This window comes from Ursidibacter sp. B-7004-1 (genome assembly GCF_053654055.1).
The window spans coordinates 1-57,671 of sequence record NZ_JBSIUP010000011.1 but is presented as its reverse complement, the minus strand read 5'-3'; the positions used below and the strand labels follow the sequence as shown (position 1 = coordinate 57,671).

The window sequence follows — 57,671 nt, the reverse complement described above, 5'->3', positions numbered from 1 at the left end:
GCGGTATTTGCCCGTTTTGTCAAAATACACAGGATTGACCGCAAACATTGCTGCTGGTGAAATAAACGCCCAGTTGATGTCATCGCGTCCTTTAAGTTCAGCTAGTAGCTCACGAGCCGCATTCGCCCCTGGGTAAACATCGGCAGGAAAATCAGGCGTATCCACCAGTTGTAGATTAGGTGCGACATACAAGCTACCTGCCCCACCGACAATCAGAGCATAAGGCACATTGGCGGTTTTGATGGCAGTTAAGATAGACGCATAACTTTGTTTAAAATCAGCGACATAGTTTGGGTTTGTCCAACCTGCATTATAAGCAGACACCACCGCATCAACGCCGACTAATTGTTTGGCAAAATCGGCATCATTTACATCAAAAGCCACCGCTTGTACGTTGTCGTGCTTGATGACTTTATCAATGTTACGAGCAAAAGCGATGACGCTATGCCCACGTTCTTCCAACTCTGCAACAACGGCATTGCCTACTAAGCCTGTTGCACCGATAACTGCGATTTTTTTCATTTGAGTTTCCTTCTATTAAGTTAAAAATTAAAACATACTGCGACCGCTAACGGTTTTTTCTGGCACAGCTTGGATAACGTCCCAATGCTCTACGATTTTGCCGTTTTCATCAAAGCGAAAAATATCCACCACCGCTTCACCCTTGTCGTTGTTGTCAAGCTGACTGTGAACGTGCAATGCCACTAAATCACCATCTGCCAATACACGCTTAATGGTGGCTTTTGACGTTGGGTGCTGTTTTAAAAACGGAGCAAACGCATCAATAAAGGATTGTCCACCATCTGCAACGGTTGGATTGTGTTGCAAATATTCTTTACCAATGTATTTATCCACTGCTTCTTGTAATTTATGCTGGTTAAATGCCATTTCATAAAAGGCGAGTGCATTGGCTTTGTTTCTTTCGGTTTTACTTTGAGCGATCGATTGGGTGCTATGGGTATAAGACTTGGTAGTTTGTGGTTGTGTGGCGTGCGTGGTGCAAGCAGATACAGCAACCGCCACCACAACTAAGGCGATAAATTTCTTCATTACATACTCTCTTTTTAAATTAAAATCACCACAAGCCAATTTTGCATTTTGACATAACTGACTTGATGACGGCAGACATTATAAATATTAAAATTACTTTTAGTAAGTACTTACATTTTTGTAAGTATAAAAATATTTTTTAACACATTGAAATTTAATCATTTTATTTTTCTAACGCCATAACGCTTTCTAAGGTCTTACCAAATTCGGTGAGCTTTACGAGTAGCGTATCAGTTTGAGTCTTGCCAAATTGATTGATCACTTGCTGTTCCAATCTATCCAATTTGGCGATGAGTGGCAGGGCAAAGTCTTTGCCTTGTTCAGTCAAAATCAACATTTTTTCTCGTTTATCGCCACCAGACGGCAGGTAATTAATGACGTTATCCTGATACAGTTTTAGACAGCTGGCAGATACGGTCTGTTTGGGTAATGCCCATAGGGTGCAGATTTGCTTTTGGGTGCATTGCTCTAATCGCACCAACGAATGCAACACTGCAAGCGTACTGTAATTGATGTTTTGTGCCTTTGCCCACGCGTCGTATAGATTAAAAATATGGCTTGCAGTCTGTCCGATATGGTCAATCTGGTGCATTGGATTAGGCATTAGTAACTCCTGTTTTGATGAATTTTAGGCGAGCATGGTCATAAATCCAGTTAAAAATCAAAGCATAAAATGTAATTGCCACCGTCAAGCCCACATCAGCAACAAAGGCTTGCCACAGACTTAATGTCAAAAAATAAGCAATCATAGGCACGGTAAAAATTAACAGCCCAAGCTCAAAACTCACTGTATGAAAAATGCGTAACCCAAACCCCCTTGTTTGGCGTGGGGCAGTAAAAATCTTGTCAAAAACAACATTAAAGATAAAATTCCACGACATCGCCATAAACGCTATTATGACACTAACGCCAAGAGCAGACTGAGTATTGGCAGTTGAAAACAGCATAACCAAACAGGTGGAGACTATAATCGCCCCCACTTCAAAAATAATGGAATGAAAAATGCGTTCTTTAACGCTCATTGCAGAAGTGGTCATTTTTTGTACCAAAAAAGTCTATGATGGGACTATTATAGTCTTTTTATGGACTATTCACAAGGTGCGATAAAACATCGCTTAACTTTAAAATGAAATGGTGCTGTTTTTTATGAATTTTAATCACATCAAGCCAATCTGTATGTTTGATGACTTTACATCACTGACTTGATGAATGCTATTCTAAATGTTAAGATTACTTTTTGTAAGTACTTGTATTTTTGTAAGTTTGAAAATATTTTTTAACAGGTTGATTTGATAATGAAAAATCATTTAAAAGAGTTTGAACGTGGCAACGTACTGGCAAGCCAATGCCCATCTCGTGCAATTTTGCAACATATTACAAGTAAATGGGGCGTGCTGATTTTGGTGATTTTACGTCAAGGTACGAAACGTTTTAGTGAATTACGCAAAGAAATTGACGGAATGAGCGAGCGTATGCTGTCGCAAACCTTGCAATATTTAGAACAAGATAAGATGATCTTACGCCGAGATTTTCAAACTGTACCACCCCACGTAGAATATTCACTCACGCCTTTTGGTAAAACGGCTTCTGATAAATTGTATGAATTAGTTTATTGGCTAGAAACGACTTTGCCAGAGATTGAGAAGGAGAAGAAAAAATGAAGTAGTAACTAATCGGTTGTTACAAAGACTAAATGAACGCACATATTAAAAACACAATGTCTGTCGTGTCTAATTTCAGTTTCTTTTTTTCATAGACCAAGTGTAAAATGGATTAAAAATACTGTTCTAAACCTTGTCAATGCAATTACGCAAAGCCTTTAAGTTAGTCACCCACGCAAAGCGTGGGTGCTGGTAGGAATCCCCGTCCTTTAGGGGGGGGATGTCAATATCATATACTCAATTATAACCAGAATAAGTATCCATAGGTTGCAATAACAAAGATACAGATTAAATTGAGCCAGAAACCTGCTTTAACCATTTCACTTTGTCTTACTTCTCCTGTACCAAATACAATGGCATTTGGTGGTGTCGCCACTGGAAGCATAAAGGCACAAGATGCACCTAAACCGATAATTAAAGCTAATCCAACTGGTGGCATATTTAATGCTTGAGCAATAGAAATAAAGATTGGCACAAGTAATGCTGCACTTGCTGTATTTGAAGTAAATTCAGTTAAGAAAATAATAAATGCGGCAACAATTAAACCAATTAAGTAGAAATGTCCACCTTCAATCATAAAGACAATACCATCTGCCATTACTTTACTTGCACCCGTTTTGCCTAACACTGCACTTAATGTTAAACCACCACCGAAAAGCATTAACACGCCCCACTCCGTATTTTCTTGGATTTGATCCCAATTTACAACACGAGTAACACAGAGTAATACAGCCGCAAATAATGCAACGATACTATCAAAGCTACCGATACTTTTGACACCTAAAATACTTGAGATAAGCGGATTTAACTTACTACTAAACACCCAACAAAGAGCAATCGAAATAAAGATAACAAGCGTAATAATACGGCTACGATTTAATTCGATTTTTTCAAAATTAAACTCAAATTTCTGGCTTAAATTCGGTTTAAATACGACATATAAAATTCCTAACATCAACGGCATCAGGATAATCATAATCGGTAAGCCATAGCCTAACCAGTCCGCAAAAGTTAAGTTTAAGTTTGACGCTACAATCGCATTGGGTGGGCTACCTACTAATGTTCCCATTCCACCAATACTTGCACTATATGCAATCCCTAATAACACGAACACATAGGTATTATGATGTGCATTTTTATCTAATTTGCTTAATACGCCCATTGCAAGTGGTAGCATCATTGCTGCTGTTGCGGTATTGCTAATCCACATTGAAAGTAATGCCGTAGCTGCAAAGAGATAAATAACCGCTAATGAAAGTTTACCTCTTGCCATTGCCATAATTTTATTTGCAATCATTCGATCTAATTGCTGAATATGCAATGCTGTTGCTAAAGCAAAGCCGCCAAAGAATAAGAAAATAGTTGGATCTGCAAAAGTCGCTAATGCTTCTTTAGAACTTACCAATCCCAATCCAATGGACAGAATAGGCACAAGCAAGGCTGTGATAGTAACGTGCAATGCTTCAGTAAGCCATAACACAGCAACAAAAGCTAATAGAGCTAAGCCTTTATTTGCCATTGGTTCGAAAGGTAAAAATGCTAATAACGAGAAAAATAAGATAATATCAATGATCAGAATGGCCCCATTTCTGAAGGTTTTTGTATCATTGAGAACTTGGTTTGAAGACATAAATCACCCACAACATCAGAATAAACATTTTGGCAATATAGCAAAACTTGCAAAGATTGACACAAGCAAATGATAAAACTGTGAATAAGCTCACAAATTTTTAACAAATAAGCGGTAAGATTTTTTGTATTTTTTGCAAAATATCCCTTAAATCTTACTGCTTGTAACTAAAATTGCTCCTAAATAAACAGGCTATTCAGGTAAAAATCCACCACTTTGGTGAGCCCATAATTTCGCATAAACACCATTAAGTTTCAGTAACTCTTCGTGGGTACCTTGCTCAACAATTTCCCCTTTATCCAATACAATGAGCCTATCCATTGCCATAATAGTTGATAGACGGTGAGCAATGGCAACGACGGTTTTTCCTTCCATTAGTTCGGTTAGATTTTCTTGAATCGCCACTTCCACTTCAGAATCTAACGCACTGGTTGCTTCATCAAGTAATAAAATCGGGGCATCTTTTAGCATTACTCGTGCAATCGCAATACGCTGACGCTGTCCGCCCGATAATTTCACACCACGTTCACCAACGTGAGCATCATAGCCGGTTCTTCCTTTTGCATCGGAGAGATGCGGAATAAAATCTGTTGCCGATGCACGAGCAACGGCATCAATCATCTCTTCTTCAGTTGCGGTTGGGCGACCATAAAGTAAATTTTCTCGAATAGATCGGTGTAAAAGTGAGGTATCTTGGGTAACTAACCCAATTTGCGAACGCAAGCTCTCTTGTGTAACGTGTCGAACATTTTGACCATCAATTTCAATTGAGCCATTTTGTACGTCATAAAAACGTAATAACAAATTCGTTAAGGTTGATTTACCTGCTCCACTTCGCCCGACTAGACCAACTTTTTCGCCCGCTTTAATATGTAAATCAAAACCTTTGAGTAATGGTTTAGTTTCACTATATGCAAAATCAACCTGTTTAAAGTGAATATCGCCATTCTCTACTTTTAATGGTTTTGCGTCTTTATCATCTACAATAGAATGTGGCTTTGATAGGGTTTCCATTCCATCTTGTACTGTGCCTAAGCTTTCAAATAAGCGAGCAAATTCCCACATAATCCATTGTGATAAGCCCTTAATGCGTAACGCCAAAGCAGTAGAAGTTGCGATTGCCCCTGCTGTCACTTCACCTAACGTCCAAAGCCATAGCCCAATACCTGCGGTGATCGTAATTAATGCGATACCATTAAAATAGGTCAATGTTTCAATCGTGGTCACTAAACGCATCTGTTTATGTACTGTTACCATAAACTCTTCCATTGACTCTTTGGCATAATGAGATTCTCGATTACCGTGAGAAAACAGCTTCACTGTCGCAATGTTAGAATAAGCGTCGGTAATTCGCCCTGTCATTAAACTGCGAGCATCGGATTGCTCCTGAGCTGCCTGAGCAAGTTTTGGAACATACAACCAAATAATCGTGGCTAAACTGACTACCCAAATAATAAAAGGCACAAACAGCCAGCCATCAAGCTGAAGCAAAATCACACCGGTTGTCGTCAAATACACAATCACATAGACCAGCATATCCGCACACGTCATCAACACATCACGCACCGCTAACGCCGTTTGCATCACCTTAGCAGATACACGCCCAGCAAACTCGTCCTGATAAAAGCTCATACTTTGTCCAAGCATCAAGCGGTGAAAATTCCAACGCAACTGCATCGGAAAAACCCCTTGTAACGACTGAAAGCGAACAGCACAACCCAAATAAACAAACACTACACTCATCAATGCTACAATCAGCATTAATATCAGGGAGGTGCCTTTTTCTTGCCACAACTGTTGAGCGGAATAAGTGTTTACCCAGTCCACCAACTCGCCCATATACTGAAACAAAATCCCCTCAATAATGCCTATAAATGCAACAAAAATGATTAACGCTACAAAATAGCTTCTCATTCCCTTGGTACTTTCAAAAATAAAAGGAATAACCTTTGCTCGAGGCGTATTCGGCATATCTTCTGGATAAGGATTAATGCGATTTTCAAACCACGTGAATAATTTATTTAACATTGTTTTTCCTTAAAAATAAAAAGTAAGCGGTCAGTTTTGAAGAATAATTTGCCAAAAACTCCCCAAAACCGACCGCTTTCAAAAATGAAATGATTATGGATTTAGTAATTTCTCATCTAATGCTAAATCTTCATTACGGTTAATACCAATAGGTTGTTTTAACACATTGTGTGCAATCTCGTGTGCTTCTGCAAGTGAATGCTCTTTATAAGAACCACATTGAAATTCATTTAGTTCAGGAATTTTTGATTCATCGGGTACTTTGTTTAGGGCATCGTGCATTGCATTTGTCCACGCTTGAGCCACTTCTTCAGCACTTGGCTCACCAATGAGCGACATATAAAACCCAGTTCGACAACCCATCGGTGAAATATCAATAATTTCAACACGATCACTATTAAGATGATCTCGCATAAAACCTGCGAATAAATGCTCCATCGTATGAATACCACGCACAGGTAAAATATCAATGTTTGGGCGAACAAAACGTAAATCGAAAACCGTAATGGTATCCCCTTTCGGCGTTGTCATTGTTTTAGCAACACGCACTGCTGGGGCATTCATTCGAGTGTGATCAACTTTAAAACTATCTAATAATGGCATTTTTTACTCCTAATTTAATCCTAGTTATTATTCTGCAACGCCTTGATCCCAACCTAACGCATCTTCTGGCGTTTTGCGTTGGAGTCGGAAACGGCGATTCGCTTCGGCTTGTGGTTGTACAACTTTACCTGACGGTGTTGAAAAAGCGATACCGCCATTCAGTAATTGCGACATCGTGCCTGAGTTTATACTTGCTCCACTTAAACTAATATCCATTGTGTAACCTGATGCAGTCCAAAACTGAGAGTTTTTACGCACTAAATGGCTATATTGGGAACTAATTTGCAAATGAATAAGTACCCTATCGCCTAATTCACTTAAACTCAAGCGTTTTACAATACCAACTTGCATTCCACGATATAGTACTGGTGCATCGGGCGTAATCCCATTTGCATCAGTGGTTTCAACAATAATTGGAAAACCGTTACTATATTGTGTTGCTAAGGTGTCTGTCTCTGATAAGGTAAACTCTGTCTTTTTCGTCCCCGTTCCAACTTCAACGGCAATATAATTTTGTAACGCAGCGTCTAAATTTTTAAAGCCTGTTGTACTAATTTCTGGGGAAACAGCTTTAAATTGACTACCTACTTTAGCTACCGTATTAAAATATTGCCCATCAATGAAAGCGGTAACTTTGACTTGTTTTTTTGCATTTTCTAGTTTGAGTGTTTCTACTCTACCGATAGTTAATCCCATATATTTTATTGGCATTCCTTCACTCAATTTAGAAGCATCTTTAGCTATCAAAGTAACATAGGTATTGCCTGAACGGGCTTTATCAAAGCTCGCATACAATATACGGTTATTTTTAGCACCGTTATTATCAAAACTAATCGCCCCTTTTAGCGTGCGAAGTAGCGGATCGGCTTGTAGGCTTAAACCATTTGTGGATAAATCCACTTTAACCGCTGGTTCAATCCAGAAACGGCTATGCTCGCTAATTAAATGGCGATATTTAGGTTCTATAAAAAGATCAACATCAAAACGGCTCTTTTGTGGACGAATGGCTAACACTTCTCCAATCGGGAATTTACGATAAAGAATCACAGAGCCTTTATCAATCCCCGATAATTCCATTGCACTCAAGCTCAGTGTTACGTTCTTCTCGCTGCTAATTAAACCGCTCTCGGCACTTTCAAGATCTTTGTATAAAGGATATTGAGCTTGGATCTTACCGCTTGGTTTACCGTCTAATAAACGAATACCGCCTTGTAGCCAAGAAGTTGGCGAGCCTGCGTGAATACGCATTCCATCTAATCCAATAGAGACATCTAAGTTAGAAATCGCCACAAATTTACTTTGTTGCCCAATTAAATGGCGATATTCAGGGAAAATAATCGCAGTAAAGGTTACATTTTCAATGGTTACATCACGTTTTAATAATTCACCAATTTGAACATCGTGATAATAAATCCCTTGCCCTTGATCGACACCATAAGATTGCGGAGCGGTGAGTGTAAAGGTAGTCGTATCGGCACGATTTAATAGAAAATCATCATTACGTTGTACGACAAACTGTTTGCTAGGTTCGCCATCGCCAGCGATTAACTCAAAATAATTGCCACGAAAAACTTCTCCTAGCCTAGTCAATTGCTCTTTATTCAATGAGAATTTAGGCTGTTTCAAAACGATAACTGAATTGGCTCGTAATAGCTCCTGATAATTGGGGTCAATCAACAATTTCCCTTTAATCTCTTCGTTGCCTTTTAGCCTATCAAATGGAGAATCTAATTGAGATAAGATACCAATCTGAATACCTTGGTAAAATAACCCCGTTTCATTCGCTTGAACAGTTGTCATCTCAGGTAAAGTAACATCGACTTCAATACCACGTTTAGCTGCTTTTAAATCACTATATAGCGTATATTCTTGACCTTGATTTGCTTGCTCAGAGTGTTCAGGTGAATCAAAGGCAACTGCACCTTGCACCACCGACAACAAGCTATCCATTTGAATAGATAGACCCGTTGCCATATTAAGATCGGCCTTTATACCGCTAATATTCCAAAAATGGCTATCCTGTTTAACTAAATTGGCATATTTTTTATCAATAATAAGCTCTATCTCAACTTTCTTCTGATCTTTGGTAAATCGGTAATCCGCCACAGTTCCAACAGGTACTTTACGAAAGTAAACACTTGCCCCAACAGCAATAGAGCCTAGATCATCTGCGAGCAACCTCACCATTAAATCGCCTTCATTTAACGGAACTAGTGGCGGTTCATTTTCAGCAATAAATTCATCTTCACTACTCCCTTCACCAGGAAGTAGAGTTATGTAGTTACCTGAAACTAACGTATCTAGCCCAGAAATCCCCGCTAAAGATGCCGTTGGTCTGACAAGCCAGAATTTAGTTTCGGAACGTAACACAGATTTTGCTTCAGGGTTAATTTCTGCGGTAACTTCAACTTCTTTGAGTCCATCGGTAAAACTAACCTTCTTCACTAAACCAATCTGTAAACCTTGATAACGAATAGCCGTTTTACCAGCGGTAATTCCTGCTCCATCGTGGAAACGAATGGTAATATCTTCGCCACGTTCTTTTAAAATTTGGAAAAAAAGTAGCGAGCCAATAATAAAAGCAACCAAAGGCAAGAGCCAAAATGGTGAGATTTTGCGTGGCTGACGAACTTTAGCAGGAACAGCTTCTGTAATATTGTTAGACATAAATTCTACGTTATTCAAATGTGCGTAAGCGGTGGGATTTTGCAAAAATTTTACAAAATCTCACCGCTTGGTGTTTAATTAGCAAAAAGAAAAGAGGTTAGCTTAGCTTTTATCTTTTTCATCACATTTTTGGATATTGCTACATTTGCCATAAAGGTAAAGACTATGATTTGTAAGCTCCATACCGTGTTGTTGGCTAATTTCACGCTGACGGCGTTCCATATCAGGATCTTTAAACTCAAACACTTTGCCACAGTCCATACAGATAATATGATCGTGTTCGTGGTTAAAATTAAGCTCATATACTGCTTTATTTGCATCAAAATTATGACGAGTTAGAATCCCAACTTCTTCAAATTGATTTAACACTCGGTAAACGGTTGCTAAACCAATCTCTGATTGCTTTTCTAACAACAATTTATAAATATCTTCCGCAGAGAAATGTTGCATTTGCTCACGCGTATTTTGCATCAGTTCAAGAATAGTTAAGCGTGGTTCAGTTACTTTTAGCCCAACTTTCTTGAGTAATTGTACATTTTCTTCAGACATTTTATGCTCCGTTTACGAGAATTAAGCTAATTCTGCTAAATACATTTCATCAAAAATTTGTTTACACCAACGATTAACACGATCTTCGGTTAATTCAGGTTGGCGATCTTCATCAATACACAAGCCAACGAATGTATTTTCATCAACTAAGGCTTGTGATGCTTCAAAACTATATCCTTCTGTTGGCCAATGTCCAACAATCACACCACCATTTGGTTCAATAACATCACGCACAGTTCCCATTGCATCACAGAAATATTCTGCATAATCTTCTTGGTCACCACAGCCGAAAATACCGACAACTTTACCCGTAAAATCAATTTCTTTTAAGGTTGGCATAAAATCGTCCCAATCTGCTTGAGATTCACCATAATACCAAGTTGGAATACCAATCAATAAGAAGTCATAGGCTTCTATATCTTCTTTCGTGCTTTTTGCAATATCACGAATATCAATCAGTTCTGCTCCAATTTGTTTTTGGATCATTTTTGAAATATTTTCTGTGTTTCCGGTATCTGAACCGTAAAATAAACCAACAACTGCCATTTAATTTACCTATATTTAATGAATGGATTACCCATTGATATGTTCACTTAAAATCTGTTCAATTAACTGCCCACGAGAAATGCCCCTTAGTAGAGCTTGTTCTTCTAAAGATTGAATTAAGTCAGAATGAAGTTTCAACTCAATTCGCCTTAACCCTGAAGAGCGATCTCGTTTTAATTGATTGCGTTTGTTAATGCGTAACTGCTGCTCTCGACTTAATGGATTTGAGCGTGGTCGCCCAACTTTTGGCAGTGAATCGAACAGATCAAGCGTAATATAATCTGAATCTTGCTTTGCCATCTTACACTTCTGGGCGGTTTATTCTCATTTGTAGATGAGAATGATACGCTAATTACTAAAATGGCAAATATACCACAATCTCAAAAAGTTTGGAATGTTAGGCTGAAATTTGGTTACGAAAATTTATATAATTAGATACATTACAATCTTGACTGAAATCAGGCATTATTTTCAATTAGCTGCTAAACAACAACCCATCATCACTTAATTGTTCGTGGCGGCTTTGCTCAAATAAGCGAAGTAAATCAGGTACGTCCATCTGTTTACGATTTTCACCAGAAACATCAAAAGCCACCTGTCCTTGATGTAGCATCACTGTTCGGTCGCCATAATCTAGGGCTTGTCGCATTGAGTGAGTGACCATTAAGGTGGTAAGTTTCTGCTCTCTAACAATTTTATTTGTTAGCTCTAGTACAAAAGCGGTGGTTTTAGGATCAAGAGCTGCGGTATGTTCATCAAGTAATAAAATACTAGAAGGCTGTAAAGATGCCATCAATAAGCTTACTGCTTGACGTTGTCCACCTGATAAACGCCCCATTTGGTCGGTTAAACGGTTTTCTAGCCCTAATTCTAATAACGATAGCTTTTCTCTAAAATGTTCACGAAGTTGGCGATTTAGAGCAAACCCAAACCCTCGTTTTTTCCCACGTTGATACGCCAGAGCCATATTTTCTTCAATGGTGAGCGACTCGCAAGTACCAGCCATTGGATCTTGAAATACTCGAGCAACTAAATTCGCTCTCTGCCAACTTGTTGTTTGACTAACGTCTTTACCTTGAATAAGAATATTGCCAGAATCAACACGACATTCGCCACTAATTGCATTTAGCAGTGTCGATTTACCCGCTCCATTACTGCCGATAACACAGACAAATTCACCTTCGGCAACGTCAAGTGATAATCCTCGTAAAACAGGGTTTTCAATAGCGGTTCCTTTATTAAAGGTAATAAACAGGTTGCGTAGTTCAATCATTTATTGCCCCTTCTTCATTGAAAGCTTTTGTTTAAATTTAGGAATCACTAATACAGCTACAACTAATAATGCGGTGATTAAATTGAGATCTTGTGGACCTAAACCAATACCATTCAGTGTTTCATTATTGAGAGCAAGTGCAATAAAGAAACGGTATAAAATAGAGCCAACAATAACCGCAAAGGTCAGCCAAATAATACGTTTAGCAGAGAAAATCGCCTCACCAATAATCACAGCGGCAAGTCCAATAACAATTGTCCCTACCCCAATAGAAATATCAAAACCACCATTACTTTGCACATATAGGCTACCTGCAAGTGCAATAAGCCCATTTGAAATCGCCATTCCTAATAAGGTCATTTTATTGATCGCAATCCCTTGTGCTTTTGCCATTCGAGCATTTGTTCCCGTTGCTCGTACAGCTAAACCGACTTGAGTAGCAAAAAAGAGATCAAATAATAATTTGGCAATAATCACCACAAAGATTGCAATCAGTAGGCGAACGATCGCTAGTTGTAAGTCATCACTAGCAAAAATACTATCGTAAACCGTTGGATCGCCTAACAGTGAAACATTTGGTTTCCCCATTATGCGTAGATTGATTGAATAGAGAGCGATCATCATTAAGATGCTGGCTAATAATTTTTCAATTTTAAAGCCAATATGCAAACTTGCTGTGATTACCCCTGCAATAGCCCCTGCAAACATACCCAATAATGTTGCGACCCAAGGATCGATGTTATTAAGAATACATAATACGCAAACACCACCACCAAGAGGGAAGCTACCATCTGCGGTTAAATCTGGGAAATCTAAGATTTTGTAAGAGATCAGCACACCTAATGCAACTAAAGCATAAATAAGCCCTAATTCTAATGCACCTATCCACGTAATATTAGTTAAAAATAAACTCAGAAATTGTAATAAGGAATCCATTAAATACTACTTTACTAGTACAAAAATATGGCTAATTTTACGCTATTTTGCGTAAAAAAGCAGTTTTTTTGTAAATTTTTTTGACGCAAACCTTTGCGTTAAAAACAGCTACCGACAAAAAGAGAAATTATGATTAGAATAAATCAACTCATTGTTAAATAAGGAAAGTAAAATGAACTATATTGAAATTTTAGGCTATGTTGCAATGTTACTTGTTGCTGGCTCATTCTTATTAAAAGATGTAATTAAGCTACGTTTAGTCAATGCTATTGGTGGTGTTTGCTTTGTTATTTATGGGTTGTTAATTGGCTCATTACCTGTTGTGGGGCTAAATATTTTTGTGGTATGCGTAAATGCTTACTACATTTTAAAAAGTAAAAACAGCTAAAGAAAGCGGTAAGATTTGCAAAATTTTTTACATATCTTACCGATAAAATGCCCATAAATTAAATTACTTCAAAATGGCTTTCCGTTAATAGCATTTTATTTTCAATAACTGCGAAGATATTATCAACATTGTTATAACGATAGCTTAATTCGCCTGTGGTTTGAGAATACTGAATAGCATCATTGCCTAATACATTGCCTGTATTTAGATCTTTAAAGATAGTTGAGGCGAGTTCAATCTTATCCATCGTTGGATCAAAATCCTTAATAATATCTTTAGAGCTATCTATTGCAGTATTAAATACGAAAGTATCTTTTCCGTTACCCCCAATTAAAATATCATCACCTAAACCTCCGATTAAGCGATCATCACCTTCTCCGCCATCAATTTGATCATTTCCAGCTAAGCCCCAAATGACATTATTTGCTTTGTTACCTGTTAATTTATCATTATGGTTAGAACCAATTAATTTCTCAATTTGGGTTCCATATCCAATAAAACTCTGTCCATTAGTATAATTATGCTGAGTATTTGGATATATATTACCATTTGCCTCAAAGGCTTTATCTAAGTTAGGAAATAAGTAATGAGCGGTTAGTTCTGTAGTATCTTTTACTACAAATGTATCGCTTGCTTTTTCTCCTACGAAGTTCCACGAACCAGGAGTAAGATTGACTGTTACCCCTTGTTGCTGGTCTGAAGCATCAAAAGTATCAACACCATTACCGTCCCAAATATAAATATCGCCATCCGATGTTGCAACATTAAAAGGTTTAAATTTATAAATATTATCTTCTTTACGAGCCTCTGGATTTACTCCAAAACGAAAATGTAAAAAAGCCAAATCAAATAACCCTAATCCTCGACGCTGGTAGCTATGCTCTTTATAGGACATTACCGTTAAATAACTATAATCTTCTTTAGCATCAAGTCGATGAGCAAAATCAAAAGGATGTTTTGCTCCAAAAGAGTGCATTGTTTCGTGTAATATTACTCTGATATAGTAATCACTATTGAACCCCATTTCTCCTCGATTAGCATTTTGGTTTAAATTAACCGAGTTTCCACCATAATGAGCAAAGCCTTCACTACTGCCACCCGAATACAATTGGTAGGTGATTGTGGGTGATTGACTGATTGCAACTTCTTGAAAATCGATATTGACACTTTCTTTGAAAATATTGAGTGCATTACGGATACTATCCTCAGCTTGAGTATGGCTATTCTTAAACTGCTCTGTAAGAGCGTATTTAAACACCGCTTTTTTCGTTGGGTCAAACGGTGCTGCCACTGTGTGCATTGGACTATCTTGATAACCATTTTTTGTATATATCAACGAATTTAAGAAATAAGGTCTATGTTCTTTAGCTTGCCAAGTATGAGCTGATACAAAAGCCCCCGTTATTTCAGGGTATGTTGCAATATCTATACTCGCAGTCGCTGTTTGTTGCGTTTCTGTACTTGTTAAAGTCACTTCGATTTTAGTGGCATTACTTATCAAATTCTTATCTATATTTAGACTAAAAGAGTTATCGCCATTTACCGTTGTGCTTTCTTTATGAGTGCCAACAAGAAGATCAACGGTATCTCCTGCTTTAGCAATACCGCTTACCTTACCATTTAAATTCACTTTAGTGTCAATACGGACAGGTTCAAAGACAACCTCTTCTTTACCATTTACTTTAGATACATTATTGCTAAATTCAACGGAATCAGCAGTTAATTTCACTGCTTTTTCAGTACTAACACGATAAATTTTATTGCCTGATGAATACTTTTCTCTTTCTGCAACAAAAATTAAAGATGGTGTTTGAAAAGAATACGCCATAGATTTACCAATCAATTCTTTGTATTCTGCATATGGAATTTCCATTACAAAACTTTGGTCATTTCGGTTAATTGGCGAGCTATATTTTTTTCCATTCCCATCTAAGGTAATGCTGTATATAAATTCAGAACCCCTACCATCAAATCGTTCAGTACCATAATCCATTTTATGGTTTCTATAAGGATAAGGAAGATTTTTTAATCTCCCTGAGATTTTGACAAACTCATTGAAATAATTATTTTGTTCAATAGGAGATAAAGTAATACTCAAATCTGCTGGTGCCACACTATCTTTTTCAGCATCAGCGATTTCAGTACTAACAGTGTCAGTATTAGCAATATCTGTATTAAAAGCCTGTTCTTCCTTTTGAGCTTCTTTTCCTTGAGTGCTAGTGCTTTTTACTGGATTATAATCATAATTTAACGAGCTATTTCCCCACGCTATATTATCTGCTTTATCTTTTACACTAATACGAGCAGTAAAGGTATTAATTCCCTCTTTTATCCCTGCTGTATCACTAGGTAATAAAATACTCCATTGATTATTTTCAACATTAGCCTGATATGATTGAGGTTCATTATTAACCAATACGATAACATTTATATGTTCAGCAGAAATATCATTATCAAAAGTAATATTGCCTTTTAATTGAATACTATTATCAGTTTGAGGTACAGCATTTATCGTTATTTGTGGAGTATTTAATGTTACATCATAGACATAAGATTTAGATGCTTGAGAATGACGAACATTACCAGCGATATCACGAACAGTTAAATCTGCCGTAATTTTATCTCCATCAGCAAAACTTTCCCGATCTAATTCTAATTCAAATACACCATCAGGTTTTATATTTATTGAACGGAATAATTTATTGCCAACTTGTAATGATAAAAGTGGCATATCTCCTTGCTCAAGCCCTACCACAGCACCACGAATAAGAATTTTATTACTAGAGCTTTGATTAATTATGTTATTTAAAGTAATTTCATCTAGTTTGATATTAGTATTTGGAGATGACAAATCTGCTTTTACCGTACGTTCTGCAGAAATAGTATCATCACCTTCCTTTATAATAGCTCTAATGGTATAACGCATATTATCTTGAAATTTAACATTGTCGAAATTTGCAACATAACGTCCATCTTCACCAATTTGAGTACTTGTGGTTAATTCTCGAATTGCGGAGCAGTTTGCACAATGACAAACCAATGTGATGATACTTCTTGGTAGTGCATTTTCGACAATACCTGTCACTGATAGAGTATTTGATTGTGCCTCCTCAATGTTGATAGTGTTATCTTGAGCAATATCATCAATAGTAATGTGTGTCTGCAACACTTCCACATTATAATGATGTTTTTTTCTTTCACTAATTTCTGCACCATTTCTGATAACAGCCGCCTCAATTTCACGATGTTCGAGAGCAGTTACTGTATCTATGGAAACTTCAAAATAACCATCTGTTACAGCAATGATTTTTTCTATATCCCCTATTTTAATTTTTATCTTATCTCCATCACTAAAATCAATAATATTCCCTTTAATGATTATATTATGTTCTTGGGATTCTGAGTGAGTAAGAATGTTATCATCAGTAACATGGATATTCTGAATTTTCGGTTCTTTTAATGATAATTTTGGTTCTTCCAGCGGTAAATCACTAGATTTATTACCTTTTCCACTCTTCCCTGCCCCCACACCAATAACTGCACCAACCAAAGCAATACCGCCTAGACTTAACAAAACAGTATTAGAATTTACTAATGAGTTTTCTACAATCTCTTCTGCAACTACCGTTTTAGCTTCTAAAGTTGAAAAATTATTTAAAGAAGAAACCGCTTGATAGTTGTTAATTTTAACTAAAGGAAGTTCTGTATTAGTAGCCGATGATAATGTTAATTCGCCATCCACTAGCGTTTGTTGTAAAGGTACAACTTGTCCATCTTGAGTTATTACTTGATATTGTGTATTAGGAGTTGCCTCTAAATAAACAATTTGCTCCAAAGAAATTGTTTCTTTTAACATTCCATTTTGGGTAATTTGTAGTAATAATTTAGACATAATATTTCTCAAAAAGAAGTATGGAAATTTAATAGGATTAGTTCGAGGAATTTAGGTAGGAATTATATCAGTATTATGCATTTAATTGTACAAAGTTTACATAATACTGATATTAATATTTAATTTTTTATCAATAATCAATCAGTGATTTTTGATCAGCACCCTCTTTTTCTACAACAGGTTGAATCATATGTTCACGTTTCAAGCCAAGCTGTAAAGCAACACCAATTGCAATATAGATTGATGAGTAAGTACCAAAACCGATACCAATCAGTAATGCTAGTGAGAAACTATGTAATGTAGGTCCACCTAGCCAGTAGAGAGCAAGAACGACAAATAATGTTGTTACCGATGTCATCAACGTACGAGAAAGCGTTTGGCTTAATGAAATATCAACCACTTCGATTGAACTTGCTCGGCGAATTTTAGGAAAATTCTCACGTACACGGTCAAAAACCACGATACTATCATTCAACGAGTATCCTACTACTGATAAGATTGCCGCCACAAAGGTTAAATCAATCTCAATTTGTAGAAATGAAAATACCCCGATAGTAACCATTACATCGTGGAAGAGAGCAATAATCCCCCCCACAGCTAAACGCCATTCAAAACGAACGCCAACATAAAGTAATAACATTGCAAGAGTTGCTAAAGTCGCATAAATCGCCCCTTGCGTTAGCTCTTCACCTACATTCGGGCCAACAAACTCAATACTTTGGATTTTTGCTCCAGCATCGAGTTCGTGATGGATTAAATCCATTACTTTGTTGCCTAATGTCATATCACCAGCAGACGCAGGAAGACGGATCATTACATCTTTTTGCCCACCAAATGTTTGCACCAATGCACTTGGATAACCATTTTTATCCAACACATCACGCACTTTAGCTAAGTCCGCAGGTTGAGAGAAATTGGTTTCAATAACAGTTCCGCCAGTGAAATCCAATCCCCAGTTAAAACCTTTTGTTACTACCGTAAAAATACATAGCCCTGTTACTATGATAGAGAACAGGAATGCAATCATTCGGTATCTCATAAAAGGAACCAATCGATATGGTAGCTTAATTTCTACCTCTTTTTCTGTTTGTGCAGTCATTTGATTCCCCTAAATCCAAAGTTTTTTCACACGTTTACCACCGTACACCCAGTTTACGAGCATACGAGTTCCTGTAATTGCAGTGAACATCGAGATCATTACCCCTAAGGCTAGGGTGACAGCAAAGCCCTTAACTGGACCTGTCCCCACTGCATAAAGGATCAACGATGTTAATACGGTAGTTAAGTTAGAGTCGAAGATACTGGTGAATGCGCCATTATAACCTTCGTGAATCGCTTGTTGAATGGAACGCCCATTACGAATTTCTTCTTTAATCCGCTCATAAATCAATACGTTAGCATCTACTGACATACCAACAGCTAACACAATCCCTGCAATACCTGGCATTGTGAGCGTTGCACCAATTAGCGACATTAAACCAATAGTTAGCACAAGGTTCGCTAATAATGCACCTGTTGCAAATAAACCAAATACTTTATAGTAAACCACACAGAATAAGATGGTTAAGCCTAAGCCTAATAAACCTGCTTCCATACCTTGAGCCACATTATCAGCCCCTAAAGATGCACCGATAGTACGTTCTTCAACAATGACGATCGGAGCAATTAACGCACCAGAACGAAGAAGTACTGCTAAGTTTTGTGCTTCAGCAGGGCTATCAATCCCAGTAATTTGGAACTGGCTACCTAAACGCGAGTTGATGGTCGCAATATTGATGACTTCTTCGTGTTTTTCTAAAATCACTTTTCCTTTGTCATCTTTACGACCAGAATCTTTAAACTCACTATAAAGGGTTGCCATTGGCTTACCTACCGCTGTTTTAGTCGCGGCAGACATCAATTCACCACCTTCACTGTCGAGGTTTATGCTTACTTGAGGTAAACCTTTATCATCTACGCCTGAATTTGCATTGATGATATGTTCCCCACCTAACACAGCCTTACGGAAAAGAATTGTCGGCACACCATCTTTAGTGTGCTTGATCTCAGAATCTGCTGGAATAATACCACGAGCAGCAGATTCAGGATTGGCTGTACTATTTACTAAACGAAATTCAAGAGTTGCTGTTGCACCTAAAATTTCTTTTGCTCGAGCCGTATCTTGTACCCCTGGTAATTCAACTACAATACGATCTGCCCCTTGACGCTGAATAGTCGGCTCAGAAACCCCTAACTCTTCAACACGTTTACGCAAAATAGAAAGATTTTGCTCAATCGCAGTATCACGAGCCGTTGCTAAACCTTGAGCTGATGGGCTAACAGTAATCTCAGTCGGAGAAAGGCGAGTTGCCTCTAAATTGGTGTGCGTTCTACGAAGATAACGAACCGCTTTATCGGCTGTTCCGCTATCTACAAATTCAACTTCATTAACAAAGTTATCCGCTTTTTTCACCGCTTTATATTGCAATTTCTCCTTACGAAATTCTGTACGTAACGTTTCTTGCAACTGATCTTGCTGTTTCGTCAAAGCAGTTTTCATATCCACTTCCATTAGGAAGCGAACTCCACCACGCAAATCCAAACCACGTTTCATTGGCTCACCACCGATAGATGTCAGCCATTCAGGTGTTGCAGGAGCAAGATTTAATGCCACAGAATAGTTATTGCCAAGTGCTTCAGAAATTTTTTCTTTAGCAGGAAGTTGCTCTTCATCTTTATTTAAACGCACCAAAATTGAGCCATTTTCTAAGCTCATCGCTTTTGGTGTGATATTCATTGATTGAAGAACAGATTGAACTTTGGTGAGAGTTTCACCAGTAGCTTGCTGACCCCTTGTACCTGAAACTTGTACAGAAGGATCTTCGCCATATAAATTTGGAAGGGCGTATAAAGCACCAATGGCGACCACAAAGATCACCATTAGATTCTTCCAAAGAGGGAAACGGTTTAACACAATACATCCCCGTATTTAAAAGAAATAATTAAAGAGATTTCAATGAACCTTTTGGTAACACTGCAACCACGAATGCACGCTGGATAGTCACTTCGGTCGTATCATTTAATGCAATCACGATATTTTCATCTTCTGCCGATACTTTGGTAATTTTACCTACTAAACCACCGCTTGTTAGCACCTCATTACCCTTTGCTAAGCTAGCGAGAAGTTCACGTTGTTGTTTTTGGCGTTTTGCTTGTGGACGGTAAATCATAAAATAGAAGATTAAACCGAAGATCACTAAAATAAAGATCATTTCTAATCCGCCGCCTTGCTGCATATTAAGCTCCTTAAAATAAAATTCAAAAAACAATAAATTCTTTTCTACCAAGAGAAAACACTGCGTAAAATAGCATAAAATTGCTTATTAAACGAGAAGAAAATCGATCAATAGGCTGATCCGTTCTCTTTATTTCTCTTTTTCAGTGTAGAATAGTCATATTGTTCCTATTACTGGGTAATTCAATAGAGAAAGGAAAAAAGATGAAAAAATTTGTATCACTAGCGGTCATTTCAGGATTATTTTTTGCAAATAGTGCTATGGCACATAACATACAGTTAAATGCAAGTTTACCTTCTGTTACGGTGGCAGAAGATGGGGAATTAGTAGCACAAGGCAAAAAGATCAACTATAAAGCGTGGTCTTCAGAGAGCTTATCTGGAAAAGTGAGAGTTGTTCATCACTTAGCTGGTAGAAGTAGTGTAAAAGAAAAAAATCAAGGCTTGATGACTGCTATCAAAAATGCTGGATTTGATCGTGCTAAATATCAAACCACCACAATTATCAATGCTGATGATGCCATAGTGGCTACAGGGGCTTTTGTAAAAAGCAGTGCAGAAGATGGGAAATTAGAAAATCCACATAGCCAAGTTATCTTAGACCAAAACAGTACTGTTAAAAAAGCATGGCAACTCAAAGAAAAAGAGAGTTTTATCGCAGTTTTAGATAAGTCTGGTAAAGTTCAGTTTGTATCAGAGGGCAAATTATCCCCAGCTCAAATTCAACAAGTGATTGATTTGACGAAACAATTAGTGTTGCAGTAGAGCATTTAAATAATACTATATAATAGGATCTTTAATGGAAAAATTAGAAAAGTTTGAAATATATATTGATTTTGCAACTATACCAACATTAAATTATTTTTATCATTTTATAGATAACTTGAATGATAAAGATACTACTCGTTGGTTTGCGTTATCTAGATTTGAAATTCCAGAAAATATAATAAATACCTTTCCCAAAGGGAAATTAGTAACATATAAAGTTATAGAGCATAATATTGAAAAACTAGTTGAAGACTTTAAACATACTGTTTACAACAGCCAATCTAAATTGGATATAAGATTGCACATAAACCTATTTCATTCTCTAGAAATATTAAAAAACATTATTTTTATATATGCTAATAATAAAGATAAATTTGAAAATTTCAGTTTTTGTTTTTATGACGATGGTGCTGAAGGTGCTGTAACACTCCATGAACTCTCAAAATTAGATGAAGTCAATTTAGCTAATACAATCAAAGAACATAATGAAATCTTAAATAACCTTGTTAAAGGTCAAAATGTTAGGGTTTATAATCAATTATTGTTTAGGTATTTGTGGAATAATGTTATTAAGACATCTTATTGCTTATGTAATACATCTTTATTAGATAAAGGTTTCTTGCCAATACTAAAAAAACAAATGGGAAATATTGAATTAATGAATTTTAATAAGTTCCATAACTTTAGTGATTATCAAAAAGATATGATGGCAAGTCTATTAAATATAAAAACAAATGATATTCATAATATAATTAATCTTTCAAAAATGTATAAATCTACTGTTTTACTAGGAACAACTGTATTTAATATTTCTGAAGATTCTATACCTGTTTTAGAAAGTATTCACTTCAATGCGATTAAAGAAATGACATTACCTAAAGGTCGATTTTTTAATAATAAAAATGACCACCTATTTTTCTACAAAGGTCATCCTCATGCAAAAGAATTGAATAATAGAATAAAGGAAAATTTTGAACATCTTATTATCATTCCTGATCATATCGCATTTGAAACATTGCTTTTATTAGGATTTAAACTTGATAGCTTAGTTGGATTTGCTGGTACGGCATTATTTGGAGTATCAAAAGATATTATTTCAGATCAGATATTTCTAACTAAAAGTGAAGAAAAATATAGAGGTAGTTATTTATTCAATCAACAATATGAACTGAGTCAATCATTATTAAGTCTAGGGTATATTAGAGAAGAAAACGTTCATTTTTTTGATGATTTCTTGTAGATTCTTTTATACCATAAGCTGAAAATTAAGATAAGGTATAAACATACAGCATATCATTGATAAAATTTTTCATTCGGACGCATTCAGTGTACCCCTAAAAATAAATTTTAACCAATTGAAAAATAAATGTTTTTTGTCATTTGTGTAGGGGTTACACGCTGATGTCCGTTTGTTAATAACGGCAATATAAGGTATAGAAACACCGTATTTTTAATATTTCAAAACACAACATATTAACTTGGAGAGATTATGCCAAAATTACGTTCAGCGACCAGTACACAAGGTCGTAATATGGCGGGAGCACGTGCATTATGGCGTGCAACAGGAATGAAAGAGAATGATTTCGGTAAACCTATTATTGCGGTAGTGAACTCATTTACTCAATTTGTACCAGGACACGTTCACTTAAAAGATATGGGGCAATTAGTTGCCGCTGAAATTGAAAAAGCAGGTGGTGTCGCAAAAGAGTTTAATACTATCGCAGTAGATGATGGAATCGCAATGGGACACGGTGGAATGTTGTATTCACTACCAAGCCGCGATCTGATTGCGGATAGCGTAGAATATATGGTGAATGCTCATTGTGCCGATGCAATGGTTTGTATCTCTAACTGTGACAAAATTACCCCAGGAATGTTAATGGCAGCCCTGCGTTTAAACATTCCAACGGTGTTTGTATCGGGCGGTCCAATGGAAGCAGGTAAAACCAAATTATCTGATAAAATTATTAAATTAGACTTAGTTGATGCAATGATCCAAGGGGCAAATCCAAATGTATCCGATGCAGAAAGCGAACAAATTGAGCGTTCTGCTTGCCCTACTTGTGGTTCTTGTTCAGGAATGTTTACCGCAAACTCAATGAACTGCTTAACCGAAGCATTAGGGTTAAGCTTACCAGGAAATGGCTCTTGTTTGGCGACTCACGCTGACCGTAAGCAATTGTTCTTAGATGCGGGTAAACAAATTGTTGAACTTTGCAAACGTTATTATGAACAAGATGATGTTTCAGTGTTACCACGTTCAATAGCAACCAAAGATGCCTTTGACAATGCGATGAGCCTTGATATTGCAATGGGTGGTTCAACCAATACTGTATTGCATTTATTAGCAGCTGCTCAAGAAGCAGAAGTTGATTTCACTATGGCAGATATTGATCGCCTTTCTCGAGTTGTACCTTGTTTAAGTAAAGTTGCCCCAAATACGCAAAAATACCATATGGAAGATGTTCATCGTGCAGGTGGGATTATGGCAATTTTGGGTGAGTTAGATCGTGCAAATTTACTGAAAAATCAAACTCGTACCGTATTAGGAATGAGTCTTGCGGAACAAATTGCGAAATATGATATTGTTTTAACAAAAGACGAGGCTGTACATAAGTTTTTCCGAGCAGGCCCAGCGGGTATTCGTACCACTCAAGCCTTCTCACAAGATTGCCGTTGGGATAGCGTTGATGATGATCGTGAAAACGGCTGTATTCGTAGCAAACAATTTGCATATAGCCAAGACGGTGGATTAGCAATGCTATCAGGTAACATTGCATTAGATGGTTGTATTGTTAAAACTGCTGGGGTTGATGAAAGTATTCTCAAATTTACAGGTAAAGCGATTGTATTTGAAAGCCAAGAAGATGCCGTAGCAGGAATTTTAGGCGGTAAAGTACAAGCAGGACACGTTGTGGTGATTCGCTATGAAGGACCAAAAGGCGGACCGGGAATGCAAGAAATGCTTTATCCAACCAGTTATCTCAAATCAATGGGATTAGGCAAAGCGTGTGCATTATTAACAGACGGACGTTTCTCTGGTGGTACATCGGGTTTATCTATTGGACACTGCTCACCAGAAGCAGCCGCTGGCGGTTTAATCGGTGTTGTTAAAGATGGTGATACCATTGAAATTGATATTCCAAATCGTAAGATTGAGTTAGTTGTACCAGAAGCGGAGCTTGCTGCTCGCCGAACAGAGCAAGATAAACTTGGCTGGAAACCTGCAACTCGCCAACGTGAAGTGTCATTTGCTTTAAAAGTTTATGGACACTTTGCAACATCGGCAGATAAAGGTGCGGTTCGCGATAAAACGAAAATTTAATGATGAGATAAGCGGTCAGATTATGCAAAAAATTGGTAAAATCTTACCGCTTATTCAAGTTATATTACGAAGTAGATTTATGTTTAAGTCCTAGCAAAACAATAATTTTTACTGTAAACTATGCTCCCGTCCTAATGGTATTACCATTCACAGATTTTCAATTTCAATTCAACCAATCAAATAAAGGCAAAATACAATGGCAACGAATTATATTTTCGTGACAGGCGGTGTTGTTTCTTCTTTAGGTAAAGGAATTGCTGCAGCATCTCTTGCATCTATTTTGGAAGCGCGTGGCTTGAAAGTCACTATTATGAAACTTGATCCTTATATCAATGTCGATCCTGGTACAATGAGCCCAACACAACACGGTGAAGTGTTTGTAACCGAAGATGGTGCAGAAACAGATTTAGACTTAGGGCATTATGAGCGTTTTATTCGCACCAAAATGACCAAAGCCAATAACTTTACAAGCGGTAAGATCTACTCAGAAGTTTTACGCAAAGAACGTCGTGGCGACTATTTAGGTGCAACCATTCAAGTTATTCCACATATTACTAACGAAATCAAAGCAAGAGTGATCGAAGGCGGTAAAGGGCAAGATGTTGCTATCGTAGAAGTAGGTGGCACAGTTGGTGATATTGAATCTTTACCATTCTTAGAAGCATTACGTCAGCTTGCGGTAGATGTCGGTCGTGAAAAAACCTTATTTATGCACTTAACCCTTGTGCCATATATTCCAACAGCAGGTGAAGTCAAAACAAAACCAACGCAACACTCAGTAAAAGAGTTACTTTCTATCGGTATTCAGCCAGATGTGTTGGTCTGCCGTTCAGATCGTGCTATTCCTGCGAATGAGCGTGCAAAAATTGCATTATTCTGTAATGTACCAGAACGTGCGGTTATCTCATTAAAAGATGTTGGTTCAATTTATCAAATTCCAGCATTACTTAAATCACAAGGATTAGACGACTTTATTTGCGACCGTTTCCATTTAAGCTGCAAAGAAGCAGATTTATCTGAATGGGAAAATGTACTTTACCAACAAGCTAATCCAACGGGCGAAGTAACTATCGGTATGGTTGGCAAATATGTTGAGCTGCCAGATGCTTATAAATCTGTAAATGAAGCATTAAAACACGCGGGACTAAAAAATCGCTTAACAGTTAATATTAAGTATATTGACTCACAAGATGTAGAAACCAAAGGGATTGAAGTACTGAAAGGTGTTGATGCGATTTTAGTGCCTGGTGGATTCGGCTATCGTGGTGTAGAAGGTAAAATTTTAACGGCACAATATGCTCGTGAAAATCAGATTCCATATTTAGGGATTTGCTTAGGAATGCAGATTGCCTTAATTGAGTATGCTCGTAATGTAGCAGGTTTAAAAGGTGCAAATTCAACGGAATTTGATAAAGATTCGGCATATCCTGTTGTTGGTTTAATTACCGAATGGCAAGATGCAGAAGGTAATGTAGAGGTTCGTTCAGATACATCAGATCTTGGCGGTACAATGCGTTTAGGTTCACAAGCGTGTCATTTAGTTGAAGGTAGTTTGGCGCGTGAATTATATGGAAATGAAACCATCTACGAACGTCATCGCCACCGTTATGAAGTAAATAACACCTTATTACCACAAATTAAAGCAGCTGGCTTAAAAGTAACAGGGCTTTCTGCTGATCGTAAATTAGTTGAAATTATTGAAGTACCAAACCACCCTTGGTTTGTTGCAGCACAATTCCACCCAGAATTTACATCAACGCCAAGAGATGGACACCCATTATTTGAAGGCTTTGTAAAAGCAGCCAAAGAGCATCAAGCAAAAGTATCTAATTCATAACGAATTGATATAACAACGAAAGCGGTTAGTTTGTGAAGAAAATTTGCAAAAAATTTTCATAAACTGACCGCTTTTTACTGGTCTAATTTGTCTATTTAGATTTCATTTTATTTATTTTTTTATTGAAAATAATTGTCATATTTAATAGTATAAAAAATAGTTGTATTTTTTATTCATTTATCGGGTTATGTATGACACATTTTCATTTCAAATTAAGTTTAATTAGCTGCGCTATTATTGCAATGCCAGCACTTGCTAACACTGAGCAAGCTCAAGGTAATGGGCTAGATACTGTTGAGGTAACAGTAAAAAGTGGCAATACGCTAACGGAACATAGCCAATCATTAACCACTTCTGCAATGAAAACAACCACTGGTCTTGTTCTCTCTCCAAAAGAAACACCACAATCTGTTAGTGTTGTCACTAAAGCTCATCTAGATAAACGTGCTATTACCTCGATGCAAGATGCTCTCAAAACGACAACAGGCATCAATGTAATTCCTGATGGTGCTTACTATCGTTATCAGTCGAGAGGATTTTATATCGATCAAATTGAAGAAGATGGCATCTCAAGTGCAGTGCGTGGTTCTCGTGATAATACTTTCCGTGATCCGCAGAGTATGACAGATTTAGTCATCTACGATCACATTGAAGTGGTGCGTGGAGCAACAGGTTTAACGCAATCAACAGGTGAGCCTGGCGGTACGATTAACGCAGTGCGTAAACGTCCAACCAGTGAGTTCCAAGCAAATGGTAATTTCCAATTTGATACGAATGGTAAAGCAAGAACAACTGCAGATTTATCGGGGACTCTTGGTGCGGGAGTAAGAGGGCGTTTAGTTTCTGTATTAGAAAATGATCCAACTTTTAAAAAGTTACCGAATGACAATACTAAACGTGCATTATATGGTGTAATGGATATTGAAGTTGGTTCAAATAGTCAGCTTACTCTTGGCGCGTTATATCAGAATCTACATACAACTCCTGATGTGTTTGGTGTACCGATGAATAAAGATGGTGCTGATGCTGGTTTTCATCGTGATACTTATTTAGGTTATAACTGGAATCGAGAAAAAGCTCGTAAATTTAATGTATTCGCTGAATTTGAAACATTCTTTAATGATAATTGGAAATTAACCAATAAAGTTAATTATATTAAGAATTATACAACTCAAGGTTTTGGTTTTATTGCTGAAGCTGCTACTAGTTATAAAGGATATTCAGCAGGTGAAACGTTAAAAACCAACAATTTATTACGCTATGACAATAAAGGCGATCAAATTGACTTCCAATCAACCTTAACTGGTAAATATGATCTGTTTGGTCGTCAGCACGAACTCTTCTTAGGCTACTCTTATAGTCGTGAAACGGCAGATAATCGTTTCCGCCGTATCCGAAATACTGATGCTTTCGAACCACGCCAATTTAATGGTAGTGAAATTGCCGAGCCGAATTGGAATACGCAATATAATGATCAAACTTTCTATGACAGAGCAAGTTATAACCAAGCAATCACCTTCGGTTCTCGTTTTAGCTTGTTAGATAATTTACATCTACTTGCGGGTACTCGTTATAGCCACTGGAAACAGATTGGTAATACTAATTATGATTGGTGGAACGGTAGAGCTGATAGTGATCCTGATGTACACAGCCATTTATCTCGGGTTCGTTTTGTGCCTTATGCAGGGCTAACTTATGATATCAACCCAAATAATAGTTTGTATTTAAGTTATACGGCTATTTATAAACCGCAATCAAATACAGATAAAAATGGCAAAACAATTAAACCAGTTACTGGAACAAACTATGAATTAGGTTGGAAAGGTGAATGGCTTAATGGTGGGCTAAATGCTTCTGTTGCACTTTTCCAGATTTCTCAAAAGAATAGAGCAATGCAGATTACACCTGCAATGGATCCAAGCGTAAGTAGAGCCTATTTCATTGCAAATGGCGAAGTTCGTAGTCGTGGTGTTGATGCAGAATTATCAGGTCATCTAACGGAAGATTGGCAATTATCTGCAGGTTATACCTTTAATCAAAGTAAGTATTTGAAAACAGAGAGTAGTCAGTATTTAGTTGGTGCAAATTATAGTAAACATACACCAAAGCATATTTTCCGCTTATATACTGATTATGTCTTACCTTTCGACCAGAAAAAATGGTCTATTGGTACAGGTGTTGCATTCCAAAGCAAAGTAGATAGTTTATGGAATGTGAAACAAGGAAGTTATGCAATTTGGGACGCTAACATTCGTTACCAAGTGAGTAAGAACATTGCATTACACCTTGTAGGGAAAAATTTAACGGATAAACGTTATTTTGAGAATCACCGAGTGCGTACTTTAGGAATTAACAATCTTTATGGGCAAGGGCGTACCTTCCTATTTAATTTAGATTGGAAACTCTAATTGGTAAATCTTTTCTAAAATCAGACCGCTTAATTGATAGTGAGTAACTCTCACTATCAATTTTTATTTAAAAAATGAAAACAATTTCGCAATTTTTACAATTAGCCAAACCATTTTGGTGTAATAAACATCAAGGTATTGCTTGGTTTTTACTTTGTCTTGTTATTACGTTTGCATTGCTCATTATTCATATTAGCGTATGGATTACTGAGTGGAATAAAGCTTTCTATGATGCTCTTGCTGAATTTAATGGCGAAGTAATACCTGAATTAGTGATGCATTATTTAGGTTATATTATCCTTATTGTGAGCTTTATTGTGTGTGGCAATTGGCTAAGAAAAGTCCTGATTTTTCGTTGGAGAGAGCATTTAACAACCCAATTTCAACAACTTTGGTTAGAGCAAAGCAAGCATTACCACCTTTCTTATTTTCAATATATTGATAATCCCGATCAGCGTATTGCTGAAGATGTAGCTTTACTGGCAGAAAAAAGTATTGATTTATTTAAGTATTTCATAATGAATTTGGCAAAATTGGTCGCTTTTATTGCTATCTTATGGGAACTATCACATATTCAAACATTTAATATTGGTGGTGAAACAATCACTATCTATGGTTATCTAGTTTGGATTGCTCTCATCTACTCAATACTTTGTACACTGTTGATGCACTTTATTGGGCATAAATTACAGCCCCTCAATATAGAACGCCAACATAAAGAAGCGGATTATCGTGCAACATTATTAAATATTCGAGAGCACTCAACGCAAATTGCCTCTTATCGTGGTGAGCAAAGAGAAATTTCACGTTTATCAACACATTTTCAAAAGATTAAACAGAACTGGCAAGAATTGATTGCAAGAGAATTTAAGGTTGAAATCTTTTCAGCAAGCTATTTACGCCTGAGCTTATTTATTCCGATTTTTGCTACATTGCCAATGTATTTAGCTCGAACAATGACATTTGGCGATATGATGCAAGCAAGAAGTGCATTTTCTAATGTACAAGATGGTTTCGGCTGGTTTATGGATTATTATAAAAAATTGATGGAATGGGCTGCTGTTGTTGAACGTTTAGCGACATTTCAAACAGCATTGTTATCGCTAAACAGATTTGACACAGAACATAATAAAAGTTCAGCAGATATTGCATTGAGAGTAGATGATTTGGCGGTATATACCCCCGATAAAAAGCAACTTTTTGCAAATTTTTCACTCAATTTCACCGCTTATGATTGGGTCTTGATAGACGGGCAAAGTGGCGTAGGAAAATCAACCCTACTCAAAACTTTAGCAGGGCTTTGGCATTACTATTCGGGGCATATTGATGTAAAAGGCTCTATATTATTTTTACCACAAACACCTTACTTAACAGAAGGTAGTTTGCGAGCCATACTTAGTTATCCGAATTTACCTATTGGTGATGATAACCACTTAAAGATAGTTCTAACTCAAGTTGGGTTATCAGAATTAGTGGATCAGTTAGATTCTATCAAAGCGTGGCAAAATATACTCTCTGGAGGGCAACAACAGCGTATTAGTATTGCTCGAGTATTATTAGTTCGTCCGCAGATACTTTTTTTAGATGAAGCAACAAATCAATTAGATACAAAATCAGCATTAGAGATAATTTCACTACTTCAACGACAACTACCATCAACATTATGTTTAGTGGTGAGTCATCAAGATGAAGTAAAGCGTTTAATGAACAAACAAATCGTCATAAGTTAAAACTAAGCGGTATATTTATGTAAATTTTATTCATAAACTGACCGCTTGTTTTTTATCTTCACCTATAAAATCATAGTGATATGATTAAACTTTCTTCATTTTAGTCTCTCTATACTTATCCATTATTAAAAATTTTCATATTAATGTGAAAATTATACATTTGCATAATGTAATAAATTTTATCATTATGTACTCCATCTAGACGGCTAAACGTCTGAAGTTAATTTCAAACTAACTAGGAGATTTACAATGACAACATTTCACGTATTAGGTTTTCCGCGTGTTGGTGCAAAACGCGAATTAAAATTTGCTCAAGAACGTTATTGGCGTAAAGAATTAGCAGAACAAGATTTATTAGATTTAGCCAAAGCATTACGTGAGAAGAACTGGAAACATCAGGCTGCTGCCAATGCAGACTATGTTGCAGTAGGTGATTTCACTTTCTACGATCACATTTTAGATCTTCAAGTGGCAACAGGGGCAATTCCTGCACGTTTCGGTTTTGATAGCCAAAAATTAACCTTAGATCAATACTTCCAACTTGCTCGTGGTAACAAAGAACAGTTTGCTATTGAGATGACGAAATGGTTCGATACAAACTACCACTATTTAGTACCAGAATTTCACAAAAATACAGAATTTAAGGCCAATCCGGCTCACTATGTAAATCAAATTCGTGAAGCAAAAGCATTAGGCTTAAACTTCAAGCCTGTAATTGTTGGGCCATTAACATTCTTATATTTAGGGAAAGAGAAAGGCGAAGCATTTAACCGTTTCGATTTACTCAATCAATTACTCCCGGTTTATGTGGAAATTCTAAACGCACTGGTTGCAGAGGGAGCAGAGTGGATTCAAATTGATGAACCGGCTCTTGCATTAGACTTACCGGCAGAGTGGGTTGAAGCATATAAAGCGGTATATGCAGAGTTAAGCAAAGTGAATGCGAAAATCTTACTGGCTACTTACTTTGGCTCAGTGGCAGAACACGCCGCACTATTAAAAGGCTTGCCTGTTGATGGCTTACACTTAGATTTAATTCGTGCACCAGAGCAACTTGCTGCCTTTGAAGATTACAGCAAAGTGCTTTCAGCAGGGGTTATTGAAGGGCGTAACATCTGGCGTGCAAACCTAAACAAAGTGTTAGATGTATTAGAGCCATTAAAAGCAAAATTAGGCGAACGCTTATGGATTGCTCCAAGTTGCTCATTACTTCACACGCCGTATGACTTAGAAGTAGAAACACAATTAAAAGAGAAAAATCCGGATTTATACTCTTGGTTATCTTTCACTTTGCAAAAAGTTGAAGAATTAAACGTATTAAAACAGGCGTTAAATAACGGACGTTCAGCGGTTCAAGCACAATTAGATGCAAGCCAAGCAGCGGCTGATGCTCGTGCAAACAGCAAAGACATTCATCGTCCTGAAGTGGCAGCGCGTTTAGCAAACTTACCGGCAAATGCAGATCAACGTAAATCACCATTTGCCGAGCGTATCAAATTGCAAAATGCGTGGTTAAACTTACCGCTTCTTCCGACAACCAATATTGGTTCTTTCCCACAAACTACGGAAATCCGTCACGCTCGTGCGAGCTTCAAAAAAGGTGATTTAAGCCTTGCAGATTACGAAGCAGCAATGAAGAAAGAGATCGAATATGTGGTTCGCCGTCAAGAAGAATTAGATTTAGATGTATTGGTTCACGGTGAAGCAGAACGAAACGATATGGTGGAATATTTCGGCGAATTATTAGACGGTTTCGCCTTCACGAAATTCGGTTGGGTACAAAGCTACGGTTCACGTTGTGTAAAACCACCGGTGATTTATGGTGATGTGGTACGCCCGGAACCAATGACTGTACGTTGGTCACAATATGCTCAAAGCCTAACCAACAAGGTGATGAAAGGGATGCTAACAGGCCCTGTAACTATCTTGCAATGGTCATTCGTACGTAACGATATTCCACGTTCAACCGTATGTAAACAGATCGGTGTAGCACTTTCTGATGAAGTATTAGACTTAGAAAAAGCAGGGATCAAAGTAATCCAAATTGATGAACCTGCAATTCGTGAAGGTTTACCGCTTAAACGTGCAGATTGGGACGCTTACTTACAATGGGCTGGTGAAGCATTCCGTTTAAGCTCAATGGGTGTAGCTGATGATACACAAATCCATACACATATGTGTTACTCGGAATTTAACGACATCTTACCAGCTATCGCTGGTTTAGATGCGGATGTCATTACGATTGAAACTTCTCGTTCAGATATGGAATTATTAACTGCATTCGGTGATTTCAAATACCCTAATGACATCGGTCCAGGTGTTTACGATATTCACAGCCCACGAGTACCAACAGCTGAGGAAATCGAACACTTATTGCGCAAAGCATTAAATGTCGTACCGAAAGAGCGTTTATGGGTCAATCCGGACTGTGGCTTAAAAACCCGTGGTTGGGCGGAAACCATTGCTCAGTTAGAAGTGATGATGGAAGTAACCAAAAAACTACGCAAAGAATTAGCGTAATCATACACAAACTTAATGTTAAAAGCGGATTTAAAAATCCACTCAGATTATTGACGAACTTATTTCGTGTAGGGTGGGCTTAAGCCCACCATTTTGTAACTTATTGATTTTAAAGATGGTGGGCTTAAGCCCACCCTACAGATTTTACGTTCTTTTGAAGTTTGTCATCAGTCTGAGCGGATTTAAAAATCCGCTTTTTTTATTCGGACACCAGTGTGATTTCCTTACCATTATGAATAGATAATTTCTGCTTCAGTTCTTTAAATAATCCTTCTATCCGATTTGTTGTATTTTCAATATTTTATTACACGCTAAACATTCATAACGTTGAAACTTATTTTTAAAGTCATACTTTTGTGTTTTTGAAGATTGGCAAAAAGAGCAAGTTTTTATTCATATTTTAAAAAGGCAGGTTAAATTCTTGTACTATAAGGGTTTAACTCATTTTTACTAACCTTTTGTCTACTATGCTAATCTACCAAGAGATAAAAAGCGGACAAATTGGTAAAATGTTTTACCAATCTGCCCGCTTGTTTATATAGAAATAATTATACCTTAGGCTCTATGTTCTCTGGTAATGAAAGAACAGGTTCTTCATTCACAGAGACATTCACTTCTTTCAAATTATCTTGTCGAATACGAGCGACTAATTCTGCATCGTGCGTTTGTTCTGCGACATAGAGTGCCATAATGCGATCATTTGCAGTGCATTCATTATGTTCTAATACTTGAACAAAATAACCTTTAGCTTGAGCAAATAGCCCTTCTCTTGCATAAATATAACCTAATGCACGAGCATAATCATCTTTATAATGTTCCGCTGCTTTTGCATAACGTTTAGCAAGTACTTTTAACAATTTACTATGTTCATCAATTTGTAAACGAGTGAGTTCTTTAAAGAGCGGTTGTAACTGCTCATCTTCTGATTTCTTAACCGTTTCTAGAGCAATTTCTGCTGCTGATTGATGATCATTAGTATCTAATAAACGCTTAATCAATGCTGTTCTCAAATAGACTGAACGGCGACGATTACTTGGTTGATTATCCCACCAAGCGAGTAGCCCTTCCTGACCATCTTCATTCATTATCTCATCGAGCAATCCATCTTCTACTTGATGTTCTAAGGCTTCATACTCTTCAGCAGATAAGAAACTACGTTTACCAATGACATCTAACACATTATCTAATGCTTTATACGCTTTCGATTTTTGGTAGATTTCAATCGCTAAACGTAAAGCATCAATGTTATTTGGTGCAAGCACTAATAAGCTATCAACGGAGCTACGAGCTGCTGGTAATTTTCCTTGTTGCAATAAAATGCGAGTTCTTGCAATTTCAACAGCAATACTATTTGGTCCTGCAATTTTTGATGCTTCTAAAAGATGTTTATTAGCAGCTAAATCATCACCACGTTGTTGAGCTGCTTCAGCGGCTTTAATGAAGTTTAAAACAGGTTCATCAGAGTGCATTGCATTTTTACTGATCAATTTCTCTGCTTTTGAATAGTCGCCTTCTGTCATTTTCATCAAACCTTCTAAGGTTTGTTTTTGTGCTAATTTACGTTTGCGATTACCAAACCATTGATAAGATCCTCGGCTTAAACGGAAAAATCGAGTAACGACCCATTCTAATAAGTAAACCGTAGCCATAGAAACTGCAAAGAATACAATGAGCATTACTAAGCTCATTTCAAAAATCTTACTGCCTGTTTCAATACGAACATAACCTTGGCTACCTGCCATATAAGGTGCTAAAATCAATCCAGCCAGCACTAATAGCATTAAAAAGAGAACACGAAACATCATAACCTCCTATTGTGCATTCGCAGGTTGTTCAGCGTTATTCGCTGGTTGCTCTGTGGCTGGTTCAGCAACATTTTCTTCTGCTGTTTTTTCCACTTTCACATCTTCGACTTTCAGTTGTTCTAATGTTTTATCAGAATCAAGTTGAATTTTTTGTACTGGCTCAGGCACTTTATTTAAGGCTTGTTCTAATAAGTTTAGGCTTTGTAAACGATTAGGTGCATCAATATAAATAGACTGCTCAATTAAGTCATCAACTTCTTTTAAGAACTGTTTCACATTGGTATTCTGTACATCAAAATAACTTCTTACCCAAGTTCCTACGGCCTCTAAAGATTGTTTATACAATTCATTTTGCTGGCGTGGTACAGCTAAAATCGCAATTTGTAAACGTAAACGAATGTTTTCTCTCAAATAGATTTCTTGATTTGGTGCGATAAAGACTTTCTCATTTGCTTTATTTTTATCACTTACGCGAATAAAGTGGCTTAGGAAAGAATCTGCACTTTTCTCAATATTTTTCTGCCAATCTGCTAATGAATCGCTTACCTCGCCATTATCTTGGGAAGAAAGAGCGTCATTATCTAACATCGGCATATCATCAACATTATTTGCTAATTGTGCTAAACGTTGCATTAAATTATTTTGATCGACCTTATTTACACTTGCGATCTGTTTAAGATCGGCTTTAATCGCATCACGAATAGCCTGAACATTACTACTGGTTACTTGACTTAATACATTGTCTGCTTCAACGAGTAAATTTTTAGCGGTATCAATATCATTATCTAACACCATTTTGCGTAGGGCATTATTCAATAAGAAATCTGCATCAGATAATAACCACGCACTTGTATCTGCTTTCGGTGTTGAACCTAATTTTTGCAGTTGTAGCTGTAACCCATTGATTTGTTGAGTATAATTAGATTGCTCACGCTCTAACTGAGCAATTTTATCTAATGATTTTTGATAATCAGTAGTTAATTGAGCTAGTTGTGCTTTTTCTGCATCAAAATTAGGTAGCTCTACCGCTGTTTGTGTACTTGTTGATGGTACTTTTGCATTTCCAACCTGCTGTTTTAACGCTTCAATTTGAGCCTCAACTTCAGCAAATTTCTTATTCGCAAAGAAATGCCCTGCTCCGCCAATACCTAATGCAATCAATAAGGCTAAAACTGCAATGGCTTTACCGCCTGATTTTTGCTTTTCTTGTTTTTCTTGACTCGGTTTAACGTCTTCCACTTTAGAATCCTCTTCTACTTTTTTCTCTAACTGCTCGGAAGCGGTAACATTCTCCGTTTCTTTTGCAAAATGATCTTCTGATGTAACCGCTTGTTGTTCGACTTGTTGCTCAATCTTCTCTGAATTTTCTTGCTGTTCAGTTTGTGGTGTTTCAGAATTCGGTTCAATTTCAACCTGTTCTTCAACTTTGGCTAAATCAATCTGCTGTGCATCAGCAGCTCTTTGCTTTTTGTTCTGTTTAGACATAACTCCCACCTTTTAAATTAAGATTGATGATGTGTTAAAAGTGTTTCTAATAAAGTCATATTGTCCGCTTTCTTAGACACTATAATACGTTCTTGTTGCCACCCCAAACGCTTGGCAATGTTAGCTAACCGCTCACCCACAACAAGAATGCGACAACCAAAAAGCCACTCTTGTTCCGTTTCCAATGTTTTTTCTACTAACAGCGATAAAATTTCTGCACTGGTTGCGATAATAGTATCTACGCCAACTCGTTTTGCAAGACTAATTTTTTCCGACAAATTTTCAGCAGACTCGATACGCTGATAGCATTCCAATGTCTGTACTTTTGCACCACGATGAATAGCTTGCTCTGTAAAAAATTCACGCCCAGTATTTGCTCTTAAAATTAAGATATTTTTATCTTGTAACAGTTGCATTTCAGGTAAAGCTAACAACCCTTCGCTATTTTCAGATTGTAACGGATAACGCACCGCTTGTTCGCTCTTTGCGGAAAAATAATTAGCAGAACTTTGCCCTACCGCAAAATACATTAGATCTGATCGCCAAGCAAACCCTGTTTCATTTAATGTTTGTGTAGCAAAATCTACCGCATTCTTAGACACAGCAAAAACATAATCACCCGAATTTAATCTCCCTAATGCGGAAGGTAAAAGCGGAAGCTCTCTGCCACTCTCAACCATAAATAATGGTTGATGAATTGCAAATAGACCTTGTTCTACGAGTAATTCTGTTAATTTTTCCCCGCGTAAATCAGGGCGTGTTACTAATACATTCATCACTTAGTCTTGATAGATTTCTTGTAAAATTTTATCTGCACCTTGTGCTAGTAATTTTTCAGCAATCTCTATTCCTAGCTTTTCCGCATCTTGAATTGGTGCAGATGCAGATGCACGAATAATAGTTGAACCATCTAGGCTACCGACTAATGCTCGTAAAGTGAGCGTTTCACCTTGTAATTCCGCAAAACCACCAATCGGCACTTGGCAGCCACCTTGTAAGCGAGTATTCATTGCACGTTCTGCAGTTACACAATAAGCTGTTTGAGAATGGTTAAGAATGCTGATATAGGATAAAACACGTTCATCATTTAAGCGTGTTTCAATACCAACTGCACCTTGTCCTGCCGCAGGCAAGGATTGCTCAGTAGATATAAAACAACGAATACGCTCAGGCATTCCTAAACGAATTAACCCCGCTGATGCTAAAATAATAGCATCATACTCTCCATTATCTAACTTGCTTAAACGAGTTCCAACATTGCCACGCAGAGACTTTACCTGTAAATGTGGATAAGATGCCATTAGCTGACATTGACGGCGTAGGCTTGATGTTCCCACAATTGCCCCTGACGGTAGCTCATCTAAACTAGCATAGTGATTTGACACAAACGCATCTCGTGGATCTTCACGTTCACAAATAACAGCAAGCCCTAGTCCTTCAGGGAAAGCCATTGGAACATCTTTCATTGAATGAACAGCTAAATCGGCTCGATTTTCTAACAAGGCAAGTTCTAATTCTTTAACAAATAAACCTTTACCACCAATTTTTGCTAAAGGGGTATCAAGGATAATATCGCCTTTGGTCACCATTGTTACAAGCTCTACTGATAATTCAGGAAAATGTTGCTCCAAAGCCTGTTTAACAAAATTTGCTTGCCATAAAGCTAATGGGCTTTGGCGAGTTGCAATTCGTAAAATATCTTTCATTAGATTATGATTTTTTATGATGAAAATAGGCATATCCTACCACTATTTCACGTTTTCTGCCAAAGGTTCATAAAATCTCCAATAGAGATTTCAGACTGATGACAAACCCCAATTTGTTGTATTCAATAAACGGACGCCAGCGTGGCGTCCCTACATAACAAAATAAAATCTGTTATTTTTCAATTGGTTATAACTTTCCCTGTAGGGACGCCACGCTGGCGTCCGAATGAAAAAAGACTTTGTCAATAATCTGAAATCTCCAATAGAGATTTACTCCTTTTTTATTGTTTAAATAAAGTTTTTCTTCATTAATTATTTCTAAAAGTTATAAGTACATTAACTTAACAATATTTTTGCATTTCTCGTTATTGATAATGATTTTTTTTTTTATTAGAATTTTGGTCATTCTAATAATAAACACGACTAAAAGGAGATGAAATAAGATGTGTTTAAAGACTAAACATTCTTTATTGGCGATGGTACTCGCAAATAGTTTAGCGGTAAGTGTCTATGCAAATACTGACGCTGGATTACTTAATCAGGAACTCAATCAACGTCAGCAGGAAAAAGTAAAACCTAGCGGTTCGTTATTTGATAATAAAGTTGCGGTAACTGGAGGAAAACAGGCTAACGAAGCTGAATTCACACTGCAACATATCAAAGTAACGGACTTAGATGGGAATCTAGTATCAGAAGATCTTTCTCATCTACTGAACAATTATGTAAATAAGCCAACTACGCTTTCAGAGCTTAATCTGTTAGTACAAAAGATAACGGAATATTATCGTCAAAATAACTACCTTGTTGCGAGAGCAATTCTACCACCTCAAGATATTGAAAATGGAACCTTACTAATCAATATCATTAAAGGAAGAATCGACAATATTTCTGTTCAGAACAATAGTCGTTTATCTACAACCATTTTGAATAAAATTAGCCAAGCTAATTTGAAAAATAACGCTTATCTATATAAAAGCGATCTTGAAAAAGTCGCACTATTGCTTAACGATATTCAAGGGGTGAAACCTAATCTTGCAATTAAAGCGGGCCAAGCTAAAGGTTCAAGTGATGTGGTAATTTCCGTAGAAGATAGCAAACGTTTTAGTGGTTATTTACTATTGGATAATCAAGGGAATAAAGACACTGGACAATATCGCTTGTCTGCTGGTACACAACTCAATAATTTAATTGGCTTTGGTGATGATTTAAAACTTGATTTTCTTATCTCTGATAAAACGAACTTAAAAAGTGCTCGTTTGGATTACTCAGGCTTAATTAATGGATATGGTACAAAATTAGGTGTAAATGCTAACTACCTTGACTATAAACTGGGTGGTAACTTTAAAGACTTAAATGCACAAGGAAATTCTAGCACACTTGGAGCTTATCTATTACATCCAACCATTCGTACACCTGAATTTCGTTTAAATACAAAAATTGCCTTTAATCATCAAATATTGAAAGATGAGCAAAATGCAGTCAATGTATATCAAAAACGTAAATCTAATCTTATCAATATTTCAACTAATGGTTCTTGGCGTTCTACCAAAAATGGGATTACCTATTTCTCTCTAGGCACTGTATTTGGCAAAGTCAATGATCACACCAATGATTCTACACAAAATCAGTCCAAAACAACTGCATTTACTGTATTCCAGTATCAACTTACTCACGAGCAAGCCTTGCCAAAATCTTTTGCATTATCGCTAGGCATTAGTGGGCAAGTTGCAGATACCAATTTAGATAGCTCACAGAAAATGTTACTTGGTGGATTGTACGCTGTACGAGGATATAAATCTGGTGTAGCAAGTGTAGATAATGGGCATATTCTACAAACGGAATTAAAACATTATTTGCCTTTATTTAAAGAAAGCATTTTAACAACCTCACTCTTCTATGATTATGGTAAGGGTGAATATTATAAAAATAGCCAACATCTCGCTCCTAATGTAAAAAATGATGTAAGTATTCAAAGTGCGGGTATTGGTTTAACGCTTTCTGCAATCAATAACTATGCAATTAGTGCAACAGTGGCAAAAACATTAGGTAAAAAATTAGCAGGTAATGATAAGCATCAAGTGTGGTTATCTGTTGCGAAAACATTTTAATTTGGGAGGAAAATATAAATATGCGTAAATTTAACTTAATTAGTATTGGTATCTATACAACCTTTGCTGGTGCATTTGCTTATGCAAACGCTTTACCTACAGGTGAAAAGATCACTTATGGTGAAGCAAGAATAGAAACTGTAGATAATGCAATGACAATTAATCAAAGCTCCGATGTAGTTAGTATTGATTGGAATAGCTTTAATATTGGTGCTCAAAATAGTGTTGAATTTAAACAACCAACGTCATTATCTATTGCTCACAACCGTGTAACAGGTGGGAATGCGAGTGAAATACAAGGTAAGCTAACTGCGAATGGACGAGTATTTTTATCTAACCCAAATGGCGTAATCTTTTCTAAAACCGCTGAAGTGAATGTAGGGGCATTGTTGGCGACAACAAAAGAGCTAGAGAACACACAAAAGAATCTTGAACAAAAGAACTTCCGTTTTATTCGTAAAACAGCAGAAGAAGGGGAAGTAAAAAACCAAGGTAAAATCACCGCTAATGGGCAAAATGGGTTTATTGCCTTGGTTGGTGATAAGGTTAAAAATGAAGGGGAATTAAAAGGAAAGAATTTTTATCAAACAAAAACCGAAAGGAAACGTGTGTGTAGTGGGGGAGAACGCTACGCTTATTACTGCGATCAAGGATGGTATAATATGGTTTGGGAAACGAGAGATGTTACCGAAACAGTTTCAACCCCATCTCAAGTTATTTTAGCCTCAGGAGACAGTTTCACTCTATCATTATCAAATGATAAAGCAACATCTATTAATGTTGAATTGGATAATAATACATTAGCTAATATTGTCGAGAATAACGGTGCAGTTATTGCAGAAAATGGCTATATTGAACTAACGTCACAAGGTCAAGAAAAAGCATTAGACTCTGTTGTGAATAATAATGGGATTCTACACGCAACCACAGCAAATGTCAGGGGCGATGGTAAAATAACATTAAGTGCGGAGACAATTAAATTAGGTGAAAAAAGTAATATTGAAGCTGAAAAAGAATTAGCTTTTACGTCCCCACACCGTAGCAAAGAAGTTAAAATAACCTCAAATAAAGGTTCTAAAATTCTAGCTGCAGAAACTAATATTAAAATAAATAAATTAGATTTTTCAGGAGAATTTGAAAGAGCAGTATCATCTAATTTTTATTCTCCTGATTTAGAAAAACAACGTAATACGTTTAACGTGGATCTTAATGGCAAAATCACAATAGATGATGAGAAAAAATTAGATAATACTGAAAACTTTATTAGTAATAGTGCATTAGCATCAATGTTAGGCAATAGTGGTAAAGTAATATTAAATTCTAAACCATTTAATGATCCTCAAACAAACAAACTCAACTATGGTGGTTTTAAATGGTCTGGTAATTTGAAAGTAAATTCTTTTAGAGATAGTGATGCATTGTTATCTCTCGTAACAAGCAATGGTATTGATATTGAAAATGCCAATATTCAAGCTGAAAAAGGAAGATTGAGAATTATTACTCAATTACAGGATTATGAAGATAGAAAATTCCCTGAAACAGTTAAACCAGACGTAAATATTACAAATTCTACGTTAAATTTGGGTAATGGTGCTATTGGTATTGGGCGGTCTGGTAATCCTCGAGATTATCATCAAAGCTATCAATTTGTTGAAACAGAGGCTCGTAGTTACTTTAATGTGAATCTAGATAAGGTTCAATTAAAGAATATTGACGATTTTGTTATTGCAGGTGGTATGGGAAATGTAAACTTCAATAACGTTTCTCACACTGGGCGAGCTAATTTCTATATTCACGGCGGTAATAGTCGAGTTTACGGTAATAATGCTCCAGGTTGGGAATATGCAATTAAAGATTTAGAGGAGCGTGTTCAACGTTCTGAAAAAAATCACAATTGCGAAAGATGTCGCCGTTGGGGTTATTCAACAGAATTAGACTATACCTATATTCCTCGTGAGTTTTTAGACACTTATGATAGTTGGGTTGTTGCAGAAAACCGCCAACATTTAGATACAAACATCAATATGACTAATACTAATCTTAATATTAAAGATGGTTTCTTGCACTTAATGGCAAAAAATATCAACTTAAAAGATAGTAATATCAATATTGAGTTTGATCGTGATTTAACCCACGATCCATTCCACGGTAAGATCCATAAATTAGGATTAAATGGTAACACAGTCCTTGATAATACCCATATCAGCGTAAAAGGAGCAGAGAAAGCAGGCGTATCTCCAGATAAAGAATTTGGAATCGCGAGTTTCTTCTCTATTGGCGATATGACTGGTAAAAATAAAAGTTCTATTTTCGTGAAATCTAACGATGGATATACGGTTAGAACTAACGGTGCTGCAACTTGGAAAGGAGAAAATGGTAAAGACGATCTAGATATTAAAATTCTTAATCTAGGTATTGCTTATGATCCGAAGAAATATGAAAACAAGCCATTTGATATTACTGCTCCTTACCCTGAATTAGGTAATGTAGGTTTAAGTATGGCAGCTACACCAGCAGCAGTTAAACTTGAAAACTTAACGCTGAAAATTGTCGCTCCAAATGGTGCTCCAGCTTATCACAGTTCTGAAAAGTTGAAGTTTGAGACTGAAAATGCTGATTTTTCTTACTTCGAACGCTCAAGAACACAAAAGCAGAATGAGGCAACGATTGTCGGTGATACAACTAAATTAGAGTTTACCGAAGAAGAATTAACTCGTGAACTCAATGCGTTAAATGGTGTGCCAGAGCCAGTTCCAGCAGAAGAAATTGTTACTGAAACTGCCCCTGCTATAAATGATACGGTTGAGCACACTACGGATAATGAAAATGTAGCTCCTGAAAATAATGTTGTGCCTGAAAATAATGTTGTTGAAACAAACAGTGTGGTAAGTCCGTCAGCTATCACAGATGTTGCTTCTCACTCATTTGAAAAAGCAAATGAAGCACAAGAAAAATCAAAAAGAGCCACTGAAGAAAGTAATATTATTCGGAATAGTTCTTTAGATATAGGAGCTTCACTCATTCATACCTTATCAATAGAAAAAGAAGTTAATATTAATGTTTGCTCAGAGGGAGAAGAGTGTAAAGAAATCAACTTAGGTGATAAACACTCAGATGTACGTGTTAATGTTGGAGAAGTTAAATAACTCCTCTTGATTAACAGGTAGTTGCATATCTTAATAAAGCAGATACGCTCAGTAATGTCGTATCTGCTTTTTTGCAAAAAATAATAAGTATCCCACCGCTTACTACAACGATCTTCCCTGTTAATAATTTGTTGATGATATTTTTCATTGTTGATAATAATTCTCAAAAACTTGATGTAGATCACAAAACCAGCATAATTAGCGTAAATTTTGCGGTAATTACACTCCATATGAGTAATAATTTCATCAGTTAAAATTATTATTTAGAGGAAAATGACTATGGTTAGTAATGCAAAATCTGCACAACCTTATGATGCACAACTTGAAGTCAATGAGCTTGTTGAGCGTGGTCTGAAAGCATTAGATGCATTCCGTCAGCTTGATCAAGAACAAGTGGATTATATTGTGGCAAAAGCATCTGTCGCCGCACTTGATAAACACGGTGCTTTAGCCCTTCACGCAGTTGAAGAAACTGGACGAGGGGTATTTGAAGACAAAGCCACAAAAAATCTATTTGCTTGTGAATATGTCGTCAATAATATGCGGAATCTCAAAACCGTTGGGATAATCAGTGAAGACGATGTAACAGGTATCACTGAGATTGCCGACCCCGTAGGCGTTGTTTGCGGTATCACACCAACCACTAACCCAACTTCCACCACCATCTTCAAAGCACTTATCGCTCTCAAAACTCGTAACCCAATCATCTTTGCCTTCCACCCTTCAGCTCAACAATGCTCTGCTCACGCAGCACAAATTGTTTATGATGCTGCCGTTGCTGCTGGTGCACCTAAAGACTGTGTACAATGGATAAAAACACCATCAATGGAAGGGACTTCATTGCTAATGAAACATAAAGGCATTGCAACAATCCTTGCCACTGGCGGTAATGCAATGGTTGAAGCTGCTTACTCCTGCGGAAAACCTGCTCTAGGCGTTGGAGCAGGAAATGTGCCTGCTTATGTGGAAAAAACAGCCGATTTGAAACAAGCGGTATATGACATTGTGATGTCAAAATCTTTTGATAACGGAATGATTTGTGCTTCAGAACAAGCAGCGATTGTTGATAAAGAAATCTACAATGATTTTGTGAAAGAAATGCAATCCTACGGCGTTTATCTTGTAAATAAAAAAGAAAAAGCCTTACTTGAAAAATTTATTTTCGGAGTTGATAAAGCCGATAAAACAAGTTGCTCTGGTGCGAAACTAAATGCGGCGGTAGTCGGTAAACCAGCGGTTTGGATTGCAGAACAAGCGGGCTTTTCCGTTCCGAAAAATACCAATATTTTACTCGCTGAATGTAAAGAAGTTGGCGAAAGCGAACCGCTTACTCGTGAAAAATTATCGCCTGTTTTAGCCTTACTCACATCTCATTCTACTGAAGAAGGCATTACGCTCGCCGAGCAAATGGTGAATTTCCACGGTTTAGGGCACTCTGCGGCGATTCACACCAAAGATGCTCAATTAGCGAAAACCTTTGGCGAACGAGTTAAAGCTATTCGTGTTATTTGGAACTCGCCATCAACCTTTGGTGGAATAGGCGATGTATATAACTCATTCTTACCTTCTTTAACATTAGGCTGTGGCTCTTATGGTAAAAATTCCGTTGGCAATAACGTCAGTGCGGTCAATTTATTAAACATTAAACGTGTCGGCAGACGGAGAAATAATATGCAATGGTTTAAAGTCCCTTCAAAAATCTACTTTGAACGTGATTCCATTCAATATTTAAAATCAATGAAAGATGTTGAACGTGTGATGATCGTAACAGACAGATCAATGGTCGATCTCGGCTTTGTAGAAAAAATTGCCGAACAACTTCGTTTACGCAAAAATAAAGTTACCTACCAACTGTTTGCTGATGTTGAACCCGATCCAAGCATTGAAACCGTTCGCCGTGGTACTGAACTAATGCGTAGTTTCCAACCTGACACAATCATTGCATTAGGTGGCGGTTCGCCAATGGACGCAGCGAAAGTAATGTGGTTATTCTATGAACAGCCTGAAGTAGATTTCCGCGATCTTGTACAGAAATTTATGGATATCCGCAAACGTGCCTTCAAATTCCCACAATTAGGGCGTAAAGCAAAATTTGTCGGAATTCCAACCACATCAGGCACTGGCTCTGAAGTAACGCCATTTGCGGTAATCACTGAGGGAAATAAAAAATACCCGATTGCTGATTACTCGCTAACACCAACGATTGCGATTGTTGATCCCGCTTTAGTGATGACTGTTCCTGCTCATATCGCCGCAGATACAGGCTTAGACGTACTTACTCACGCAACGGAAGCCTACGTTTCGACTGTTGCTAACGACTATACAGACGGGTTAGCCCTCCAAGCCATTAAATTAGTCTTCCAATTCTTAGAAAAATCGGTAAAAGAAGCTGATCCAGAAGCTCGTGAGCGTATGCATAACGCATCTACTATTGCAGGAATGGCATTTGCAAACGCATTCTTAGGTATCAATCACTCAATGGCACATAAATTAGGCGGACGTTTCCATACTGTTCACGGTAGAACTAACGCGATCTTAATGCCACACGTTATCCGCTATAACGGTACACGTCCAACTAAAGTGGCAACTTGGCCGAAATACAACCACTACAAAGCAGATGAGAAATATCAAGATATTGCCAGAATGCTTGGACTACCTGCATCAACGCCAGCTGAAGGGGTAGAATCTTATGCTAAAGCGGTACACGATCTTGCAGTTCGCTGTGGAATTAAAATGTCGTTGCGTGAGCAAGGCGTAGAAGAGCAAGCATTCTTAGCTGCTCGAAAAGAGCTTGCATTGCTCGCCTTTGAAGATCAATGTACCCCTGCTAACCCACGTCTAGCAATGGTTGAAGATATGGAAGAAATTTTAACTAAAGCGTATTACGGACAATAAACTATATATATCAATTAGTTACATTTATTGGTGGAATTAAATAAAATGGCGATTGCTTTGAGGTGATCGCCATTTATTCATAGTATAGCTCTCTCCTATTTAAAAAGTTGCTATAATGTACCAACCATAAAATTTAATGAAAGAACGATGCAACACTTTATCCAAACCGCTAATCATTTTGGTAAAAACAGAATACCATTTTTCTTTTTGATCGATTTTGAGCAAAAAAAACCGCTTATCTACCCGCTTGATCAAGCAATGTCTGAAGGTATTTGGTTCGATTTTGGACAAATAGTAAATAAGCCTACTTTACCAACTACTTCTAAAACTTTTGAATTAGCTACTTTGCCGATCGATTTTCAACAATATCAATCCGCCTTTGAATTAGTTCAGAAAGAAATTCAAGCGGGTAATAGTTATTTGTTAAATTTAACCGTACCGACAGAAATAAACACAAATTATCAGTTAGATGAAATCTATTTAAATAGCCAAGCAAAATATAAATTACGTTTAAAAGATCAATTTGTCTGTTTTTCCCCTGAGTGTTTTATTCGTATTCAACAAAATAAAATTTATTCTTATCCAATGAAAGGCACTATCAATGCAAACGAAAATAATGCTAAAGATAAATTAATAAACTCACAAAAAGAGTTTACTGAACATAATACCATTGTTGATTTAATTAGAAATGATCTTGCTTTAGTCGCTAAATATATCCAAGTAACAAAATATCGATATATAGATAAAGTAGAAACACATCGTGGATCAATATATCAAACTAGTTCTGAAATTTGCGGAGAATTAGAACATAACTGGCAAAATAGAGTAGGAACAATATTAGCCACCTTATTACCAGCAGGCTCAATTAGTGGTGCTCCAAAACTAAAAACTGTTGAAATTATTCAACAAGCAGAGCAACAAGAACGAGGATACTATACAGGCATATTTGGCTATTTTGACGGTGAGAACTTAGATAGTGCAGTTGCTATTCGTTATATCGAACAGCAAGGAAATAAACTTATTTTTCGCAGTGGTGGGGGGATTACTGCATTAAGTCAGTTAGATGAAGAATATAATGAAATTTTAGAGAAAGTTTATGTGCCAATATCCACTCTTTGAAACACTAGCTGTTATAAACGGCGAGTTTCATCATTTATATTATCATCAGCAGCGTGTTAATAATGCTTTTTTGCATTATTTTCAATCTGAATGTAATTTAAATTTATCGAATATATCTATTCCAAATGCGTTTAGACAAGGCTTTTTTCGTTGCAGAATAGATTATAATCAACACAATTATGAGATAAATTTTTATCCTTATACGCCAAAGAAAATCACACAATTTAAACTGGTTTATACACAAAATTTAGACTATCAATTTAAATATAGTGATCGCAAGCGGTTAGATTTACTCAAAAATCAGCAAAATGGTGATGAAATCATTATTATCAATAATGGGTTGGTTAGTGATTGTACTATTGGTAATTTACTCTTTTTAAAAAAGAATAAATGGTATAGCTCTCATAACTATTTATTAAAAGGAACGCAATTAAGTTATTTATTAGATATAGACAAAGTAAAGCTAACCCAAATCACCACAGATGATATTTGGGCTTATGAAAAAATAATGATGGTTAATGCCTTAAATCCCTTTGATTTAGAAAGGGCAATTACCATCAATTCATCAACCATCTTAAAGTAGTTTTACGATCGAGATCGAAAAATTTCTAAAAAAGACTTGAAACTGTATATTCAAACAGTATAATGCACGCAAATTTTGGCAGATAGCCGTTATACCCATTTTGAATGATAAAGGAATCCAACTATGGCAGAGAAAAAATCAACACCCGCAGTCGTAAAGCACACAGAACCAGAAAGTAAAGAAAAAGCACTAGCTGCAGCCCTTGCTCAAATTGAGAAACAATTTGGTAAAGGCTCAATTATGAAATTAGGTGATACACAACAACTTGATATTGAATCCGTTTCAACAGGCTCAATAGGACTTGATCTTGCGTTAGGGATTGGTGGTTTACCTATGGGGCGTATTGTTGAAATTTTCGGGCCTGAATCTTCGGGTAAAACAACGCTCACGCTATCTTTAATTGCACAAGCACAAAAAACAGGGAAAACCTGTGCTTTTATTGATGCCGAACACGCACTCGATCCCGTTTATGCAAGAAAATTAGGTGTAGAAACAGATAAACTACTCATTTCGCAGCCAGATAATGGTGAACAAGCCCTTGAAATTTGCGATGCTTTAGTACGCTCTGGTGCTGTTGATGTCATCATCGTGGACTCTGTTGCGGCTTTAACTCCTAAAGCAGAAATTGAAGGTGAAATGGGTGATTCTCATATGGGCTTACAGGCTCGCTTGATGTCTCAAGCATTAAGAAAATTAACTGGTAATATCAAAACAACTAACTGCTTAGTGGTGTTTATTAACCAAATTCGTATGAAAATTGGCGTAATGTTTGGTAACCCAGAAACAACAACGGGTGGTAATGCGTTAAAATTCTATGCTTCTGTTCGCCTAGACATTCGCCGTTCAGGTGTTGTAAAAGATGGAGAAGAAATTTTAGGCAGCGAAACAAAAGTAAAAGTAGTGAAGAATAAAGTTGCTCCGCCATTCCGAGTGGCTGAATTTGATATTATGTATGGTGAAGGTATTTCAAAAGTAGGGGAGATTCTCAATCTTGCAGTTGCCCACGATCTTATTAAGAAATCAGGTGCTTGGTTCTCTTATGAAGGTGAAAAAATTGGTCAAGGTAAGAATAATGCGATCAAATGGCTAAAAGAAAACACTGAACAAGCTGAGAAAATTGAACAAAGCATTCGTGAATTACTCATTTCTAACCCAGATAAAGCACTTGCACCAGTAGCAGAGAGTGATGATAACTCAGAAGATCAATTTGAAGAAGAGCTTTAAATCACACTCAAAATGCGGTTTATTTAAACCGCATTTTTGTTAGCTATGCGAATTAAATCTGAAACTATGGCAAAAATAAAATCTACGCCTATCCAATATCTCGTTTATCTGCTTTCAAAACGAGATTATAGCGAAGCAGAACTTCGCCAAAAACTTATACTAAAAGAATTTGAAACAGAAGAAATAGATGATGCAATCAGCCAAGTGCAAGAAAAAAATTGGCAAAGCGATGAACGTTTTTGTTCTCATTTTATTCGTTATCGTTCACAACAAGGTTATGGGCCTAATCGTCTAAAATTCGAGCTAAAACAAAAAGGAATTAAAGATTGGCTAATTAGCCAAGAACTTGAAAATTGCGAAGTCGATTGGTTTGAACAAGCTGAAATACTTTTTAATAAGAAACGTCCTATAAGTTGGGATATCAAAGCAAAACAGAAAATCTGGCGATATATGTTAAGTCGTGGATTTAATAATGACCATTTTAGTCATTTAATGGAATTAGATTATGATGAATAAAATTACATTCTTTAGCCGTTTTGAAACCGATATTGTTGCAGGAAGAAAAACAATTACTATACGGGATAAAAGTGAATCATATTTCTTACCAAATCAACAGCTTAACGTTTTTACTCTTGAAACTGACCGTTTATTTGCAAAAATCTGTGTAAAATCAGTAACACCAATTACTTTTGAAGATCTTAATGATTTACACGCAAAGCAAGAAAATATGTCATTAGATGAGTTAAAGGATATAATTCGTACTATTTACCCAAATGAAGATCATTTTTTTGTTATTGAATTTGAATTGATTGATGAGCCTCTTTAAATCAACTAAGCAAACAGAATATTGCCCACAATGCCACTCTGCATTACAAATTAAGCGGGGAAAACAAGGGCTATTTTTAGGGTGTAGTGCCTATCCTGAATGTGATTATTTAAAACCATTACAACAACATAATCACGTCATTAAGGAACTAACCGAAATTTGCCCTGAATGTGGTGCTTTATTACAGCTAAAGCAAGGGAATTTTGGGATTTTTATTGGTTGTAGCCAATATCCTGAATGTCATTTTACCGTCCACGATGAAGCAGAAACCCAAGACAATATTGTATGCCCTGAATGTAAAACGCATCAGCTAGTTGAACGTGTTGGGCGTTCAGGAAAGCATTTTTACGGCTGTTCCAATTATCCGTATTGTAAATTTACATTAGCCAGTAAACCAACAGAAATAGCTTGCCCAAAATGTCATTATCCCTTAGCTATTCAGAAAAAAATACGGGGCAAATTTATATGGCAATGTGCTAACCGAACTTGCCAGCATTTACACGAACAAGAGAGTAACCAAGAAAAAGCATAATGTATTCATTCCATTCAATTATTGAGCAATTAAAACAAGAGCAAGTGATAGCTTACCCAACTGAAGCCGTATTTGGATTAGGGTGTAACCCACAAAGTGAAATTGCAGTCAGAAAATTATTAGCATTAAAGCAACGTCCTGAAGAAAAAGGGCTGATTTTAGTTGCCCCTCATAAAGATTTTTTCTTACCTTATATTGATGAAAGTAAATTGTCTTCTATTGAATGGCAACGCTTTGAGCAAAAAACAGAAAAGGCGATTACGTGGATTATGCCAGCTAAATCTTCCGTTCCACGCTATTTAACTGGAGCATTTGACACAATTGCCTTACGTTTATGCCAAGTACCTGCCGTAGTTGAACTGTGTAACAGCGTTGGTTTTGCCTTAACCTCTACAAGTGCCAATTTAACCACTTTACCGCCTTGTAGAACGGCGGAAGAAGTTCGTTTACAATTTGGTAATGATTTCCCTGTGTTAGATTGGCAAACTGCAGGTAATTCAAATCCGTCCGAAATTCGAGATATTTTCACGCAACATATTTTTAGACAAGGCTAACTATGAACCAATATGCAGTATGGGGTAATCCAATCGCCCAAAGTAAATCTCCGCGTATTCATCAACTATTTGCAGAGCAAACTCAAAAAAAACTACACTATTCAGCAAAACTAGGCGATGAACAAAATTTTGAAATAGAGATAAAGCAGTTTTTTGCAGAGGGGGCAAAGGGAGCGAATGTTACCGCACCATTTAAAGAAAGAGCTTTTGCACTTGCTGATGTACATAGTGAAGCTTGTTTGCAAGCAGAGGCTTGTAATACCCTAAAGCGTTTAGAAGATGGCCGCCTATATGCCGATAATACTGATGGCTTAGGCTTAGTGAGTGACCTTAAACGTTTAGGTTGGCTAAAACCGAATCAACATATTTTGATCTTAGGTGCGGGTGGTGCAACCAAGGGAGTGTTATACCCACTCTTACAAGCTAAACAGCAAATCACGCTTTATAACCGTACGCCTGAAAAAGCGGTTAGTTTGGCTGAAAAATTTGCAAAATTTGGGAAAATTCGAACCGCTTATTTAGATGAGATTGCAGATCAAACTTTTGATCTAATTATCAACGCCACATCATTAGGCTTACAAGGTAAATATGTTGAATTACCTCGTCACCTGATGACACAAGCAAATATTTACGATATGCAATATGCTGTAGAAATGAATACGCCATTTCTAAAATATGCTCGATCTCAAGGTGCGAAATCAGTACAAGATGGTCTTGGAATGTTAGTGGGGCAAGCAAGTTATGCTTTTCAACTATGGGAAGGTATATTACCTAATGTAGAGCCCGTTTTGGAAAAATTACAACAAGAAATGAAGAGTAATTTAGCTAACCCATTATAAAATAACCTTTTTGTTGTTTTTTTTATCAAATTGCCGAATCTCTATGCAAATAATCCGAAAAAAATAATTTTTCTAAAAAAGTATTTGACGAGTAAGGACTAAATCAGCATAATACGCCCCGCAAAGCCGATATGGCAACGCAAGATGGCTACATAGCTCAGCTGGTTAGAGCACAACACTCATAATGTTGGGGTCGCAAGTTCGAATCTCGCTGTAGCCACCATTTGCGGGACTGGCGAAATTGGTAGACGCACCAGATTTAGGTTCTGGCGCCGAGAGGTGTGTGGGTTCAAGTCCCTCGTCCCGCACCATTATGGCTTGCAAAATAAAACGACTGGAGTATCGCCAAGCGGTAAGGCACTGGGTTTTGATCCCAGCATTCCTAGGTTCGAATCCTAGTACTCCAGCCATCTTATTTTTAACTATTCATAATAACTAACTTAGGTTAGTTTTTTTATTTTGGAGTATCGCCAAGCGGTAAGGCACTGGGTTTTGATCCCAGCATTCCTAGGTTCGAATCCTAGTACTCCAGCCATTCTCTTTATCCTTGATTTATCTCACTTTATAGCATAATTTTCAGATTATCTGCTTTAGTTATCCGCTAAAATTATTTAAAATTACGCTCTATTTTATTCAAGAGATACACAATATGCTTAATCCAAAAAATTTAGAATCTATCGCTCAGCAATTACACAATGTATTACCACAAGGGCTAAAAAATGTAGGTAACGATCTAGAAGAAAAATTCAAACAAATCTTACAAGCCCAACTTGCCAAATTAGATGTTGTAACTCGTGAAGAATTTGATGTGCAATCCCAAGTTCTACTCCGCACTCGTGAAAAATTAAATGAACTAGAAAAACGCTTAGATGCACTTAACGAGCAACAATCAACCTCTCAGAACTAATTTTAAACTTAGCTTAAAGGACATTAATATGCAAAAAATTAATCCAACTCAAACTTTTGCGTGGAATGCGTTAGAGCAACATAAAAATGAGAATCTGACAATTACACAGCTTTTTGCCGAAGATCCAGAGCGTTTTAAACATTATTCTCTGCGTTTTGAAGATCAAATTTTGGTAGATTTTTCTAAAAATGCCATTAACCAACAAACTCTCTCATTGTTACGCCAACTAGCTGATGAATGCGGATTAAAATCAGCAACCTATGCAATGTTTAATGGCGAAAAAATCAATCGTACGGAAAATCGTGCAGTACTTCATACCGCACTTCGTAATCGTTCAAATACCCCAGTTGAAGTCGATGGAAAAGATGTAATGCCTGAAGTCAATGCGGTATTGGCTAAAATGAAAGATTTTTGTGAGCGAGTTATTTCAGGTGAATGGAAAGGCTATACAGGTAAGGCGATTACCGATGTAATCAATATTGGTATCGGCGGGTCGGATTTAGGGCCTTATATGGTTACCGAAGCATTACGCCCTTATAAAAGCCATCTTAATATGCACTTTGTCTCTAATGTTGATGGTACTCATATTGCTGAAACTTTACTCAAAGTGAATCCTGAAACAACCTTAATTTTAGTTGCATCAAAGACCTTTACAACTCAAGAAACGATGACGAATGCTCACTCAGCTCGTGATTGGTTATTAGCATCAGCTAAAGATGAATCTGCCGTTGCAAAACACTTTGTTGCTCTTTCAACGAATGCGAAAGAAGTTGCTAACTTTGGGATCGATACAGCCAATATGTTTGAATTTTGGGATTGGGTAGGCGGACGTTACTCACTTTGGTCTGCTATCGGATTATCAATTGCTCTTTCTCTCGGTTTTGAACATTTTGAGCAACTATTAGCAGGTGCTCACGCAATGGATAAACATTTTCTAAATACCCCTATTGAGCAAAATATTCCGACAACTTTAGCATTAGTTGGTATTTGGAATAGCAATTTCTTAGGGGCAGAATCAGAAGCTATTTTACCTTATGACCAATATATGCACCGTTTTGCAGCTTATTTCCAACAAGGCAATATGGAATCTAACGGTAAATTTGTAGGTCGAGATGGTAAAGCAGTAACCCATCAAACAGGCCCTATTATTTGGGGTGAGCCTGGCACTAATGGACAACACGCGTTTTATCAACTTATTCATCAAGGTACTAAATTGATCCCTTGTGATTTTATCGCCCCTGCTCAAAGTCATAATCCATTAGCAGATCATCATACAAAATTATTGTCAAATTTCTTTGCTCAAACAGAAGCTCTCGCTTTTGGTAAGTCAAAAGAAGTGGTGGAACAAGAGTTTTTACAAGCGGGTAAATCGCTAGAAGAAGTTGCAGAAATCGTGCCATTTAAGGTATTCACAGGAAATAAACCTACTAACTCAATTTTAGTTCAGAAAATCACGCCATTTACTTTAGGGGCATTGATTGCAATGTATGAACATAAAATCTTTGTACAAGGCGTTATTTTCAATATTTATAGCTTTGACCAATGGGGTGTAGAGTTAGGCAAACAACTGGCTAACCGCATTCTACCAGAGCTAGAAAACAGTGAAGAAATTACTAGCCACGATAGCTCAACTAACGGTTTAATTAACCAGTTTAAAGCGTGGCGATAATTTTCTTAGATCACTAATAAAGACACGATATTTTGTCTCAAGCTACTGACAACGTTAAAATAACATAAAATTTGTAGGGTGGGTTTTATCCCACCATATTTACAATTCATAAGTTACGAAATGGTGGGCTAAAGCCCACCTTACTAATTTTTATCCCCGATAAGTGAATGAAAAAATACTTCCTCGTTCTATTTAGTTTACTCGTTTTCACGCCTATTGCTTTTTCTGCTGAACGCCAAATTCAGTGTAAAGTTGTAGGAATTAGTGATGGCGACACATTAGCCTGCTTACTGGAGAGAACACCACTTAAAATTCGCCTACAGCACATTGATGCGCCAGAATCCGCCCAAGCATTTGGTAATAGGGCTAAACAGGCACTAGCTAACTTAACCTTTAAAAAGAATGTAACTATTCATATTTCAGGTTATGATAAATATCAACGCTTATTAGGTGTAGTTTATGATGATAAACGAAATATCAACCTCACCTTAGTTGAAATGGGAATGGCGTGGGCATATCGCCAAACACAGCCGATTTACCAACAAGCTCAACAACGGGCACAAACAAATAAAATTGGTTTATGGCGAGATCCTAGCCCTATCAACCCAGCAGATTGGCGAGCAAGTAAGCGGTCAGATACCACACCAAATTTGCAAAATAGACCGAGCAGCTCACCGCTTGGGATAGTTGATTGTAGTAAACAATTAAGTTGTAAAGAGATGGAAAGGCGTGGTTTTAGCTACGCTCAAGTACAACAACATTTCCAACAATGCGGCTGGAAAGAGAGAGATGGCAATAAAGATGGTATCCCTTGTAATCGACTTTATCGTAAGGCACAACAACGATGATAAATACACAATTTCGCCAACAATTCCCTTATTTCAAACAAAAAGACAACTGGACTTATTTAGACTCTGCTGCCACAACCTTAAAACCACAGATACTGATTGATGAAACTTGTCAATTTTATCAATCAGCAGGCTCTGTTCACCGTAGCCAATATGATTTGGCTCAAACTCAAGCCTATGAAAAAGCTAGAGATTTAGTCGCTAAACGTTTTAATGTAGCTACCCGAGATGCTGTGATTTGGACAAGTGGCACAACTCACGCTATTAACATTATTGCTAACGGACTTTCTGAACAAATTCAAACCAATGATGAAATCATTATTACCATTGCAGAACATCACGCCAATTTTGTACCTTGGCAACAATTAGCAGAACGTAAACAAGCCAAATTAGTAGTACTACCGCTAAATGAAAATTATCAATTAGAACCAACCGCTTTACAAAATGCCCTTTCGAAACGAACTAAAATTGTCGCACTCAATTTAGTTTCAAATGTAACGGGTATTCGCCAGCCTGTTGAAGATTTGATTCCAATTATTCGCCAATATACAGAAGCCAAAGTTATTCTTGATATAGCACAAGCAGTCTGTTCTGAACAGGTTGATGTGCAAAAATTAGATGCCGATTTTTACGCTTTCTCCGCTCATAAAATGTATGGTCCAACAGGAGTTGGAGTATTAATGGGAAAATTGCAAAGTTTAGCCGAAATCCAACCGCTTATTTTTGGTGGCAAAATGCTCCAAAATGTGACAGAGCAACAGCTCACTTTAGCCGAATTGCCTTATTGCCTAGAAGCAGGAACGCCAAATATTGCAGGCATTATCGGCTTTGGAAAAATTCTTGAGTGGCTAGAAAAATGGGATTTTCAGCAACTTAATCAAGGCTTATATCTGCTTGCAGAACAGATGCGTAAGCGGTTAGAAAGTTACCCTAATATACAAATTCTAGGCAATGCAATTAGCCCAACGATTAGTTTTACTTTTAGTAATCAGCATCACGCAGATCTCGCAACAATTCTAGCCGAGCAAAAAATAGCATTACGCAGTGGTGAGCATTGTGCCAAGCCTTATTTACGCTATTTATCACAAACAGGGACTTTACGCATATCCCTAGCTCACTACAATGATCCCGATGATATTAACCAATTTTTTAATGCCCTAGATACTACATTGGCTATTTTGCAAGATTAAGGTTAATCAGATCAAAAAATCATAGATTTTATGAATTTCTGCTAGAACGAAAAAGCGGAATAAGGTAATCTTCGCAACAGTTTTGATTTATTTTATAAGTTTAATTATTTTATTGATAAGGTGATTTTTATGATTAAAAAAATTGCAGTTTTAACTAGTGGTGGTGATGCACCTGGTATGAATGCCGCTATTCGTGGTGTAGTTCGTGCTGCATTAAGCGAAGGCTTAGAAGTATATGGTATTCAAGATGGCTATTATGGTCTATATCACGATAAAGTGATTAAACTAGAACGCCGTTCTGTATCTGAGGTAATCAATCGTGGTGGTACATTTTTAGGTTCAGCTCGTTTCCCTCAATTTAGAGATCCTGAAGTACGTAAAAAAGCAGTAGAAACCTTAAAAAAATATGAAATTGATGCATTAGTCGTGATCGGCGGTGACGGCTCTTATATGGGGGCAAAATTACTCACTGAAGAATACGGCATTGCCTGTATCGGTTTACCAGGTACAATTGATAATGATATTGTAGGAACAGACTATACAATTGGTTTCCAAACAGCATTAGAAACAGCCCTAGAAGCAATTGACCGCTTGCGTGATACATCAACATCTCACCAACGTATCTCAATTGTTGAAATTATGGGACGCCACTGTGGTGACTTAACCATCAATGCCGCTTTAGCAGGTGGTTGTGAATATATCATCGTACCAGAAAAAGGCTTAGATAAAGAATCACTAATGCGTAATATCGGTCAAGGTTTTGCAAAAGGAAAACGCCACGCCATTATTGCAATTACAGAAATGATGACAAATGTTCACGAACTTGCAAGAGAAATTGAAGAACGCTTTGGACACGAAACTCGAGCAACCGTATTAGGACATATTCAACGTGGTGGTGCCCCTTGTGCTTTCGACCGCATCTTAGCATCTCGTATGGGCGTATATGCTGTTGAGTTATTACTTCAAGGTTACGGCGGGCGTTGTGTAGGCATTCAAAACGAAAAACTCGTTCACCACGACATTATTGATGCAATTACCAATATGCGTCGTCCATTTAAAGAAGAACTATTTGAAACATCAAGAAAGTTATTCTAAGTATCTCAAGTAGCAAAAACGCAGGAAATTTCCTGCGTTTTTTTAGCTCTGCTGA

47 protein-coding genes and 4 tRNA genes (1 of these 51 running past the window's edge) are annotated in these 57,671 nt (G+C 37.0%); 29 read left to right on the top strand and 22 right to left on the bottom strand.

What is annotated here, in order from left to right; translation table 11 throughout:
• The 4 genes from ACWIW0_RS05360 to ACWIW0_RS05345 form a co-directional block, all read right to left on the bottom strand.
• On the bottom strand, window positions 1-522 hold the 5' portion of the coding sequence (locus tag ACWIW0_RS05360) for an NAD(P)-dependent oxidoreductase (RefSeq protein ID WP_454452507.1). It extends 138 nt beyond the left edge of the window; 522 of the gene's 660 nt are visible here — the first part of the coding sequence; its start codon is at window positions 520-522; its stop codon lies off the left edge, out of view.
• A gap of 27 nt (window positions 523-549) precedes the next feature.
• Entirely contained in the window at window positions 550-1,050 is a 501-nt protein-coding gene (locus tag ACWIW0_RS05355; RefSeq protein ID WP_454452506.1) for a nuclear transport factor 2 family protein, read from the bottom strand.
• Between the two features lie 163 nt (window positions 1,051-1,213).
• Entirely contained in the window at window positions 1,214-1,654 is a 441-nt protein-coding gene (locus ACWIW0_RS05350; protein WP_454452505.1) for a MarR family transcriptional regulator, read from the bottom strand.
• The gene (locus ACWIW0_RS05345; RefSeq protein WP_454452504.1) at window positions 1,647-2,087 is read right to left on the bottom strand and encodes a PACE efflux transporter; all 441 of its coding nucleotides are present in this window, start codon (window positions 2,085-2,087) and stop codon (window positions 1,647-1,649) included. The genes ACWIW0_RS05350 and ACWIW0_RS05345 overlap by 8 nt, the downstream gene beginning before the upstream one ends.
• A gap of 258 nt (window positions 2,088-2,345) precedes the next feature.
• Between ACWIW0_RS05345 and ACWIW0_RS05340 the strand changes: the two genes are divergently transcribed.
• A complete protein-coding gene (locus ACWIW0_RS05340; RefSeq protein ID WP_454452503.1) occupies window positions 2,346-2,711 on the top strand; it encodes a winged helix-turn-helix transcriptional regulator in 366 nt (121 codons plus the stop codon).
• Between the two features lie 241 nt (window positions 2,712-2,952).
• Here the strand turns inward: ACWIW0_RS05340 and ACWIW0_RS05335 are convergent, their stop codons facing one another.
• The 9 genes from ACWIW0_RS05335 to ACWIW0_RS05295 all read right to left on the bottom strand — a co-directional run bounded on the left by ACWIW0_RS05335 (window position 2,953) and on the right by ACWIW0_RS05295 (window position 12,943).
• Window positions 2,953-4,341 (bottom strand): DASS family sodium-coupled anion symporter, encoded by a 1,389-nt coding sequence (locus ACWIW0_RS05335; protein ID WP_454452502.1) that lies wholly within the window; start codon window positions 4,339-4,341, stop codon window positions 2,953-2,955.
• Between the two features lie 192 nt (window positions 4,342-4,533).
• Entirely contained in the window at window positions 4,534-6,369 is a 1,836-nt protein-coding gene (locus ACWIW0_RS05330) for an ABC transporter ATP-binding protein (RefSeq protein ID WP_454452501.1), read from the bottom strand.
• Between the two features lie 93 nt (window positions 6,370-6,462).
• The gene (gene luxS, locus ACWIW0_RS05325) at window positions 6,463-6,972 is read right to left on the bottom strand and encodes an S-ribosylhomocysteine lyase (RefSeq protein WP_454452500.1); all 510 of its coding nucleotides are present in this window, start codon (window positions 6,970-6,972) and stop codon (window positions 6,463-6,465) included.
• Window positions 6,973-6,999: 27 nt separating this feature from the next.
• The gene (locus ACWIW0_RS05320) at window positions 7,000-9,639 is read right to left on the bottom strand and encodes an MlaD family protein (RefSeq protein ID WP_454452499.1); all 2,640 of its coding nucleotides are present in this window, start codon (window positions 9,637-9,639) and stop codon (window positions 7,000-7,002) included.
• A gap of 102 nt (window positions 9,640-9,741) precedes the next feature.
• The gene (fur, locus tag ACWIW0_RS05315; protein ID WP_157394534.1) at window positions 9,742-10,188 is read right to left on the bottom strand and encodes a ferric iron uptake transcriptional regulator; all 447 of its coding nucleotides are present in this window, start codon (window positions 10,186-10,188) and stop codon (window positions 9,742-9,744) included.
• A 21-nt stretch (window positions 10,189-10,209) separates the two neighbouring features.
• A complete protein-coding gene (gene fldA, locus ACWIW0_RS05310) occupies window positions 10,210-10,734 on the bottom strand; it encodes a flavodoxin FldA (protein WP_157394533.1) in 525 nt (174 codons plus the stop codon).
• 27 nt (window positions 10,735-10,761) lie between these two features.
• The gene (gene ybfE / locus ACWIW0_RS05305; RefSeq protein WP_454452498.1) at window positions 10,762-11,034 is read right to left on the bottom strand and encodes a LexA regulated protein; all 273 of its coding nucleotides are present in this window, start codon (window positions 11,032-11,034) and stop codon (window positions 10,762-10,764) included.
• Window positions 11,035-11,209: 175 nt separating this feature from the next.
• A complete protein-coding gene (locus ACWIW0_RS05300; protein WP_454452497.1) occupies window positions 11,210-12,007 on the bottom strand; it encodes an ABC transporter ATP-binding protein in 798 nt (265 codons plus the stop codon).
• Complete coding sequence (locus tag ACWIW0_RS05295) at window positions 12,008-12,943, bottom strand: ABC transporter permease (RefSeq protein ID WP_454452496.1); 936 nt, start codon at window positions 12,941-12,943, stop codon at window positions 12,008-12,010.
• A gap of 172 nt (window positions 12,944-13,115) precedes the next feature.
• On the opposite strand from ACWIW0_RS05295, the gene ACWIW0_RS05290 reads away from it, so the two are divergent.
• Window positions 13,116-13,331, top strand: coding sequence for a YgjV family protein (locus ACWIW0_RS05290; protein WP_454452495.1), 216 nt, complete (start codon window positions 13,116-13,118; stop codon window positions 13,329-13,331).
• A gap of 58 nt (window positions 13,332-13,389) precedes the next feature.
• On the opposite strand, the gene ACWIW0_RS05285 is transcribed toward ACWIW0_RS05290, so the two are convergent.
• The 4 genes from ACWIW0_RS05285 to yajC form a co-directional block, all read right to left on the bottom strand.
• Window positions 13,390-17,223 (bottom strand): M10 family metallopeptidase C-terminal domain-containing protein, encoded by a 3,834-nt coding sequence (locus tag ACWIW0_RS05285; protein WP_454452494.1) that lies wholly within the window; start codon window positions 17,221-17,223, stop codon window positions 13,390-13,392.
• A gap of 130 nt (window positions 17,224-17,353) precedes the next feature.
• The gene (gene secF / locus ACWIW0_RS05280; protein ID WP_454452493.1) at window positions 17,354-18,322 is read right to left on the bottom strand and encodes a protein translocase subunit SecF; all 969 of its coding nucleotides are present in this window, start codon (window positions 18,320-18,322) and stop codon (window positions 17,354-17,356) included.
• Window positions 18,323-18,331: 9 nt separating this feature from the next.
• Entirely contained in the window at window positions 18,332-20,176 is a 1,845-nt protein-coding gene (gene secD / locus ACWIW0_RS05275; protein WP_454452492.1) for a protein translocase subunit SecD, read from the bottom strand.
• Window positions 20,177-20,204: 28 nt separating this feature from the next.
• On the bottom strand, window positions 20,205-20,498 hold the full coding sequence (yajC, locus tag ACWIW0_RS05270) for a preprotein translocase subunit YajC (protein WP_454452491.1): 294 nt from the start codon (window positions 20,496-20,498) through the stop codon (window positions 20,205-20,207).
• A 203-nt stretch (window positions 20,499-20,701) separates the two neighbouring features.
• Between yajC and ACWIW0_RS05265 the strand changes: the two genes are divergently transcribed.
• The 7 genes from ACWIW0_RS05265 (at window position 20,702) to metE (ending at window position 33,085) form a co-directional block, all read left to right on the top strand.
• On the top strand, window positions 20,702-21,262 hold the full coding sequence (locus tag ACWIW0_RS05265; protein WP_454452490.1) for a YtfJ family protein: 561 nt from the start codon (window positions 20,702-20,704) through the stop codon (window positions 21,260-21,262).
• Window positions 21,263-21,296: 34 nt separating this feature from the next.
• Window positions 21,297-22,505, top strand: coding sequence for a hypothetical protein (locus ACWIW0_RS05260; protein WP_454452489.1), 1,209 nt, complete (start codon window positions 21,297-21,299; stop codon window positions 22,503-22,505).
• 249 nt (window positions 22,506-22,754) lie between these two features.
• Window positions 22,755-24,590: a dihydroxy-acid dehydratase gene (ilvD, locus tag ACWIW0_RS05255; protein WP_454452488.1), complete on the top strand. Its 1,836-nt coding sequence runs from the start codon at window positions 22,755-22,757 to the stop codon at window positions 24,588-24,590.
• 196 nt (window positions 24,591-24,786) lie between these two features.
• Window positions 24,787-26,427, top strand: coding sequence for a glutamine hydrolyzing CTP synthase (gene pyrG / locus ACWIW0_RS05250; RefSeq protein WP_454452487.1), 1,641 nt, complete (start codon window positions 24,787-24,789; stop codon window positions 26,425-26,427).
• 191 nt (window positions 26,428-26,618) lie between these two features.
• Window positions 26,619-28,835 (top strand): TonB-dependent siderophore receptor, encoded by a 2,217-nt coding sequence (locus ACWIW0_RS05245; RefSeq protein ID WP_454452486.1) that lies wholly within the window; start codon window positions 26,619-26,621, stop codon window positions 28,833-28,835.
• A gap of 74 nt (window positions 28,836-28,909) precedes the next feature.
• The gene (locus tag ACWIW0_RS05240; RefSeq protein ID WP_454452485.1) at window positions 28,910-30,565 is read left to right on the top strand and encodes an ABC transporter ATP-binding protein/permease; all 1,656 of its coding nucleotides are present in this window, start codon (window positions 28,910-28,912) and stop codon (window positions 30,563-30,565) included.
• 249 nt (window positions 30,566-30,814) lie between these two features.
• A complete protein-coding gene (gene metE, locus ACWIW0_RS05235) occupies window positions 30,815-33,085 on the top strand; it encodes a 5-methyltetrahydropteroyltriglutamate--homocysteine S-methyltransferase (RefSeq protein WP_454452484.1) in 2,271 nt (756 codons plus the stop codon).
• A gap of 273 nt (window positions 33,086-33,358) precedes the next feature.
• On the opposite strand, the gene ACWIW0_RS05230 is transcribed toward metE, so the two are convergent.
• The 5 genes from ACWIW0_RS05230 to hemC form a co-directional block, all read right to left on the bottom strand.
• Complete coding sequence (locus ACWIW0_RS05230) at window positions 33,359-33,478, bottom strand: transposase-like zinc-binding domain-containing protein (protein WP_454452533.1); 120 nt, start codon at window positions 33,476-33,478, stop codon at window positions 33,359-33,361.
• A 155-nt stretch (window positions 33,479-33,633) separates the two neighbouring features.
• Window positions 33,634-34,887 carry a heme biosynthesis HemY N-terminal domain-containing protein gene (locus ACWIW0_RS05225; RefSeq protein ID WP_454452532.1) on the bottom strand — a complete coding sequence of 418 codons (1,254 nt, stop codon included), beginning with the start codon at window positions 34,885-34,887 and terminating at the stop codon, window positions 33,634-33,636.
• Window positions 34,888-34,896: 9 nt separating this feature from the next.
• Window positions 34,897-36,375 (bottom strand): uroporphyrinogen-III C-methyltransferase, encoded by a 1,479-nt coding sequence (locus ACWIW0_RS05220; RefSeq protein WP_454452483.1) that lies wholly within the window; start codon window positions 36,373-36,375, stop codon window positions 34,897-34,899.
• Window positions 36,376-36,392: 17 nt separating this feature from the next.
• The gene (locus tag ACWIW0_RS05215) at window positions 36,393-37,151 is read right to left on the bottom strand and encodes a uroporphyrinogen-III synthase (RefSeq protein ID WP_454452482.1); all 759 of its coding nucleotides are present in this window, start codon (window positions 37,149-37,151) and stop codon (window positions 36,393-36,395) included.
• 3 nt (window positions 37,152-37,154) lie between these two features.
• Window positions 37,155-38,081 carry a hydroxymethylbilane synthase gene (hemC, locus tag ACWIW0_RS05210; RefSeq protein ID WP_454452481.1) on the bottom strand — a complete coding sequence of 309 codons (927 nt, stop codon included), beginning with the start codon at window positions 38,079-38,081 and terminating at the stop codon, window positions 37,155-37,157.
• A 443-nt stretch (window positions 38,082-38,524) separates the two neighbouring features.
• Here hemC and ACWIW0_RS05205 point away from each other — a divergent pair, with 443 nt between their 5' ends.
• The 20 genes from ACWIW0_RS05205 (at window position 38,525) to pfkA (ending at window position 57,616) form a co-directional block, all read left to right on the top strand.
• The gene (locus ACWIW0_RS05205; protein WP_454452480.1) at window positions 38,525-40,189 is read left to right on the top strand and encodes a ShlB/FhaC/HecB family hemolysin secretion/activation protein; all 1,665 of its coding nucleotides are present in this window, start codon (window positions 38,525-38,527) and stop codon (window positions 40,187-40,189) included.
• Window positions 40,190-40,209: 20 nt separating this feature from the next.
• Window positions 40,210-43,335 (top strand): two-partner secretion domain-containing protein, encoded by a 3,126-nt coding sequence (locus tag ACWIW0_RS05200; RefSeq protein WP_454452479.1) that lies wholly within the window; start codon window positions 40,210-40,212, stop codon window positions 43,333-43,335.
• Window positions 43,336-43,614: 279 nt separating this feature from the next.
• Window positions 43,615-46,230 (top strand): bifunctional acetaldehyde-CoA/alcohol dehydrogenase, encoded by a 2,616-nt coding sequence (adhE, locus tag ACWIW0_RS05195; protein ID WP_454452478.1) that lies wholly within the window; start codon window positions 43,615-43,617, stop codon window positions 46,228-46,230.
• A gap of 147 nt (window positions 46,231-46,377) precedes the next feature.
• A complete protein-coding gene (locus ACWIW0_RS05190; RefSeq protein WP_454452477.1) occupies window positions 46,378-47,349 on the top strand; it encodes an aminodeoxychorismate synthase component I in 972 nt (323 codons plus the stop codon).
• Window positions 47,327-47,932 (top strand): aminotransferase class IV family protein, encoded by a 606-nt coding sequence (locus ACWIW0_RS05185; RefSeq protein WP_454452476.1) that lies wholly within the window; start codon window positions 47,327-47,329, stop codon window positions 47,930-47,932. The genes ACWIW0_RS05190 and ACWIW0_RS05185 overlap by 23 nt, the downstream gene beginning before the upstream one ends.
• Window positions 47,933-48,055: 123 nt before the next feature.
• Window positions 48,056-49,156, top strand: a complete 1,101-nt coding sequence (gene recA, locus ACWIW0_RS05180) for a recombinase RecA (RefSeq protein ID WP_454452475.1) — start codon at window positions 48,056-48,058, stop codon at window positions 49,154-49,156.
• A gap of 45 nt (window positions 49,157-49,201) precedes the next feature.
• On the top strand, window positions 49,202-49,672 hold the full coding sequence (gene recX, locus ACWIW0_RS05175; RefSeq protein WP_454452474.1) for a recombination regulator RecX: 471 nt from the start codon (window positions 49,202-49,204) through the stop codon (window positions 49,670-49,672).
• Window positions 49,665-49,982 carry a N(4)-acetylcytidine aminohydrolase gene (gene yqfB, locus ACWIW0_RS05170; protein ID WP_454452531.1) on the top strand — a complete coding sequence of 106 codons (318 nt, stop codon included), beginning with the start codon at window positions 49,665-49,667 and terminating at the stop codon, window positions 49,980-49,982. Before recX ends, yqfB begins: the two co-directional genes overlap by 8 nt.
• The gene (locus ACWIW0_RS05165; protein WP_454452473.1) at window positions 49,969-50,514 is read left to right on the top strand and encodes a topoisomerase DNA-binding C4 zinc finger domain-containing protein; all 546 of its coding nucleotides are present in this window, start codon (window positions 49,969-49,971) and stop codon (window positions 50,512-50,514) included. The genes yqfB and ACWIW0_RS05165 overlap by 14 nt, the downstream gene beginning before the upstream one ends.
• Window positions 50,514-51,068, top strand: coding sequence for a Sua5/YciO/YrdC/YwlC family protein (locus ACWIW0_RS05160; RefSeq protein ID WP_454452472.1), 555 nt, complete (start codon window positions 50,514-50,516; stop codon window positions 51,066-51,068). Before ACWIW0_RS05165 ends, ACWIW0_RS05160 begins: the two co-directional genes overlap by 1 nt.
• 2 nt (window positions 51,069-51,070) lie before the next feature.
• Entirely contained in the window at window positions 51,071-51,907 is an 837-nt protein-coding gene (gene aroE / locus ACWIW0_RS05155) for a shikimate dehydrogenase (RefSeq protein WP_454452471.1), read from the top strand.
• 146 nt (window positions 51,908-52,053) lie between these two features.
• Window positions 52,054-52,130, top strand: a tRNA-Met gene (locus ACWIW0_RS05150).
• A 3-nt stretch (window positions 52,131-52,133) separates the two neighbouring features.
• A tRNA-Leu gene (locus ACWIW0_RS05145) sits at window positions 52,134-52,218 on the top strand.
• A 24-nt stretch (window positions 52,219-52,242) separates the two neighbouring features.
• Window positions 52,243-52,317, top strand: a tRNA-Gln gene (locus ACWIW0_RS05140).
• 50 nt (window positions 52,318-52,367) lie between these two features.
• Window positions 52,368-52,442, top strand: a tRNA-Gln gene (locus tag ACWIW0_RS05135).
• Window positions 52,443-52,556: 114 nt separating this feature from the next.
• A complete protein-coding gene (ubiK, locus tag ACWIW0_RS05130; RefSeq protein ID WP_157395062.1) occupies window positions 52,557-52,814 on the top strand; it encodes a ubiquinone biosynthesis accessory factor UbiK in 258 nt (85 codons plus the stop codon).
• A 28-nt stretch (window positions 52,815-52,842) separates the two neighbouring features.
• Entirely contained in the window at window positions 52,843-54,483 is a 1,641-nt protein-coding gene (gene pgi / locus ACWIW0_RS05125) for a glucose-6-phosphate isomerase (RefSeq protein WP_454452470.1), read from the top strand.
• Between the two features lie 167 nt (window positions 54,484-54,650).
• Window positions 54,651-55,331 carry a thermonuclease family protein gene (locus ACWIW0_RS05120; RefSeq protein ID WP_454452469.1) on the top strand — a complete coding sequence of 227 codons (681 nt, stop codon included), beginning with the start codon at window positions 54,651-54,653 and terminating at the stop codon, window positions 55,329-55,331.
• Window positions 55,328-56,521, top strand: coding sequence for an aminotransferase class V-fold PLP-dependent enzyme (locus tag ACWIW0_RS05115; protein ID WP_454452468.1), 1,194 nt, complete (start codon window positions 55,328-55,330; stop codon window positions 56,519-56,521). The genes ACWIW0_RS05120 and ACWIW0_RS05115 overlap by 4 nt, the downstream gene beginning before the upstream one ends.
• Before the next feature lie 129 nt (window positions 56,522-56,650).
• Window positions 56,651-57,616: a 6-phosphofructokinase gene (gene pfkA / locus ACWIW0_RS05110; protein ID WP_454447160.1), complete on the top strand. Its 966-nt coding sequence runs from the start codon at window positions 56,651-56,653 to the stop codon at window positions 57,614-57,616.
• Window positions 57,617-57,671 lie beyond the last annotated feature (55 nt).

What these genes read in the sequence shown, in the direction of transcription:
- ACWIW0_RS05355 (WP_454452506.1), bottom strand. Translation starts at nt 1,050, where the DNA reads ATGAAGAAATTTATCGCCTTAGTTGTGGTGGCGGTTGCTGTATCTGCT.
- ACWIW0_RS05350 (WP_454452505.1), bottom strand. Translation starts at nt 1,654, where the DNA reads ATGCCTAATCCAATGCACCAGATTGACCATATCGGACAGACTGCAAGC.
- ACWIW0_RS05345 (WP_454452504.1), bottom strand. Translation starts at nt 2,087, where the DNA reads ATGACCACTTCTGCAATGAGCGTTAAAGAACGCATTTTTCATTCCATT.
- ACWIW0_RS05340 (WP_454452503.1), top strand. Translation starts at nt 2,346, where the DNA reads ATGAAAAATCATTTAAAAGAGTTTGAACGTGGCAACGTACTGGCAAGC.
- ACWIW0_RS05335 (WP_454452502.1), bottom strand. Translation starts at nt 4,341, where the DNA reads ATGTCTTCAAACCAAGTTCTCAATGATACAAAAACCTTCAGAAATGGG.
- ACWIW0_RS05330 (WP_454452501.1), bottom strand. Translation starts at nt 6,369, where the DNA reads ATGTTAAATAAATTATTCACGTGGTTTGAAAATCGCATTAATCCTTAT.
- luxS (WP_454452500.1), bottom strand. Translation starts at nt 6,972, where the DNA reads ATGCCATTATTAGATAGTTTTAAAGTTGATCACACTCGAATGAATGCC.
- ACWIW0_RS05320 (WP_454452499.1), bottom strand. Translation starts at nt 9,639, where the DNA reads ATGTCTAACAATATTACAGAAGCTGTTCCTGCTAAAGTTCGTCAGCCA.
- fur (WP_157394534.1), bottom strand. Translation starts at nt 10,188, where the DNA reads ATGTCTGAAGAAAATGTACAATTACTCAAGAAAGTTGGGCTAAAAGTA.
- fldA (WP_157394533.1), bottom strand. Translation starts at nt 10,734, where the DNA reads ATGGCAGTTGTTGGTTTATTTTACGGTTCAGATACCGGAAACACAGAA.
- ybfE (WP_454452498.1), bottom strand. Translation starts at nt 11,034, where the DNA reads ATGGCAAAGCAAGATTCAGATTATATTACGCTTGATCTGTTCGATTCA.
- ACWIW0_RS05300 (WP_454452497.1), bottom strand. Translation starts at nt 12,007, where the DNA reads ATGATTGAACTACGCAACCTGTTTATTACCTTTAATAAAGGAACCGCT.
- ACWIW0_RS05295 (WP_454452496.1), bottom strand. Translation starts at nt 12,943, where the DNA reads ATGGATTCCTTATTACAATTTCTGAGTTTATTTTTAACTAATATTACG.
- ACWIW0_RS05290 (WP_454452495.1), top strand. Translation starts at nt 13,116, where the DNA reads ATGAACTATATTGAAATTTTAGGCTATGTTGCAATGTTACTTGTTGCT.
- ACWIW0_RS05285 (WP_454452494.1), bottom strand. Translation starts at nt 17,223, where the DNA reads ATGTCTAAATTATTACTACAAATTACCCAAAATGGAATGTTAAAAGAA.
- secF (WP_454452493.1), bottom strand. Translation starts at nt 18,322, where the DNA reads ATGACTGCACAAACAGAAAAAGAGGTAGAAATTAAGCTACCATATCGA.
- yajC (WP_454452491.1), bottom strand. Translation starts at nt 20,498, where the DNA reads ATGCAGCAAGGCGGCGGATTAGAAATGATCTTTATTTTAGTGATCTTC.
- ACWIW0_RS05265 (WP_454452490.1), top strand. Translation starts at nt 20,702, where the DNA reads ATGAAAAAATTTGTATCACTAGCGGTCATTTCAGGATTATTTTTTGCA.
- ACWIW0_RS05260 (WP_454452489.1), top strand. Translation starts at nt 21,297, where the DNA reads ATGGAAAAATTAGAAAAGTTTGAAATATATATTGATTTTGCAACTATA.
- ilvD (WP_454452488.1), top strand. Translation starts at nt 22,755, where the DNA reads ATGCCAAAATTACGTTCAGCGACCAGTACACAAGGTCGTAATATGGCG.
- pyrG (WP_454452487.1), top strand. Translation starts at nt 24,787, where the DNA reads ATGGCAACGAATTATATTTTCGTGACAGGCGGTGTTGTTTCTTCTTTA.
- ACWIW0_RS05245 (WP_454452486.1), top strand. Translation starts at nt 26,619, where the DNA reads ATGACACATTTTCATTTCAAATTAAGTTTAATTAGCTGCGCTATTATT.
- ACWIW0_RS05240 (WP_454452485.1), top strand. Translation starts at nt 28,910, where the DNA reads ATGAAAACAATTTCGCAATTTTTACAATTAGCCAAACCATTTTGGTGT.
- metE (WP_454452484.1), top strand. Translation starts at nt 30,815, where the DNA reads ATGACAACATTTCACGTATTAGGTTTTCCGCGTGTTGGTGCAAAACGC.
- ACWIW0_RS05225 (WP_454452532.1), bottom strand. Translation starts at nt 34,887, where the DNA reads ATGTTTCGTGTTCTCTTTTTAATGCTATTAGTGCTGGCTGGATTGATT.
- ACWIW0_RS05220 (WP_454452483.1), bottom strand. Translation starts at nt 36,375, where the DNA reads ATGTCTAAACAGAACAAAAAGCAAAGAGCTGCTGATGCACAGCAGATT.
- ACWIW0_RS05215 (WP_454452482.1), bottom strand. Translation starts at nt 37,151, where the DNA reads ATGAATGTATTAGTAACACGCCCTGATTTACGCGGGGAAAAATTAACA.
- hemC (WP_454452481.1), bottom strand. Translation starts at nt 38,081, where the DNA reads ATGAAAGATATTTTACGAATTGCAACTCGCCAAAGCCCATTAGCTTTA.
- ACWIW0_RS05205 (WP_454452480.1), top strand. Translation starts at nt 38,525, where the DNA reads ATGTGTTTAAAGACTAAACATTCTTTATTGGCGATGGTACTCGCAAAT.
- ACWIW0_RS05200 (WP_454452479.1), top strand. Translation starts at nt 40,210, where the DNA reads ATGCGTAAATTTAACTTAATTAGTATTGGTATCTATACAACCTTTGCT.
- adhE (WP_454452478.1), top strand. Translation starts at nt 43,615, where the DNA reads ATGGTTAGTAATGCAAAATCTGCACAACCTTATGATGCACAACTTGAA.
- ACWIW0_RS05190 (WP_454452477.1), top strand. Translation starts at nt 46,378, where the DNA reads ATGCAACACTTTATCCAAACCGCTAATCATTTTGGTAAAAACAGAATA.
- ACWIW0_RS05185 (WP_454452476.1), top strand. Translation starts at nt 47,327, where the DNA reads ATGTGCCAATATCCACTCTTTGAAACACTAGCTGTTATAAACGGCGAG.
- recA (WP_454452475.1), top strand. Translation starts at nt 48,056, where the DNA reads ATGGCAGAGAAAAAATCAACACCCGCAGTCGTAAAGCACACAGAACCA.
- recX (WP_454452474.1), top strand. Translation starts at nt 49,202, where the DNA reads ATGCGAATTAAATCTGAAACTATGGCAAAAATAAAATCTACGCCTATC.
- yqfB (WP_454452531.1), top strand. Translation starts at nt 49,665, where the DNA reads ATGAATAAAATTACATTCTTTAGCCGTTTTGAAACCGATATTGTTGCA.
- ACWIW0_RS05165 (WP_454452473.1), top strand. Translation starts at nt 49,969, where the DNA reads ATGAGCCTCTTTAAATCAACTAAGCAAACAGAATATTGCCCACAATGC.
- ACWIW0_RS05160 (WP_454452472.1), top strand. Translation starts at nt 50,514, where the DNA reads ATGTATTCATTCCATTCAATTATTGAGCAATTAAAACAAGAGCAAGTG.
- aroE (WP_454452471.1), top strand. Translation starts at nt 51,071, where the DNA reads ATGAACCAATATGCAGTATGGGGTAATCCAATCGCCCAAAGTAAATCT.
- ubiK (WP_157395062.1), top strand. Translation starts at nt 52,557, where the DNA reads ATGCTTAATCCAAAAAATTTAGAATCTATCGCTCAGCAATTACACAAT.
- pgi (WP_454452470.1), top strand. Translation starts at nt 52,843, where the DNA reads ATGCAAAAAATTAATCCAACTCAAACTTTTGCGTGGAATGCGTTAGAG.
- ACWIW0_RS05120 (WP_454452469.1), top strand. Translation starts at nt 54,651, where the DNA reads ATGAAAAAATACTTCCTCGTTCTATTTAGTTTACTCGTTTTCACGCCT.
- ACWIW0_RS05115 (WP_454452468.1), top strand. Translation starts at nt 55,328, where the DNA reads ATGATAAATACACAATTTCGCCAACAATTCCCTTATTTCAAACAAAAA.
- pfkA (WP_454447160.1), top strand. Translation starts at nt 56,651, where the DNA reads ATGATTAAAAAAATTGCAGTTTTAACTAGTGGTGGTGATGCACCTGGT.